The sequence below is a fragment of the Bariatricus massiliensis genome (assembly GCF_900086725.1).
In the GTDB taxonomy this organism is placed as follows: Bacteria; Bacillota; Clostridia; order Lachnospirales; family Lachnospiraceae; genus Allocoprococcus; species Allocoprococcus massiliensis.
In genome coordinates, this window is record NZ_LT574838.1 from 825,140 (window position 1) to 882,810 (window position 57,671).

General features: G+C 47.4%; 55 protein-coding genes, 1 pseudogene and 1 other annotated feature (1 of these 57 cut by a window edge). Of the genes and pseudogenes, 3 read left to right on the forward strand and 53 right to left on the reverse strand.

Annotated elements, in window-relative coordinates; genetic code table 11:
• The 32 genes from BN6465_RS15420 to BN6465_RS15565 form a co-directional block, all read right to left on the reverse strand.
• Positions 1 to 431: sigma-70 family RNA polymerase sigma factor (locus tag BN6465_RS15420; protein ID WP_154670305.1), on the reverse strand; the 431-nt coding region annotated here is incomplete at its 3' end.
• Positions 410 to 865 (reverse strand): anti-sigma F factor, encoded by a 456-nt coding sequence (gene spoIIAB / locus BN6465_RS15425; protein ID WP_066736866.1) that lies wholly within the window; start codon positions 863 to 865, stop codon positions 410 to 412. The genes BN6465_RS15420 and spoIIAB, both read right to left, overlap by 22 nt.
• The gene (locus BN6465_RS15430; RefSeq protein ID WP_066736868.1) at positions 865 to 1,179 is read right to left on the reverse strand and encodes an STAS domain-containing protein; all 315 of its coding nucleotides are present in this window, start codon (positions 1,177 to 1,179) and stop codon (positions 865 to 867) included. Before BN6465_RS15430 ends, spoIIAB begins: the two co-directional genes overlap by 1 nt.
• Before the next feature lie 143 nt (positions 1,180 to 1,322).
• Positions 1,323 to 2,669 (reverse strand): tetratricopeptide repeat protein, encoded by a 1,347-nt coding sequence (locus tag BN6465_RS15435; protein WP_066736870.1) that lies wholly within the window; start codon positions 2,667 to 2,669, stop codon positions 1,323 to 1,325.
• A gap of 11 nt (positions 2,670 to 2,680) precedes the next feature.
• A complete protein-coding gene (locus BN6465_RS21335; protein ID WP_256278615.1) occupies positions 2,681 to 2,815 on the reverse strand; it encodes a hypothetical protein in 135 nt (44 codons plus the stop codon).
• The gene (locus BN6465_RS15440; protein ID WP_066736872.1) at positions 2,808 to 4,100 is read right to left on the reverse strand and encodes a bifunctional folylpolyglutamate synthase/dihydrofolate synthase; all 1,293 of its coding nucleotides are present in this window, start codon (positions 4,098 to 4,100) and stop codon (positions 2,808 to 2,810) included. Before BN6465_RS15440 ends, BN6465_RS21335 begins: the two co-directional genes overlap by 8 nt.
• 17 nt (positions 4,101 to 4,117) lie before the next feature.
• On the reverse strand, positions 4,118 to 6,310 hold the full coding sequence (locus BN6465_RS15445) for an LTA synthase family protein (RefSeq protein ID WP_066736874.1): 2,193 nt from the start codon (positions 6,308 to 6,310) through the stop codon (positions 4,118 to 4,120).
• A 32-nt stretch (positions 6,311 to 6,342) separates the two neighbouring features.
• Positions 6,343 to 8,991 (reverse strand): valine--tRNA ligase, encoded by a 2,649-nt coding sequence (locus BN6465_RS15450; protein WP_066736876.1) that lies wholly within the window; start codon positions 8,989 to 8,991, stop codon positions 6,343 to 6,345.
• Between the two features lie 155 nt (positions 8,992 to 9,146).
• Positions 9,147 to 9,413, reverse strand: a binding site (T-box leader).
• Between the two features lie 128 nt (positions 9,414 to 9,541).
• A complete protein-coding gene (gene purD, locus BN6465_RS15455; protein ID WP_066736878.1) occupies positions 9,542 to 10,813 on the reverse strand; it encodes a phosphoribosylamine--glycine ligase in 1,272 nt (423 codons plus the stop codon).
• Positions 10,814 to 10,823: 10 nt separating this feature from the next.
• Positions 10,824 to 11,450 (reverse strand): phosphoribosylglycinamide formyltransferase, encoded by a 627-nt coding sequence (purN, locus tag BN6465_RS15460; RefSeq protein WP_066736880.1) that lies wholly within the window; start codon positions 11,448 to 11,450, stop codon positions 10,824 to 10,826.
• The gene (gene purM, locus BN6465_RS15465) at positions 11,444 to 12,469 is read right to left on the reverse strand and encodes a phosphoribosylformylglycinamidine cyclo-ligase (protein ID WP_066736885.1); all 1,026 of its coding nucleotides are present in this window, start codon (positions 12,467 to 12,469) and stop codon (positions 11,444 to 11,446) included. The genes purN and purM overlap by 7 nt, the downstream gene beginning before the upstream one ends.
• Before the next feature lie 26 nt (positions 12,470 to 12,495).
• Positions 12,496 to 13,008, reverse strand: a complete 513-nt coding sequence (gene purE / locus BN6465_RS15470) for a 5-(carboxyamino)imidazole ribonucleotide mutase (protein ID WP_066736887.1) — start codon at positions 13,006 to 13,008, stop codon at positions 12,496 to 12,498.
• Between the two features lie 73 nt (positions 13,009 to 13,081).
• Positions 13,082 to 15,127: an aminopeptidase gene (locus BN6465_RS15475; RefSeq protein ID WP_066736889.1), complete on the reverse strand. Its 2,046-nt coding sequence runs from the start codon at positions 15,125 to 15,127 to the stop codon at positions 13,082 to 13,084.
• Positions 15,127 to 15,501, reverse strand: coding sequence for a DUF6142 family protein (locus BN6465_RS15480; protein ID WP_066736891.1), 375 nt, complete (start codon positions 15,499 to 15,501; stop codon positions 15,127 to 15,129). Before BN6465_RS15480 ends, BN6465_RS15475 begins: the two co-directional genes overlap by 1 nt.
• A complete protein-coding gene (locus tag BN6465_RS15485) occupies positions 15,455 to 15,916 on the reverse strand; it encodes a VanZ family protein (protein ID WP_408605616.1) in 462 nt (153 codons plus the stop codon). Before BN6465_RS15485 ends, BN6465_RS15480 begins: the two co-directional genes overlap by 47 nt.
• A 45-nt stretch (positions 15,917 to 15,961) precedes the next feature.
• On the reverse strand, positions 15,962 to 16,114 hold the full coding sequence (locus tag BN6465_RS21045) for a hypothetical protein (protein WP_199882848.1): 153 nt from the start codon (positions 16,112 to 16,114) through the stop codon (positions 15,962 to 15,964).
• A 12-nt stretch (positions 16,115 to 16,126) separates the two neighbouring features.
• Positions 16,127 to 16,804 carry an orotate phosphoribosyltransferase gene (gene pyrE / locus BN6465_RS15490; protein ID WP_066736896.1) on the reverse strand — a complete coding sequence of 226 codons (678 nt, stop codon included), beginning with the start codon at positions 16,802 to 16,804 and terminating at the stop codon, positions 16,127 to 16,129.
• 26 nt (positions 16,805 to 16,830) lie between these two features.
• Positions 16,831 to 17,733: a dihydroorotate dehydrogenase gene (locus tag BN6465_RS15495; protein WP_066736898.1), complete on the reverse strand. Its 903-nt coding sequence runs from the start codon at positions 17,731 to 17,733 to the stop codon at positions 16,831 to 16,833.
• Positions 17,733 to 18,515, reverse strand: a complete 783-nt coding sequence (locus BN6465_RS15500) for a dihydroorotate dehydrogenase electron transfer subunit (protein ID WP_066736900.1) — start codon at positions 18,513 to 18,515, stop codon at positions 17,733 to 17,735. Before BN6465_RS15500 ends, BN6465_RS15495 begins: the two co-directional genes overlap by 1 nt.
• A gap of 43 nt (positions 18,516 to 18,558) precedes the next feature.
• The gene (pyrF, locus tag BN6465_RS15505; protein WP_066736905.1) at positions 18,559 to 19,485 is read right to left on the reverse strand and encodes an orotidine-5'-phosphate decarboxylase; all 927 of its coding nucleotides are present in this window, start codon (positions 19,483 to 19,485) and stop codon (positions 18,559 to 18,561) included.
• 12 nt (positions 19,486 to 19,497) lie between these two features.
• Entirely contained in the window at positions 19,498 to 20,775 is a 1,278-nt protein-coding gene (locus tag BN6465_RS15510; protein ID WP_066736906.1) for a dihydroorotase, read from the reverse strand.
• Positions 20,776 to 20,887: 112 nt separating this feature from the next.
• A complete protein-coding gene (locus BN6465_RS15515) occupies positions 20,888 to 22,105 on the reverse strand; it encodes a S41 family peptidase (RefSeq protein ID WP_066736907.1) in 1,218 nt (405 codons plus the stop codon).
• A 41-nt stretch (positions 22,106 to 22,146) separates the two neighbouring features.
• Positions 22,147 to 23,313, reverse strand: coding sequence for a murein hydrolase activator EnvC family protein (locus tag BN6465_RS15520; protein WP_227183308.1), 1,167 nt, complete (start codon positions 23,311 to 23,313; stop codon positions 22,147 to 22,149).
• A 14-nt stretch (positions 23,314 to 23,327) separates the two neighbouring features.
• Positions 23,328 to 24,236 (reverse strand): permease-like cell division protein FtsX, encoded by a 909-nt coding sequence (ftsX, locus tag BN6465_RS15525; RefSeq protein WP_066736908.1) that lies wholly within the window; start codon positions 24,234 to 24,236, stop codon positions 23,328 to 23,330.
• On the reverse strand, positions 24,226 to 24,912 hold the full coding sequence (gene ftsE / locus BN6465_RS15530) for a cell division ATP-binding protein FtsE (RefSeq protein ID WP_066736909.1): 687 nt from the start codon (positions 24,910 to 24,912) through the stop codon (positions 24,226 to 24,228). Before ftsE ends, ftsX begins: the two co-directional genes overlap by 11 nt.
• A gap of 16 nt (positions 24,913 to 24,928) precedes the next feature.
• Complete coding sequence (locus BN6465_RS15535; protein WP_066736911.1) at positions 24,929 to 26,017, reverse strand: PucR family transcriptional regulator; 1,089 nt, start codon at positions 26,015 to 26,017, stop codon at positions 24,929 to 24,931.
• A gap of 220 nt (positions 26,018 to 26,237) precedes the next feature.
• On the reverse strand, positions 26,238 to 26,924 hold the full coding sequence (locus BN6465_RS15540) for a WecB/TagA/CpsF family glycosyltransferase (RefSeq protein WP_066736916.1): 687 nt from the start codon (positions 26,922 to 26,924) through the stop codon (positions 26,238 to 26,240).
• Positions 26,925 to 27,024: 100 nt separating this feature from the next.
• Entirely contained in the window at positions 27,025 to 27,228 is a 204-nt protein-coding gene (locus BN6465_RS15545) for a small, acid-soluble spore protein, alpha/beta type (RefSeq protein WP_066736917.1), read from the reverse strand.
• A gap of 99 nt (positions 27,229 to 27,327) precedes the next feature.
• Positions 27,328 to 27,528 (reverse strand): PspC domain-containing protein, encoded by a 201-nt coding sequence (locus BN6465_RS15550; protein ID WP_066736918.1) that lies wholly within the window; start codon positions 27,526 to 27,528, stop codon positions 27,328 to 27,330.
• Positions 27,529 to 27,565: 37 nt separating this feature from the next.
• A complete protein-coding gene (locus BN6465_RS15555) occupies positions 27,566 to 28,432 on the reverse strand; it encodes a DUF4097 family beta strand repeat-containing protein (RefSeq protein ID WP_066736919.1) in 867 nt (288 codons plus the stop codon).
• Complete coding sequence (locus BN6465_RS15560) at positions 28,432 to 29,163, reverse strand: DUF1700 domain-containing protein (RefSeq protein WP_066736920.1); 732 nt, start codon at positions 29,161 to 29,163, stop codon at positions 28,432 to 28,434. Before BN6465_RS15560 ends, BN6465_RS15555 begins: the two co-directional genes overlap by 1 nt.
• Positions 29,160 to 29,483, reverse strand: coding sequence for a PadR family transcriptional regulator (locus BN6465_RS15565; protein ID WP_066736922.1), 324 nt, complete (start codon positions 29,481 to 29,483; stop codon positions 29,160 to 29,162). Before BN6465_RS15565 ends, BN6465_RS15560 begins: the two co-directional genes overlap by 4 nt.
• 365 nt (positions 29,484 to 29,848) lie before the next feature.
• Here BN6465_RS15565 and BN6465_RS15570 point away from each other — a divergent pair, with 365 nt between their 5' ends.
• Positions 29,849 to 30,745, forward strand: a complete 897-nt coding sequence (locus BN6465_RS15570; RefSeq protein ID WP_066736924.1) for a hypothetical protein — start codon at positions 29,849 to 29,851, stop codon at positions 30,743 to 30,745.
• Positions 30,746 to 30,810: 65 nt separating this feature from the next.
• Here the strand turns inward: BN6465_RS15570 and BN6465_RS15575 are convergent, their stop codons facing one another.
• From BN6465_RS15575 to BN6465_RS15605, 7 genes are read right to left on the reverse strand one after another with little or no spacing between them, the layout of a single operon-like run.
• On the reverse strand, positions 30,811 to 32,217 hold the full coding sequence (locus tag BN6465_RS15575; protein WP_066736925.1) for an aldehyde dehydrogenase family protein: 1,407 nt from the start codon (positions 32,215 to 32,217) through the stop codon (positions 30,811 to 30,813).
• A 58-nt stretch (positions 32,218 to 32,275) separates the two neighbouring features.
• Complete coding sequence (locus tag BN6465_RS15580) at positions 32,276 to 33,166, reverse strand: dihydrodipicolinate synthase family protein (RefSeq protein WP_066736926.1); 891 nt, start codon at positions 33,164 to 33,166, stop codon at positions 32,276 to 32,278.
• Between the two features lie 20 nt (positions 33,167 to 33,186).
• Positions 33,187 to 34,353, reverse strand: coding sequence for an NAD(P)/FAD-dependent oxidoreductase (locus BN6465_RS15585; protein WP_066736927.1), 1,167 nt, complete (start codon positions 34,351 to 34,353; stop codon positions 33,187 to 33,189).
• Positions 34,346 to 35,185 carry a (2Fe-2S)-binding protein gene (locus tag BN6465_RS21480; RefSeq protein ID WP_066736932.1) on the reverse strand — a complete coding sequence of 280 codons (840 nt, stop codon included), beginning with the start codon at positions 35,183 to 35,185 and terminating at the stop codon, positions 34,346 to 34,348. Before BN6465_RS21480 ends, BN6465_RS15585 begins: the two co-directional genes overlap by 8 nt.
• Positions 35,185 to 36,270 carry an NAD(P)/FAD-dependent oxidoreductase gene (locus BN6465_RS15595; protein WP_066736934.1) on the reverse strand — a complete coding sequence of 362 codons (1,086 nt, stop codon included), beginning with the start codon at positions 36,268 to 36,270 and terminating at the stop codon, positions 35,185 to 35,187. Before BN6465_RS15595 ends, BN6465_RS21480 begins: the two co-directional genes overlap by 1 nt.
• Positions 36,271 to 36,275: 5 nt before the next feature.
• Positions 36,276 to 36,596 (reverse strand): (2Fe-2S)-binding protein, encoded by a 321-nt coding sequence (locus BN6465_RS15600; RefSeq protein WP_199882849.1) that lies wholly within the window; start codon positions 36,594 to 36,596, stop codon positions 36,276 to 36,278.
• A gap of 30 nt (positions 36,597 to 36,626) precedes the next feature.
• Entirely contained in the window at positions 36,627 to 37,634 is a 1,008-nt protein-coding gene (locus BN6465_RS15605; protein ID WP_066736936.1) for a proline racemase family protein, read from the reverse strand.
• A 405-nt stretch (positions 37,635 to 38,039) separates the two neighbouring features.
• Here BN6465_RS15605 and BN6465_RS15610 point away from each other — a divergent pair, with 405 nt between their 5' ends.
• On the forward strand, positions 38,040 to 38,636 hold the full coding sequence (locus tag BN6465_RS15610; RefSeq protein WP_066736938.1) for a helix-turn-helix domain-containing protein: 597 nt from the start codon (positions 38,040 to 38,042) through the stop codon (positions 38,634 to 38,636).
• A gap of 120 nt (positions 38,637 to 38,756) precedes the next feature.
• Here BN6465_RS15610 and BN6465_RS15615 read toward each other — a convergent pair whose 3' ends face one another.
• The 13 genes and pseudogenes from BN6465_RS15615 to BN6465_RS15675 form a co-directional block, all read right to left on the reverse strand.
• Complete coding sequence (locus BN6465_RS15615) at positions 38,757 to 39,035, reverse strand: DUF1294 domain-containing protein (protein WP_227183304.1); 279 nt, start codon at positions 39,033 to 39,035, stop codon at positions 38,757 to 38,759.
• On the reverse strand, positions 39,019 to 42,657 hold the full coding sequence (gene addA / locus BN6465_RS15620; RefSeq protein ID WP_066736939.1) for a helicase-exonuclease AddAB subunit AddA: 3,639 nt from the start codon (positions 42,655 to 42,657) through the stop codon (positions 39,019 to 39,021). The genes BN6465_RS15615 and addA overlap by 17 nt, the downstream gene beginning before the upstream one ends.
• Positions 42,617 to 46,036 (reverse strand): PD-(D/E)XK nuclease family protein, encoded by a 3,420-nt coding sequence (locus BN6465_RS15625; protein ID WP_066736940.1) that lies wholly within the window; start codon positions 46,034 to 46,036, stop codon positions 42,617 to 42,619. Before BN6465_RS15625 ends, addA begins: the two co-directional genes overlap by 41 nt.
• Positions 46,037 to 46,104: 68 nt before the next feature.
• A complete protein-coding gene (gene hflX, locus BN6465_RS15630) occupies positions 46,105 to 47,346 on the reverse strand; it encodes a GTPase HflX (protein WP_066736942.1) in 1,242 nt (413 codons plus the stop codon).
• Positions 47,347 to 47,372: 26 nt separating this feature from the next.
• The gene (locus BN6465_RS15635; RefSeq protein ID WP_066736944.1) at positions 47,373 to 47,918 is read right to left on the reverse strand and encodes a tetratricopeptide repeat protein; all 546 of its coding nucleotides are present in this window, start codon (positions 47,916 to 47,918) and stop codon (positions 47,373 to 47,375) included.
• 35 nt (positions 47,919 to 47,953) lie between these two features.
• A complete protein-coding gene (locus BN6465_RS15640; RefSeq protein ID WP_066736946.1) occupies positions 47,954 to 49,822 on the reverse strand; it encodes a heavy metal translocating P-type ATPase in 1,869 nt (622 codons plus the stop codon).
• A gap of 42 nt (positions 49,823 to 49,864) precedes the next feature.
• Complete coding sequence (locus BN6465_RS15645; protein WP_066736948.1) at positions 49,865 to 50,224, reverse strand: ArsR/SmtB family transcription factor; 360 nt, start codon at positions 50,222 to 50,224, stop codon at positions 49,865 to 49,867.
• A gap of 153 nt (positions 50,225 to 50,377) precedes the next feature.
• Positions 50,378 to 51,052 carry a uracil-DNA glycosylase gene (locus tag BN6465_RS15650; RefSeq protein ID WP_066736951.1) on the reverse strand — a complete coding sequence of 225 codons (675 nt, stop codon included), beginning with the start codon at positions 51,050 to 51,052 and terminating at the stop codon, positions 50,378 to 50,380.
• A gap of 16 nt (positions 51,053 to 51,068) precedes the next feature.
• A pseudogene (gene hisF / locus BN6465_RS21735) lies at positions 51,069 to 51,928 on the reverse strand (imidazole glycerol phosphate synthase subunit HisF).
• 12 nt (positions 51,929 to 51,940) lie between these two features.
• Entirely contained in the window at positions 51,941 to 52,546 is a 606-nt protein-coding gene (gene hisH, locus BN6465_RS15660) for an imidazole glycerol phosphate synthase subunit HisH (protein ID WP_066736953.1), read from the reverse strand.
• Positions 52,547 to 52,637: 91 nt separating this feature from the next.
• Positions 52,638 to 54,098, reverse strand: a complete 1,461-nt coding sequence (locus tag BN6465_RS15665; RefSeq protein ID WP_066736955.1) for a sensor histidine kinase — start codon at positions 54,096 to 54,098, stop codon at positions 52,638 to 52,640.
• A 1-nt stretch (position 54,099) separates the two neighbouring features.
• Positions 54,100 to 54,777, reverse strand: a complete 678-nt coding sequence (locus BN6465_RS15670; protein WP_066736957.1) for a response regulator transcription factor — start codon at positions 54,775 to 54,777, stop codon at positions 54,100 to 54,102.
• Positions 54,778 to 54,981: 204 nt separating this feature from the next.
• Positions 54,982 to 55,896 carry a ComEC/Rec2 family competence protein gene (locus BN6465_RS15675; protein WP_066736959.1) on the reverse strand — a complete coding sequence of 305 codons (915 nt, stop codon included), beginning with the start codon at positions 55,894 to 55,896 and terminating at the stop codon, positions 54,982 to 54,984.
• 200 nt (positions 55,897 to 56,096) lie between these two features.
• Here BN6465_RS15675 and BN6465_RS15680 point away from each other — a divergent pair, with 200 nt between their 5' ends.
• Positions 56,097 to 57,284: an MFS transporter gene (locus BN6465_RS15680; RefSeq protein WP_066736960.1), complete on the forward strand. Its 1,188-nt coding sequence runs from the start codon at positions 56,097 to 56,099 to the stop codon at positions 57,282 to 57,284.
• Between the two features lie 33 nt (positions 57,285 to 57,317).
• On the opposite strand, the gene BN6465_RS15685 is transcribed toward BN6465_RS15680, so the two are convergent.
• On the reverse strand, positions 57,318 to 57,671 hold the 3' portion of the coding sequence (locus tag BN6465_RS15685; RefSeq protein WP_066736962.1) for a PaaI family thioesterase. 45 nt of this gene lie beyond the right edge of the window; only the last 354 of its 399 coding nucleotides appear in the window; its start codon lies beyond the right edge, outside the window — the gene reads right to left on this strand; it ends in the stop codon at positions 57,318 to 57,320.

Consider the following 57,671-nt stretch of genomic DNA (forward strand, 5'->3'; position numbering starts at 1 on the left):
CCGCCCGCCTCCATCGCCATCACAAGCTCTTCTTTTTCTATTTCCAAGTAGGCAGCCAGCTCTTCAAGATCCGGCTCCCGTCCAAGCTTATCCTGCAGTCTTTCTTTGGCAAAAAAAGCTTTATACGAAAGTTCCTTTAAGGAGCGGCTCACCTTAATCATGCCGTCATCTCGCAAGAAACGCTTGATTTCTCCGGAAATCATGGGCACCGCATAGGTGGAGAACTTGACATCGTAGGAAATATCAAATTTGTCGATGGCCTTCAAAAGACCGATGCTCCCTATCTGAAACAAGTCCTCCGCCTCTGTTCCACGTCCATAGAAACGCTTGACGATACACCAGACTAACCCCGTATTTTCTTCTACCAGCTGGGCTCTCGCTTCTTCATCCCCATCGTGAGATTTCTGAATTAAAGCGATTGTGTGATCCATGGTTTTAACCCTTCTCCAATAGTCTTTTTCATTTTCACAGTAGTTCCCTCATGCGGATGGGATTCCACCAGAACCTCATCCATAAATGCCTCCATAAACGCAAATCCCATACCCGAACGATCCAATTCTGGTTTTGTTGTAAACAGCGGCTCCATCGCCTTTTTGACATCATCGATGCCTCGGCCATCATCCGAAATTTCTATGTAAAGTGTTTTCTCCTCCACCTTACAACGGATACGAATCTTACCCTTTTCCTGTTCATACCCATGGATGATAGCGTTGGTCACCGCCTCCGACACTGCGGTCTTCACATCCGACACCTCTTCCAAAGTCGGATTCAGCCTCGTCATAAATGCTGCCACCGTCACCCGCGCAAAACTCTCATTCGCAGAACTGCTGTCAAAAATTAATTCCATTTCCCCGGTGCTTCCCATTATTCTTTCTCCTCCTCATAAAGCTGCATTATTTTTGTAACTCCTGACATTGCCAGTATTTTCTTCATTCTCTCATTGGCATGGACGGCCCACACCTCGCCGCCCAGCAGATAAATCTGTCTGTACCGCCCCATGATGACACCAATACCGGAGCTGTCCATGAAGCTGGTTCCCTGAAAATCAAAAATAACATGTTTGATGTGTTTCTCTTCAATCAGTCTATCCGCCTCCTTGCGGATATCCTCGGCATTGTGGTGATCTAACTCCTGAGGAAGAAAGATTGTAAGACAATTCTCTTCAACTTGATACTGCATATAATCCCTCCTGTTTTTGTGTGCTGACTGCACATATTTATAAGTAAGACTGCGGGTTGCCGCACAAAAAAGGATATGCCTCTTCGCATATCCTCTTTCGTAGTAATTCCATATGAAATTAAATGCCTGCGGACGCACACTCCTTACTGATTGTCCTCTCCGCCGCTGTTATTTTCCGCCGGTGTACCGCTCAAAGCATTCTGTGCCTCATTGGCGGCATCTGTTCCCGAATAATTGGCAGTTACTTTTTCATAAGTCTCCTTGGCTTTCTCGGCATCACCGTTGCCGGCATAAGCATCTCCCAAAAGCTTGAGCGCCTTACCCTCGTCATATCCTTCATCCATCCGGATGACGCTCTCCAGTGCGGTGACCGCCTCTCCATAGCTGCCGCCCTCCATATCAGACTGGGCCTGTGCATATAATCTCTCGCACATCTTAGGGAATAAATCCCCTGATATCTCACCGTAAATAGCCTTGCCCTGCTCGCCCAGAGCATCCGGTGTGACCGCAAGTAAACCTTCCAGCATATCAGCGTTACTTGTATTACCGCCCTGATATTGATTATAGACTGTCATGAGCTTCTCGTAGCTCTCCTGAGTGGACTGTGCGGTAGCTATGGCACTTTCCGCCTCGTCACTGGAAGACCGGTATCCTTCCAGCTCTTTTTTCAAGGCGTTGATCTGGGCGTCTTTGGAAGCAATCTGTTCGCTCAGCTCCGTCACGTTCCGATTGGCTTCCCCTGCTTTTTTTTGATTCACAGACGGCACAATCAAAAACCAAATGACCGCTGCCCCCACCGCAATCCCGATTAAAATATTGACGATAGTCAGTACCCCCGCATTGTCCTTCAGACTTGCTGAGGCCGGCTGGATAATCGTCTCATTTCCCAGATTGTAGGAAACCGTCTGATTCTTATCTTCCTTAAGTTTGGCCACCTTTTGGCTGCGGATCTGTGCCAGCTCATGCATATAGCTCAGCGTAATCTCATTGGTGGTATCCATCTTGTGGGCACGCCGCAGAATCTGCCTCGCCTTTGCATACTGCTCCGTGTGCAGATACAAAAGAGCCAAAAGCTGATGGGCCTTCAAAAACGTGGGATGGGCCGCCACCACTTTTTTCAACTGGATAATAGCCAAATCCTCGCCGTTCTGCTGACAGTAGATCAGACACTGGTTATATTTATGGATAGCCTGATTGATCGTCTCAAGCTCACTTGGTGTCTCCTGTACCTTTTTTATATAATAATTGGCAATATTTTCATAAGACTTAAAATTCTTGCTGATAATCCACTCGACCAGAGCCTCTACAACTTCGCCTCTTCCATAATACACAAGCCCCAGAAGATTCCTCGCCATAATGTTCTCTCTATTATATTGCAAACTCCGCCGAAGCGATGAGACAGCCCCGGAAAGATCCCGGATATTTGCCTTCTTCAGCCCGTCATTATACCAGTAATTGGACTGGTATGCCAGTCTTTCTGTATAATCCATGTGCTTCTCCCCTATTTCGTCTGCTCAAGCATTTCCCGTAAAATATCAGTCATATCCGTCAAATCTTCTTCATAGACGGCCTGTTCGATTTCCTCTACTTCCAAACTTGGTTTAAATTTTTTGAGTTCTTCTTCAAAATTAAGCATTTAAGCCTCCTATTATTCTTTTCAGCTCACCTATGAGATACAAAGAACCTAGGCAGTAAAGCCTTCCGTTCTCCCCTTTTTGTCTGAGTGCCAGTGTAAATGCTTCCTCCATTGATTCTTCCGTATAAACCGGCACATCCGTGTAACGCCGGAATACTTCCGCAAGCTCTCTGGCTCCCTCTCCCCTTTTATCTTCAAGTTTCGCAATCACATACGCCTTCGCCTGTACTCCCTGACAAAGTGTACATATCATATGCTCATAATCCTTCTCTGCCACTGCCGAGAACAGCACAACTATATCACACTTTGGCTGGGCGTTTACACTCTCTATAAAACGTTCTACAGCCGCCAGATTATGGGCGCCATCCAGTATGACTCCCGGAAGAATTTCTTCCATGCGCCCCGGCCACTGGGTCCTCGCCAATGCCTGTCTCCATTTTTCCATGTGCATACAGCCGTCAAAGACAAATTCCATGGCGGCAATGGCCAGCATCGCATTCATGACCTGATAAACACCTGTCCCGCGGACCCGCCATACGGTATTATTATCATACTCACTGCCCGGCAAAAAAGCAATATCTTTCTCAGTTATTTCCAGAATTTCAAACGCATCTTTCGAGATTTTTCTGCAAGGTGCGCCGGCTTCTGCCGCCGTCCGCTCTATTATGACACTGCTTTCTTCTATAGTGCCATCATAAAAAACAGGAACTCCCTTTTTGATGATTCCAGCCTTTTCTGCCGCTATTTTCTCTATCGTATCTCCGAGAATCTCCGTATGATCCAGTCCTATGGAGGTGATGACCGTCAGAAGAGGGCGGGGATAAGAGTTGGTGGCATCAAGCCTGCCGCCAAGCCCCGTCTCCAAAATCACAAATTCCACCTCAGCCTTTTCAAAAGCCGTCATTGCCATTGCATATAGAAACTCAAAATAAGAAGGATGGCTGATGCCTTCCTTCTGCATTTGTACTGTAATCTCCCTGACTCTTTCAAATACCTCCACAAAATCCTTGTCGGTAATGTCAACCCCGTTGATCTTGATTCTCTCATTATGCCGGACAAGATGGGGCGACGTGAAAAATCCTACCGTCTTCCCCTCAGAAAGAAGAATCGCCTGCATATATGCGCAGACGCTTCCCTTTCCATTGGTCCCCGCCACGTGGAGTACTTTTCTCCCGCGGCAGGGGTCGCCAAGCCTTTTTAAAAATTGGAGTGTATGGTCAAATGTATGCTTTTTCGTAAATTTAGGGATGTCCTCGATATAGCGGACTGCTTCTTCGTAATTCACTGTCGTACCCCATTTTCTTACTCATTCGTAGTTTCTGTCGGCGCTTCCTCATCTGTTCCGGCAGGCGCATTGTCTTCCTGTTTCATTTCGTCTGTATATTCCATAAGCTTTTTGTCTCTATAAATATATTCCTTAGAGGTGCGGAAGATAGTATTGCTCGAGCCCACCTGACTGACCGTCACAATATCATTCTCATCCAAAGTACTCTCTGGCAACTCTATCCTTGTATTGTTGAGGAAGGTACTCTTTTGCTTTTCGTCATTAATATATACTTTACTCCATTTTGTAAAATTAGTTCCATACAGGCTGTAGGTTCCGTCAAGATTACTGTTCAACCCTGTCAAAGTCACATCATTGATTCCCATTTCCATATGGCCTTCTGTTATCGGCGGATGTCCGTTGTATACATATTGTTTTCCATAGAGGATGTCGTACTGCAGAAGCTCGAGATCCAGCAGATAATCTTTTGTCTGCCTTCTCTCCTGATGATAATTAAATACCGTTCCGGCATGGAGGCCAATCTGTTCCATGACATCTGCCATAATCTGATAGGCCGGTATATTCCTGTCCTGCTTTTCCAGACCAATGTTATTCCATATTACATAATTTGTATTATAAAGATATCTGCTCTTCAAATCTTTGGCTTCCAGCCCCATAGTCGGCAGATGATCTCCATAAAATACAACAACCGCCGGTTCCCCTCTGTCTTCCATCATCTTTACCAGATTGGCAGCGAACTGATCCATCTCATACACTTGGTTTACATAGTATTCCCACGCGTTATTTTTTCCTTCCGTCTCCATACCGCTCACGGTAATCTTCGGATTCTCGATGATTTTCTCCTCCGGATAGTTCCCGTGTCCCTGCACGCTGATTGCAAAGACAAAGTCTTCCTGCTCCGTAGAATTCAATGAATCATTGATGTGCGTCAAGAGTATGTCGTCCTTAGCCCATCCATTCTCGGTGGTCTGCAGTATATTCATGAACTCCTTACTTGTAAAACTGTCAAATCCTATATTGTTGAATACCTTCGCACGACTGTAGAAATTGCCTCCGTTATTGTGTAGCGCATGTGTCCCATAACCAAAAGATGCAAAAGCCGTTGCGGCACTTTCAGCCACCTGATCCTTCAGCACTGTCTTATAGGGATATTCTCCCGGTCCAAAGTAGCGCAGATTCATCCCCGTAAGGACTTCAAACTCCGTGTTCGCCGTGCCTGCCCCCACGGATGGCACTTTAAAGTACCCCGACGGGTATTCCTGAAACATTTTTCTCAGATTAGGCAGCGGATCTTCCGATGTCTGAAGCGCCTCGAATTCTTTAACATCAAAAAAAGATTCGAGCTGGACAAAAATCACATTCGGCTTCACATCCGTGTCTGCCTTGCTTTCTGTGAGCTTGCCGTTGTGGCTGATTTTCTCAATGGTCGACTTGCTGTAATCATTCGGCTCCGAAATGCCTGTGTTGAACAAACTCGCCGAAAAACAATAGGGCACTCCATAATCCTGATAAGCAAATGCGATATTACCAAAGTATGTGGAGATTACCCTGTTGTCTATAGCGGCCGTTGTGACCAGCGAAAACGCGCCAAAACTAATCATTGCGCCAGCCAGCGCAACCAGCCGGTGCATCTTGCCTTCATACTGCCCGCCTCTGCGCCACATGGCAACTCCCCAGATTATCAGGGCAGAGATTCCTACGGCCATCATCACCAGTTCAAAGGGCGAAAAATAATTGGTAAAGAGGGAAAGGCCCTCCGTGAATGTCTTTAAATCCTGCGCGTTAAAGGGCGTCACACGCTTCAACAGCATGACTCCGTTACATACTCCGATGAACAGCCATACAACACTGATAATAATCCGTGCGAATACCCTCCGCCGAAAAAGGTACACCAGCATAAACGTCACAAATATCATCCCGGCATTATAGAAAAATACAAGCGGGGTGCCAGTCATATACTTCCACGCCTCCACCGGCGAATGTCTGGAAACTGCTTCAATCAAAAAGTTGATTACACAGGCCCATACCGCATGGAACAACAGAGAAAACCGATTCATAAACCGATAGTACGGTGCCATCTTCTTTGCGAATGCACTGTTCCTTCGTTTTTCTAAAATACGTTCCCGGCGTTCCTTGCGCATTCTTCTATGCTCTTTAATATCTTCCGGCTTCATATTCTTAAGTTTTGTAAAAGCATCCAATTTTTTCATCTGCTTACCCCTTGTGTATCCGTCTGTCTGGACTATTTTTTCAATCCTGTCAGGCGCTCCTGCACCTGCGCCATCATCTGCTGATATTTCTCAAGCTTTGCTTTTTCTTCTTCTATTTTCGCCTGCGGCGCTTTGCTCATGAATTTCTCATTATTCAGCATTCCATTGACACGCGCAAGCTCTTTTTTCAGTTTCTCTTCCTCTTTTGTAAGGCGCTCGATCTCCTGCGCAAAATCAATCAATTCTTCCAGCGGGACATAGGCAACCGCATCCGGCACTACGATAGATACCGCGTCCTCTGCAATTCCCTTCTTGTCGGACTGAATAGCCAATTCACTGGCATTCATGAGCGGACACGCGGAAACAGCCAGCTCCGCCAGTCCATCCTGAAGTTCTTTATCCTCGCATACGATATATACTTTTGCTTTTCTGCTCGGCGGAACGTTCATCTCAGCACGGGCATTTCTGACTCCCCGGATCACCTCTTTCATATGGTCCGTCACCATTTCTGCCTCCGGGAAAGCCCAGCCTTCCTCGAAAACCGGCCAAGAAGAAATCATCAGTGACTCTTCCTCCGGAATCAATGCGCTGTAGATTTCTTCTGTTACAAACGGCATGAACGGATGAAGCATTTTCAATGCATTTCCAAGCACCGTCTTCAATGTCCATAATGCTGCATTGGCACTTTTATAATTATCCGCAGCGTGATAGATTCTGTATTTCACAAGTTCTATATACCAGTCACAGAATTCATCCCATATAAAATCATATACCTTTTGTACCGCTATGCCAAGGTCGAATTTATCCATATTGTCCGTCACATCCTTGGCCAAGGTGTTCACCTTAGAGAGAATCCACTTGTCCGCCAATGTAAGGTCTACATCGTCCGGCTTGGAAATCACTTTATCTTCCATATTCATAAGAATGAACCGGGACGCATTCCATACCTTATTGGCAAAATTACGATTGGCCTCAACACGCTCATTATAGAAACGCATATCATTGCCCGGCGCATTGCCCGTGACAAGTGTAAGACGCAGGGCATCCGCGCCATATTCGTCGATAATCTCCAGCGGATCGATACCGTTTCCAAGAGATTTGCTCATCTTTCTTCCCTGAGAGTCTCTGACCAGCCCATGCATCAGAACCGTGTGGAACGGCGCTTTTCCGGTGTGCTCATAGCCGGAAAATACCATACGGATAACCCAGAAAAAGATAATATCATATCCGGTTACCAGCACGTCTGTCGGGTAGAAATAATCCAAATCTTCCGTCTTCTCCGGCCACCCCAGTGTGGAGAACGGCCACAGTGCAGAGCTGAACCAGGTATCAAGCGTATCCTCGTCCTGTGTAAAATGTGTACATCCACAGTGCGGGCATACCTCCGGCATCTCTCGCGCGACTACGAATTCACCGCACTCATCGCAATAGTACGCAGGAATCCGGTGTCCCCACCAAATCTGACGGGAAATACACCAGTCACGGATATTTTCAAGCCAATTCAAATATACTTTGTCAAAGCGCTCCGGCACAAAGCGAAGCTCACCTTTTTTCAGCGCCTCGATTGCCGGCTTCGCCAGCTCTTCCATCTTTACGAACCACTGCTGTTTAATCAAAGGCTCAACTGTCGTCCCGCAGCGGTCATGTGTCCCAACGTTATGGTCGTGCTCCGCTACCTTTACCAGATAGCCCTGCTCCTCAAGGTCTGCAACAATCGCCTTTCTCGCCTCATAACGTTCCATACCGGAGTATCTGCCATACCCATCCACGATTGTAGCGTCGTCATTCATAATATTAATCTCAGGAAGCTGATTTCTCTTTCCCACTTCAAAGTCGTTCGGGTCGTGAGCCGGCGTAATCTTTACCGCACCAGTACCGAACTTCTTATCCACATACGCATCCGCCACAATTGGAATCTCTCTGTTTACCAATGGGAGGAGCGCCTTCTTACCTACGATATCCTTATACCGCTCGTCTTCCGGGTGTACCGCGATGGCAGTATCCCCAAGCATCGTCTCAGGACGGGTGGTCGCAATCTCCAAAAATCTGTCTGTCCCGATAATCGGATACTTGATATGCCAGAAATGGCCTGCCTGCTCCGCATGCTCTACCTCTGCGTCGGAGAGGGAAGTCTTACATACCGGACACCAGTTGATGATTCTGGAGCCCTTATAAATATATCCCTTCTCGTAGAGATGGATAAAAACTTCTTCTACCGCCTTGGAGCAGCCTTCGTCCATAGTGAAGCGTTCTCTGTCCCAGTCACAGGATACGCCCAGCTTCTTCAGCTGTCCCTCGATGGTTCCGGCGTACTCTTCTTTCCACTCCCATGTCCTCTTGAGGAAGCCCTCTCTACCAAGCTCCTTTTTATCTATTCCCTCTGACTTCAGCTGGTTCGTTACCTTGACTTCTGTGGAAATTGCCGCATGGTCCGTCCCCGGTATCCAGAGCGCGTTATATCCCTGCATCCTCTTGTAGCGAATCAAAATATCCTGAAGGGTATTGTCGAATGCATGCCCCATATGCAGTTTACCTGTAATGTTCGGCGGAGGCATCACCGTTGTAAACGGCTTTTTATCCCGATCCACCTCTGCATGAAAATACTTGTTTTCACACCACTTCTCATAAAGCTTCGGTTCAATCTCCTTTGGATTATAAGTCTTCTCAAGATTCTTACTCATCATGTCCTCCTCAATCACTCACACTTTTACTTGTACACTTTGCGCGCCAATGTGCGGCTGCGAAGCAGCTTTCCTTTGCACATTGTGTGCATCCCCCGGAGGGTTTTATTTCATAGGACAGTTTTTTCTATGAAATAAAAAAGCCCCCTACATATGTAAAGGGCGTGTTAACGCGGTACCACCTTTGTTATGTAAAACTTCCTTCTATGCTGCCTGCTTGCCGCCGCATAATCATAGCCCTCAGTTCTCACACATCTCACAGTTCTGTAACGGAAACTACCCCGTGATATCCTACTCGCCCGTTCAGATATCCGGCTCAAAAGCTACCTTCTGTATCCGCATCCCGCAAGCCCTCTCCCAGCCGATGGAAGGCTCTCTCTTTCGCGGCCTAAATACATACTCCTCTTTTTCTCTGCCTTTTTCATAACTAATGCTTATGATAGTATCGAAATCCCGGTTTGTCAAGGAATTCATGAAATATTCATAACTTCTTAAGAGTTAAGGGACTGCTTTTTCGCAGTCCCTTAATTGCCAAAAGCAACTAATTCATTTACGCCTCATCAATTGCTTTCCCGATATCATTTCTCATATACTTATTCTCAAACTGAATCCACTCCGTGGCTTTGTAAGCGTTGGCCCTCGCCTCTTTCAGCGTAGCGCCCTTAGCCGTGATGCCGAGCACGCGCCCGCCGTTGGTCACAATCTGCCCGCCGTCGAACTTCGTTCCCGCATGGAAACAGTAGTAGCCGTCATGCTTTTTAAATTCCTCGAACCCTGTAATCGGAATTCCCTTTTTATATTCCAGCGGATACCCGTCGGATGCAAGTACAACACAGACTGCCGCATTGTCTTCGAACTCCAAATCGATCTGATCCAGTGTCCCGTCGATACAAGCTTCCACCACGTCAATCAAGTCATTCTTCATTCTCGGCAGTACGACCTGAGCCTCAGGGTCACCGAATCTGGCATTATATTCCAGCACCTTCGGGCCTTCCTCTGTGAGCATCAGCCCAAAGAAGATAATCCCTTTGAACGGTCTTCCTTCTGCCTTCATGGCATCCACCGTCTTCTGATACACATGCTCGTTACAGAATTCTTCTACTTCCTTTGTATAGAAAGGACTGGGGGAGAAGGTCCCCATACCGCCTGTGTTCAGCCCTTGATCCCCGTCCTTCGCACGCTTGTGGTCCTGAGCGGATGTCATGGTCTTAATAGTATTTCCATCCACGAAGGAAAGTACGGATACTTCTCTTCCTGTCATAAATTCTTCGATGACCATGGTATTGCCGGACTCGCCGAACTTCTTATCCAGCATAATCGTCTTCACACCGTCTTTTGCCTCTTCCAGTGTATTACAGATGAGCACACCCTTTCCGAGAGCAAGGCCGTCCGCCTTCAGCACGATTGGGAATTTCGCTGTCTCAAGGTATTTCAACGCATCCTCTGCATTGTCAAAATTCTCATAGCCTGCAGTGGGAATATTGTACTTTTTCATCAAGTCCTTAGAAAATGCCTTGGAACCTTCCAGTATGGCCGCATTTTTCTTTGGCCCGAAAGTACGGATGCCTGCCGCTTCCAGCTCGTCCACCAGTCCGCCCACAAGCGGGTCGTCCATTCCTACAATCGCCAGATCAATCTCTTTCTCCTTGGCAAACGCAGTAAGCTTTTCAAATTCCATCGCACCTATGGGCACACATTCTGCCAGCTCCGCAATACCCGCGTTGCCCGGCGCACAATAGATTTTTTCTACCTTGCTGCTCTTTGCCACACAATATGCGATGGCATGTTCTCTTCCGCCGCCGCCTACAATTAATACCTTCATTGAGACCCTCCTATTCGCACACTACTGTCTGTCCGTCTTCCACCTTAACTTTACCATTGGCAATCAAATCTATGGCTCGGGGAAGAATCTTCCACTCTGCCTGTTCCATCACCCGCTGCTGAAGTGTCTTAGGCGTATCCTGCGCCTCCACTTCCACCGATTTCTGGAGAAGAATCGGCCCTGTATCCGTTCCCTCATCCACGAAGTGAACCGTAGCGCCTGTAACCTTTACTCCGCGTGCAAGTGCCGCCTCATGTACCTTCAATCCATAATACCCTGTGCCGCAGAAAGAAGGAATCAAGGACGGATGAACATTGATAATCCGGTTACAGTACTTTGCTATCATCGCTTCCGGTATCACTACCAAAAAACCAGCCAGCACAATTAAATCCGGCGCAAACGCATCTATCTGTTCCAGAAATACCCGGTTAAAATTATCTCTGGATTCAAAATCTTTCGGTGAAACGCACTGCGCCGGAATTCCATGCCCTGCGGCACGCTCCAACGCATATGCATTCTTATTATTGCTGATTACCCCAACGACTTCTGTATTGGTAATCCTTCCGGCATCCACCGCATCCAGTATCGCCTGCAGATTCGTACCACCGCCGGATACGAGAACTACGACTCTTAACATACTGTTACCCCTTTGTCTCCGGCCTCTACATATCCTACCACATAAGGTTCTTCTCCGGCTTCTTTGATGGCCTGCATAGTGGCATCTACATCCTTTTCATCCACCGCCACAACCATGCCAAGCCCCATGTTGAAGGTATTGTACATTGCTGTTTCTTCCACATCACCGTCTTCGGCAAGCATGTGGAAAATCGGAGGAATCGGATAGCTGTCTTTTTTCACTACCGCGTGTGTTCCATCTTTCAGCATACGCGGAATATTTTCATAAAAACCACCGCCGGTGATGTGGCTGCATGCCTTAATCTTGACACCAGCTTCTTTTACGCTGCGGAGTGCCTTGACATAAATCTTTGTCGGAGCCAAGAGCGCATCTCCCAGAGTAGTTCCCAGACATTCATATTCTGCATTGAGCACTTCCGGTTTCATATTGAATACTTTTCTTACCAGTGAAAATCCATTGCTGTGTACCCCTGAGGAAGCCATACCAATCAATATATCTCCCGGCTTTAAATCCTTCCCGGTGATTAAATCCTTCTCATCCACAATCCCTACCGCAAAACCGGCAAGATCATATTCATCTGTCGGATAGAATCCCGGCATCTCAGCAGTCTCTCCGCCAATCAGCGCACAGCCTGACTGCTTACATCCCTCTGCCACACCGCTCACGATGGTAGCGATTTTCTCCGGCTCATTCTTGCCGCATGCTATGTAATCAAGGAAAAACAAAGGCTCTCCACCTGCGCAGGCAATGTCGTTCACACACATTGCGACACAGTCGATTCCGATGGTGTCATGTCTGTCCAAAAGGAATGCCAGCTTAAGCTTTGTACCCACTCCGTCTGTCCCTGACACAAGTGTCGGTTTCTCCATATTTTTAAATTTCTCCATAGAGAAGGCTCCTGAAAAACCTCCGATATTCGTGAGGACCTCTTCCCTCATGGTCTGCTGAATATGTTTTTTCATCAACTCCACTGACTTGTAACCTGCTTCAATGTCTACGCCCGCGTTCTTATAATCCATCTCATATCCTCCGTGAATGTACTTATCTACATCTGTTTTAAATATTCCTTATGTCCCAGCTCACTTAACTTGTCGGCCTTTTTCTGCACAGTGTCTTTCATTTCCGCAGAATAGTCCTTTAATCTTGCAAGCACCTCAGCATCTGAAGTCGCAAGAATTTTGGCTGCAAGAATCGCCGCGTTGGCTCCGCCGTCAACCGCAACCGTAGCGACCGGAATCCCCGGCGGCATCTGAACGATAGACAACAGTGCATCCATCCCATCCATGTTCTTGCCGGACATCGGAATTCCGATTACCGGCATCGGGAAGATTGCCGCACACATTCCAGGAAGATGCGCAGCCATTCCCGCTCCTGCGATGATAACCTTAAATCCCTTTGCTTCTGCTGATTTTGCATAGTCAAAGAACACATCCGGCATACGATGCGCCGAGATAATTGTCATCTCATAATCGATTCCGAACTTCTCCAACATGTCGGCAGCCTTGCTCATAATCTTCATGTCTGAGTCACTGCCCATTACAATTCCCACTTTTGGCATAATTAAATCTCCTTTTCTTATTTATTAGTATGATGAATAAATAGCTCTCCACTTATAAGATATTTTACTAAGTCTATTGAATGATGTCAAGCGGTTCATTCAAAATTTCCGTCCCTTCAAGTACGAACCGGCCCTCCCTGATAATCTCCGTCTCAACTCCGTCTTCCGTAAAGACACTGATTTTCCCAAGCTCATCATACGGAATCGTGATATCTGTATGGCATTGGAAATAAGCTTTTTCCAGATTCTCCCTTCTATTTAGGGAGATACTGTTATCTTTGGCGACAATCTCTTTACCGTCAGGGTTGAACACCTTGATATCCTCAGCCCAGCTGTAGCATGTGTCACCCACCGCAAAGTGTGGTCCCATTTTTTCCGCTATCAAGATAGTAAACTTGTCTGCTATATTATATTTTTTAGCCGCGGCATACGCTGTAGTGTTGGTGCCTATGGCAAATTCTCCCATGGGGAGTGTGGCATGATTGTGCAGGATGTTATCTGACACATATTTTTTGTTCTCCTCGTCCCTCTCAAAATTGCCGCAGGTGTACTCAGTTATCATTCCGTCTTTAAATTGGATTTCCAGCTCATAGTACGGAAGCTCATGGAGAAATACCTGACTCACGAAGAGCGTTCCTTCCGTTCCTTCCAGCACCGGTGAGGTAAACACTTCGCCGACCGGAATATTCACGTCCGCCACACAGTTTTCGAATTTTGTCTCTTTTGCCGCGTCATTCAGCGGGTGCAGCTTCACCTTTAAGTCAGTCTTATTACCGTTCGCCCCAACAATGTGAACATAATCCCCCTTGTCGAGCGCGTCGATGATAGTCTGCTGCACGCCCTCGTACAATTTATAATCCAGCGTATTGATGCGTATCGTCTCGTCAAATATCTCGGCGAACTGTTCTCCGATTTCCGGCACCGGCCAAGAAATGATAGTAAAGCTTCTCTCCTCACCTTTGATATATTGATTGGTGAGTTGTCCGGCTCTTGCATTCATCGAAAGAAGCAGCTCTTCCTGCTTCTCTGTCAGGTGTATTGCCTCTTTTTTCACCTTGGGAGCAAAGGGCTTTTCCCCAAATACTTCCATGACGGCCGGCCCTGCAAACCCGGCGGCCATCTCCTTGTTCTGCTCCAGCACTGTGTGCATCACTTCCAGCTTGCGCTCCACGAACTGCTTGTCGAGGAACAGCCCCATGTCGTCCTTGTGGTCGTAATCATACTGCTTATTCACAACCGCGCCGTAATAACCGTTCTTAGCCTGACGCGGCCTCGTGACCGCACTGAGGGCAGAGCGGTAAATGGTAGGCCGAAGCCCCATCTTCTCAAAGTTCTCTATTGCCTTTTTTACCACTCTCTCAAAGCCAAGGACGAACCGGATATTGACGGTAGTTTTCTTGGATAAATCCTTACCGGTATTCACAAATCCAATCCGGTACCCTTCTGTAAAAGTATCCGCCATCTTATCGATGGTCTCCTGCGGAAGCGTGTTCAGATACTCTGCGGTCTTCCGCTCATTGTCACTGATATATTCTCCCATGCGGTACAGATAACGGATATCGGATAAGTCCGACGTCATAATCATTTTCGCCGCAAAGTCACAATAATCCGGGTCTATCTGCTCCCTGATTCTGTCGGCCGCAAAAACATCACAGTAATCGCTTGCATACCAGTAAAATATACTTTTCAGGCTGTCCAAGGAAGGTTCCTCTTCCTCCTCAAATTTGTTGTAGACTTCAATGAACAATTCATTTCCTATGGTAAGATAGTCATCCCTCTGTTCATACACATAGGCCAAATCCCCCCGCAGCTCAGTATACAGCGCGCTTAAGAACGCGCCCGTTCTCTCGCCCAGCACACGGACTGCATAAGCCGGATTGGCATAGGACGTATCATAATAGGCCGGCAGCACATCATGATAAAGCGCATCCATCTCAAGCTCAAGCTTTTCAACAGAGGCTGTCCTGCGCACAGCCGTATTCAGGCTGTCTTTGACATCATGAATGCGGAGCAGGAAGTCTGCAACCGTCCGAAAATAAGAGCGGTATGGTTCTTTCACCGTCTCTTCGTCCATAATTTTTATAATCCGCTCCAGCGTTAGATAGTATCGTTCTTCCATTAAACAATCCCCCTTATAAATGTTGCGATGAGGCAGAGGAGAACCATTCCATTCACCCCTATTCCTACCTTGCATGTTATATAGTTTTTATCTCGCTCCCGGAATCCCCGGACTGCAGTCACAAGACCAATCCATGCAATAATCACCGCAAACAGGCCAAAGCTTCCTATTATCGCCTGAGATTGTCCCTTATGTAAAAACGATGTCAAAATTAGGGCAATAAAAAGAATTGCCACAACCGCCGACAGAACACAGGCCATTATCCCTTTTTTGGAATGTTTTAATTTCGCCTGTCCATATTTTCTATTCCCTCGCTTCTTCCGCTCTTTATCTCTTTCGCGAGCCCGCTCTTTTTCCCGCCCGATTCGCATCATGCCATCTCCTTATTGTGTTGCAGATTACAAAAAATATATATCCAATCACACCGCCTATGGTGTTCAATAATAAATCGTCCACATCAAAACTTCCCACTTTGGTAAATAACTGGAACGTTTCCACCAAAAGGCTCAGCCCAAAACTGTAGAACAATGTGAGAAAAAAACTCCGGTAGCGGCTTGCCATCGGCATAAAAAAACCGAAAGGCATAAAAATCAGGACATTGCCGAACAAATTGGCAAACGATACCCAGCCAAGCTGCTCCCGGTAAATCCAAAATCTTTTAATCTCCTTAAATAGTACAAGATTATAGTGATACTCGTTCATTCCTCCGGTTCGTCCATACCAGTCGGAAAATATAAGAAAATACAACAAAAACCCAATATAAAGTATAAATAATATTTTCCCCAGCATCCGGACTCGTTTTCTATTCTTAGCCTTCAAATCAGAGCATCCTTCCTAAAATGTCAAACCTCTTTTTGCCCGGAACAGGCGTCCCCCGCTCACAAGCAAAATTACCCCCGAAGCAATCCCCATAATTATCAGGACAATTCCAATTGTTATATTGGCCGCCCCAGCATTTCCCATCGCTTTGTATGCTTTTTCCGTCACTTGAAATCCTCCTTATTTTACGCCATATTCTTTATAATATGCGTCGATTGCCGATTTAATTGTGTCATCAATCACAATTTCTCCGTTACATGGCTTGTTATAGAGATGTTCAACAACCTCATCCATAGTCACGATTGCATTGGCATCAAATCCATAGAGCTCTTTGATTTCATCAAGGGCACTTTTTTCTCCGCCTTTTCCTACTTCCATACGGTTCAGTGAAACAATCAGACCCTTCACTTCCACATCCGCCTGTGCTTTGATAATCGGAAAAGTCTCCTCGATTGACTTTCCGGATGTGGTAACGTCCTCGATAATCACGACACGGTCTCCGTCACAGAGCTTGCTTCCCAGAAGGATTCCGGTATCGCCATGATCCTTGACTTCCTTCCGGTTAGAGCAGTACCGGATATCCACTCCGTACAGCTCGCTGATTGCCATCGTGGTGGCAACGCTGAGCGGGATGCCCTTATAGGCCGGCCCGAACAGCACATCAAAATCGAGCCCATAGTTGTCATGGATTGCTTTGGCATAGTATTCGCCCAGCCTGCGGAGCTGCGTGCCTGTCACATAAGCGCCCGCGTTCATGAAGAACGGTGATTTTCTTCCACTCTTCAGTGTAAACTCCCCGAATTTGAGCACGTTGCTCTCTACCATAAATTCAATAAATTCCTGCTTGTAAGCTTCCATTTTGTTCTTCTCCTTATCCCATACTGTTATTTGACCAGACCAACCATATCCTTCATCTGTTCGAATCCTTGGCGCTCCATATATTCTGCGATTCCGTCCACCACTTCCATCGTCACTGCCGGATTGTGGAAATTAGCCGTCCCCACGGACACCGCGCTGGCACCAGCCAGAATCATCTCAATCGCATCCTCAGCACTGGCAATCCCGCCCATGCCGATAATCGGAACTTTGACCGCATTCGCCGCCTCATACACCATGCGCACCGCAATCGGGTGGATGGCCGGGCCCGACACACCTCCGGTCTTATTCGCAAGCACAAATGCCTTTCGGTTGATATCTATCTTCATTCCGGTCAAGGTGTTGATCAAGGATACCGCATCGGCTCCCCCTGCCTCGACCGCCTTAGCCATTTCCCCAATGCTGGTGACATTAGGGCTTAATTTCATAATGACAGGCTGCTTGGCATAGCGCTTGACCGCTTTGGTAATCTCTTCCGCCGCCTGTGGGTTCTGTCCAAAGGCGATGCCGCCCTCTTTAACATTTGGACAGGAAATATTGATTTCCAGCATATCCACATCTTCATCCGCCAGACGCTCTACCACCTCGCAGTAATCCTCCGCGGACTTGCCGCACACATTTACAATAATCTTTGTATCGTAAGCTTTGAGAAACGGAATGTCCCTCTCACAGAACAAATCAATCCCCGGATTCTGAAGACCCACCGCGTTCATCATGCCGCCGTAAGTCTCTGCCACCCTAGGCGTGGGATTCCCGGCCCAAGGTATATTGGCAACTCCCTTTGTAGTCACCGCTCCCAGCTTATTCAAATCTACGTATTCCGAAAATTCCGCGCCGGAGCCGAAGGTCCCTGAGGCAACCGTCACAGGATTCTTCCACTCAACACCGGCAATATTCACCTTCATGTTCATCAGATTTCCACCTCCGTAGACAAGAATACCGGTCCATCCTTACAGATCCGCTTATTATTTACATTACTGTGGTGGTCTTTTTCCTTTGATTTACACACACAGCCAAGGCAGGCGCCGATCCCGCACGCCATTCTCTCTTCTAAGGAAAGATAACACTCTATCGCATTATCCTCTGCATATTTTTTAATCGCCCGGAGCATAGGCGTCGGCCCGCATGCATAAATAATATCTGCCTCCAGCCCATTCTCCCGGATAGCGTCCATGACATTCCCTTTTGTGCCCACACTTCCGTCTTCCGTGGAGATATAGACTTCCCCGTTCTCTTCAAACTCGCTCTTCAAAAAAGTGTCTTCATCGCGGTACCCTACCACAATCTGCTTTTTGGCACAATCCAGCTGCTTTGAGAGTTCCAGAATGGGAGGCACGCCTATTCCGCCGCCCATGAGAAAGGCCTTTTTCCCTACTGCCTGCTGAAGTGGAAACCCATTGCCCAGAGGCCCGATAATCGGTATCGTATCCCCCTGCTTCATTTGAGAAAACTGTTCAGTCCCCGTCTTTTCACCGGTCACCCGGTATACTACCCGAATCTGACTTTTTTCCGTGTCTATCTCACAGATACTAATGGGGCGCGGAAGAAGCTTGCTGCCGTCCTTCGTATACATAGAAATAAACTGCCCCGGCCTGGCCTCCGCCGCAGCCTCGGTCTGCAGGCGCATACTGAATATACCTTGTGCCAGCTCCTCCTGTGACACTATAACTGCCTGTTCTTTTTGCTTTCTCATCTTTTTTCTCCTACTTTTTCATCACTTTGCAAAAGCTGCGGCTCTACCGCTGCTCAACGCTTTCTCGTATATCCTTTACCATTGCTTCCACGGCTGCCCGGGATGCTTCCCCAAAGTTCTCCGTACCGTATTTTGCATAGTCCTCCTGCTTATAGGCCGCGATAATTCCTCGGGAAGAATTGACGATTGCTCCCAGTCCGTCTTCGTTGAAGAAATGTACAAGGTCTTTGCCCTTTCCGCCCTGTGCACCGTATCCCGGAACGAGAATATAGGCTTTCGGCATAATCTTTCTCAATATTTTGCCCATTTCCGGATAAGTAGCCCCTACTACAGCTCCAATATAACTATATTCATTGCCCATGTGTTCCTCGCCCCACTGAGCCACCTTCTCGCCCACCAATTCATAGAGCGGTCTTCCGTCAATCATTTGGTCTTGGAACTCTCCGCTGGACGGATTTGAAGTCTTCACGAGAATAAATAATCCCTTATTCTCCTCCTGACAAACCTTGATGAATGGATTCACACCGTCGGAACCGAGGTAGGGATTCACAGTCGCGAAGTCTTCATCGAAGGGCACATAGCTCTTACTTCCTACTTGGACTCTGCCCAAATGTCCCACAGCATATGCCGCGGAAGTGGAGCCGATGTCGCCCCGCTTGATATCGCCGATTACCACCAGACCTTTTTCCTTACAATAGTCTACCGTCTTCTTGAAAGCCATAAGTCCCGGAATTCCGAACTGCTCATACATGGCAATCTGAGGCTTTACAGCCGGAATCAAATCCCATGTCTTGTCCACGATTTCTTTATTGAACTGCCAGATGGCCTCCGCCGCTCCTTCCAGCGTCTCACCAAATTCAGCAAATGCTTTTTTCTGTACATGTTCCGGTATATAATTCAACATCGGGTCCAATCCCACAACAATCGGCGCACCCGTCTTTTTAATATTCTCCACTAATTTGTTAATCATCTTACTTCCTCCTTATCTGCTGTATACAATTCTTCCGCCGGCAATCGTACATACGACTTCACCTTTGACCGGATAACCGTCAAAAGGTGTGTTTTTCCCTTTGGACAAAAATGTATTTTTATCAATCTTATATTCTTTATTTGGATCAAAAATTACTAAATCCGCGCACATACCTTCTGAGACAGAGCCCTTGTCCTCAAGCCCAAGAATCCGGGCAGGATTATAACTCATCTTTTCCGCCATCTGCATCATGGTCAGAACCCCCTTGTCAACCAGCTCTGTGTAAGTGAGCGCTGCGGAAGTCTCCAGACCAACAATGCCGAAGTATGCTTCTTTCATGGATTTATTCTTTTCTTCCGCTGAATGAGGGGCGTGGTCTGTGGCGATGACATCCATAACATCTGCCTGAAGCCCGGCTTTCAAAGCCTCTACATCCGCTTTTGAGCGAAGAGGCGGATTCATCTTATAATTCCCGTCATCCTGCCTGATATCATCAGTACTCAAGACAAAGTGATGAGGGCATACTTCACCGGTGACGGGAAGTCCTTCTTCCTTCGCAAGTCTTATCATATCCACACTGTCCTTCGTAGAACAGTGGCAGAGATGAAGGCGGACACCTGTCTCTTTTGCCAAGAGGATATCCCGTGCCACGATGACGTCCTCCACAGAGTTCGTAATCCCCGGCAATCCTAAGGAACGGGCCTTTTCATCAGCGTTCATTACGCCGCCTTCCACCATCGTAATATCTTCACAATGGGCAAAAACGGAAATTCCAGCTTCCTTCGCTATCTTCATCGCCTCTCTGTAAAGGGACGCATTCATTACGGACTTGCCGTCCTCACTGATAGCATGGCAGCCGGCTTCGGCCATTCCCTTGATATCCGCAAGTTCGACGCCTGCCTGTCCTTTCGTGACCGCCCCCAGCTGTATCACTTGAACCGGGCACTCTTTCTGTGCACGCTGGTGCACATCCTCCACCATCTCTTTCGTGTCTGTCACCGGCTTTGTATTTGGCATTGCGCACATCGTTGTCACGCCGCCCCTTGCAGCCGCAGCTCCTCCGCTTGAAAGGTCTTCTTTATAGGTGAAGCCCGGATCGCGCAGATGCACATGCAAGTCAATAAATCCCGGCATCACGTAATATCCCGCGGCTTCTATCACCTTGTCTGCCTCCACGCCCATATTTTTCCCAATCTTACTTATCTTATTATCTTCTATCAGTACATCGAGGACTTCATCCTTCTTGAAAAGCGGATCAATCACATGCCCGTTTTTAATTAAAATCTTCATGTTTTTCTATCCTTTCCGTATCATGTGACGGCCAAATCTATGCCATTCATCTGCCGCCTTAAAAATACACATATACAATTATAGTAACATAGACCAACTTAAAAAGGAATGCCTAATCGGCATTCCCTTTCTTATTTTTTATCTCTGTGATTGCTGCATCGAGTTGATTGTCTGCATCTTTATCCTCTGCATTTACCTCATACTCCACCGCCACATCCGGCTCAATCCCTTTTTTATGAATGTTCCTTCCGTTCGGTGTATAATATTCCGCCGTCGTCAGTTTCACCAAGCTGCCGTCATCCAGCGTAATTACTTCCTGTACAATACCTTTCCCGTAAGTTGTAGTACCAACAATCGCACCGAGCCCGTAGTCTTGCACCGCCCCCGCGAATATTTCGGAAGCGCTGGCACTGTTGCCATTCACGAGAACTGCCAACGGCTTCGTAAACTGATGTTCATCGTCCGACGAAAGAACACTTTTCTCGCCATTTTTGTCCTGAGTATAAACAATGATTCCTTCCGGCAGAAGAAGGTCGAGCATATTCGCCGTAGTCAGCAGATTTCCCCCGGGATTATTTCTCAAATCCACAATGAGGCCTTCCATCCCCTGTGCTTCAAGATCGGACAAAGCCTGTGCAAATTGGTCATACGTCACGCTGTCAAATTCAGTCACGCGGATATAACCGATCTGCTCCTCCTTCATCTCTGAGCTTACCGTGCGGGCCTCAACTTTTCCCCTTGTCACGGTTACCGTCTCTTCCTCCCCCGTATCATTCCGTATCAGAGTGATATCGACTTGTGTTCCTTCCGTCCCTTTTACTCTGGCGGCAACTTCAGCTATCTCCAGATCGGTCACTTCTTCCCCGTTGACTTTGTATATAATATCATTTTCCCTGATACCCGCCGTCTCGGCCGGAGAGTCTTCATACACCTGAACCGCTGTAACAATATTTGTGTTCAGATTCTTAGACATCACAACCCCGATGCCGGAATATTCTCCTGAGGTACTCTCCTTGAAACTCTTCGCCTCTTCTTCGTCATAATAGATGGAATATGGGTCGTTCAAGGCATTGATATAGCCCGCATACAGCCCCTCCGTCAGTGATGTGTCATCCACTTCATCGGAATATAAATATTTCTCATCAATCAATTTCTTTAATGCTTTCAGTTTCTTCTGGGCATCTGCGCCGACCTCAGCATCCGCTTCCGTCTTAAGCAGTACATCCATGCCGGCAAAATGTACCGCCCCAAGAGATGCCGCCCCTATCAGAAACATAGCAAGGGCGCCACAAAGCGCCCCCTGCCAAAAATGTCTTTTTTTATCTTCCATTTTTCAACCTGTCTTCTTTATACTTTGTTATGTATTACGCTCTACAAGTAAGAAAGTGGATTCACAGTAGAACCGTTGATATAGACTGCAAAATCCAGATGAGGACCGGAGCTTGCTCCTGTGCTTCCCACAGCCCCAATATTCTCGCCTCTTCCTACGCTCTGTCCGACAGAGACATAAATAGCGCTCAGATGCTGATATCTGGTGACCATGCCGTTGCCGTGGTTTACCATAATATAGTTGCCACGCCCGCCGTTATATCCATAGCTGGCCGTTGTCACCGTACCGCCGTCCGCCGCATATACCGCAGCTCCCATCGGCGCTCCGATATCGATGGCATCATGGTTCGAGGTCGCCCCCGCCACAGGCACCGGACGCATTCCGTAATAACTTGTGATCCGTGTACTGGTCGTAGGCCAGCACAACTGTCCGTTTCCAACTACCTGAGACGGCCCCGGTGTACCTCCACCGCCGCTATTACTGTTGTAATTTTGCTGCTGCTGGGCTTTTGCCGCTTCCGCCTGCGCGATCAGTTCTTTCAGCTTACTTGAGTTCTCGCCGATCTCAGATTCAAGTGAAGATATCTCCTCATTTTTACCGGCAAGCATCGTCTCGACTTCACCCTGCTTGTTGATCAGATTATTTTGAAGCGCCGTAAGCTCTTCTTCTTCCTTCTTCAGCTGCGCTTCCTTCTCTTCTACCTGCTTCACGATCTCTTGAAATTCCACGAGCATCCTGCGGTCGTAATCGGAAATCTGCTGAATATACTCTGCCTTATTCAGGAAGTCACTGATGTCTTTGGCCTCAAAAAGTATTTCAATAAACTGGGCGTTGCCATTCTCGTACATATATTTGATACGCAGCTTCATCGCCGTATACTGTTCATTCTCATTGATGCGGGCTATATCCAGTTCATCCTGCGCCTGAATAATCTCCACCTGCTTTGCGTCCAGATCTGCTTTCGCCTGCTCCATCTCCGCAATCACTTGGTTCAGTTCCGCAGCCAATGTTTCCTTTTCAGCCTCAGCCGCCTTCTTCTGTTCTTCCAATTCTTCCTGCTTCTGTTTCGCGTCCGAAATGTCATCCGCCATAACAGGCATCACTGCGCTGAAGCTGAGCACAGCCGCCAGCACAAAAGCTGTTGTTTTCTTCCCTTTTCTTATTTTCTTCCCTATTATCATATTCATCACCTGTATTTTTATACCCATACGGGCATCCCCTGCTACACTCTTAAGTGCTTTCTGATTGTAAAGAAACTTCCCAGAAAACCGATTCCGATTCCCAGTACCAATCCTACCGGAAGAAGTGTCTGGTACACCTGTGTTACCGGAAGGAAATCTAAGATATTATTCAAAAGACTGAATTTATTTAAAATATAGGTAATTGCCTTATTATACATAAAATACAGCATTATCAGCGGTATGATAGCCCCTACCAGACCAATCAAAATACCTTCAATGATGAACGGCGCACGGACGAATCCATCCTTTGCCCCGATGTATTTCATAATGGCAATCTCCTCCCGCCTTACGGTGATACCCATCGTTACCGTATTGCTGATAAGGAAGATAGAAACCGCCAAAAGAATGGCAATGATAGCAATTGATATATAGGCCACCAGCTTATTGACGCTCATCAATGTCTTTGCCACCATATCGGACTTTTTAACTTCACGCACCCCCGGCAGTCCTTCCGCGAACTCTACCAGATCTTGCTGGGATGCGACTTCCGACATGAACACCTCATAGTTGTCAGAATTGGCAAGTGGATTGTCATTGGCAAATCCTTCTGCGGCGTCGCTGTTTTCACCAAAATATTCATCCTTAAACTTTTCCCACGCCTCGTCTCCGGAGATATAATTTATTTCCTTGACATCGTCTCTTTTTTCCAATTCAGTCTTGATATTGCTTATTTCTGTCTGTGTCGCGTCTTCCTCAAAGAATATGGTAATCGCAACACCTTCCTCTGCCTTGTGCACTATATACGAAAAGTTCATTACTATCGCAAAAAACAGGCCGAACACGAAGATACAAGCTGCCATCGTAGCAACGGATGCCAAGGAAAACATCTTGTTTCTTCCGATATTCTTAACGCCTTGCTTCATAGAATATCCCACTGTACTAATTTTCATTTCTATACCCACCTTTTTGTTCGTCGCTGACAATGACACCCTTTTTCATTGTAATAACGCGTTTTCTCATCTCGTTTACAATCTCCTGGTTGTGAGTAACTACCAGTACTGTAGTCCCTCTTTCGTTGGCCTCCTCCAGAAGCTTCATGATCTCCCATGAATTGGTGGGGTCTAGGTTTCCTGTCGGTTCATCGGCTAACAAAATGGCCGGCTCATTCACAACAGCTCTGGCAATGGCCACTCTCTGCTGCTCTCCTCCTGACAATTCCTTCGGGAACGCCTTATATTTTTGCGCAAGTCCTACAAGAGAAAGCGCTGCCGGTACTTTTTTCTTGATCACACGTCCCGGCTTCTCTGTAACCCGCTGAGCAAACGCAATATTCTCATAAATATTTCTGTCCTTCAAAAGACGGAAATCCTGAAACACAACTCCGATTCCCCTGCGGTATGTCGGAATCTGTCTGTGCTTCATTCGGTTCAAGTTCTGGCCATTGACGATAATGCTGCCTGATGTTGGATCTATCTCCTTCATCAAAAGGCGGATTAAGGTGGATTTACCTGAGCCGCTGTCTCCCACGACAAATACGAATTCTCCCTGCTCAATCTTAAGGTTGATACCATTAAGCGCAGCAATCCCCTTAGAGTACTCTTTTGTCACTTCTTTCAGTTCAATCATAAGTTCCTCCTAATTATTAATACTCTAGTGTCTCCATATACTTCATGTACTTGACTACCATGAGCGCGATTTTGAAGGTGATAGCATCTTCAAACACCCGCAGATCAAGTCCTGTACTCTTCTGCAGCTTATCCAGACGATACACAAGTGTATTCCTGTGAATATACAATTGTCTGGAAGTCTCTGAAACATTTAAGCTGTTCTCAAAGAACTTGTTGATAGTAGTCAGCGTCTCTTCGTCGAAGTCGTCCGGTGATTTCCCCTCAAAAATCTCGCGGATGAACATCTTGCAGAGCGGAATCGGCAGCTGATAGATCAATCGCCCGATTCCCAGCGCGCTGTACGCGATAATCTCCTTCTCATCGAAGAAAATCTTTCCTACATCAAGGGCAAGCTTTGCCTCTTTGTAAGATTTGGATACCTCCTTGATGTCGTTCACAATGGTACCATAGGCGATATGAACGCCTTCTTCCCCTTCTGATTTTAGAAGGTCCAGAATCTCCTGAGCCGTTTTCTCCATCTCCGGATAGCCGTCGCTCGGCGTGAGCTCCTTTACAACAATGATGTTCTTCTCATCCACCGCTGTAATGAAATCCTTGGTCTTGCCGCCCAAAAGTGAACGCACACTGTCCAAGGCACTAGTGTCTCTTTCGTGTGAAGTCTCCACTATAAAGATAACACGTCTGACCTCAGTGTCAATATGTAATTTTTTTGCGCGGTTATAAATATCCACCAAAAGCAAGTTGTCCAGAAGCAGATTTTTCACAAAATTATCTTTGTCGAACCGCTCCTTGTATGCCACTAAAAGATTCTGAATCTGAAATGCTGCAATCTTCCCTACCATATATACATCTTCACTTCCGCCATTGGCAAGAAGGATGTATTCCAATTGATGCTCATCATATATCTTGAAAAACTGATAACCTTGAATTACCTGACTTTCCGCGGGTGATTCTACAAAAGACAACACTGCGCTTTCATAGTCGCCGGGCTCTGAGAATGTTGTAGCAAGTGTCTTTCCGTCTGTATCCATTACTCCCAAATCTATCCTTGTAATTGATTTTAAACCCTCAATTGTGTTTTGCAGTATCTGATTTGATATCATACTTTTTTCCTCCATCATTATACATTTTACACAATACCTTTCCCCCGAAAACATGGAAACGCACTCATACTTATACTATACTTTAATACAAATAAACAAAAAAATAAAGAGGAAATCATAATTTTTTATGCATTTCCTCAATTATTTTACTATATAATTCAATTTTCATACTGGACATTGTTTACAAAATTTATAATTTCTGACTTTTTTGTAGTGTCAATTAAATATCTTTCTTCTTCTTTTCTTTTTCAATCTCCCGCTTAAGTATCTTCTTTTCGATAAAATCTGCCATACGTTCCTTCCAACCCGCTCTCTTTCTGACCGGATCCAGCCCTTTACCAATGCCAAGCCAAATCTTTGCGTTCAAGACCGCCTTGCAGCGTTTGATAAAGGCTTCCTGCTTGGGGGACGACAAAATGGCAAGCACACAGTCCGCTTCTGTCTCAGCGCCATTGATACGGTTCATGATCATGTCATCGGCGCTCTCGTCATCCGGGACAACAGCCGACCCGACAACCTGAACCCCGCCGCAGGTCTCCTTCAAATAGTTTTCAATCTGAAGCAGCTCCTCTTCCCTGTCCGCCAGAAGAAATATTTTGGAATGGTTCTTGTGGAAAAAGCGCATCAACATCCTCAAAAACACCTGTCCCTCAGCTTCCTGAAGACGCCTGCGCTCTGTAACCCCCGCCGCTTCAAGTATAGCCTCATCCCCCGCAAGCACCATGTCCAATTGCTCTAAATTTTCTTTTAAGGCCACATCCTCCGCAACACGCATGAGAATATCGACCGTGACAATTTCTATCGTGTTCACCGCTTCTGTTTTCATATATTCGGTAACGGTTTTCATCGCCTCTTTGGCTGTATAATCATCTAACTGTACATCTAATACATTCGTTTTCCCATCCATAAAATCACCTGTATTTCTTCTCCCAGTCATGCGATTATATCAGACCCCATGTCTTTTTTCAACTAAAGTAGCAAAATATTCATACTTGTTAATATTCTTGTCACTTTTTCTCTGCCTCTTTTTTCTTCTTCGTAATCAGTCCGCCAATCCGTCCGGTTTCCTTGGATGACAGAGATCTCCAGCCTTCCTCCAGAACCTTATCCAAAAGTCCCAGCTCCTCAGCGATTTCATATTTCATTTTCTCTTCCGGCTCCATAGCATTAATATCTTCCGGACGGATTGTCTTCTTTGTTTTTCCAGACATACATTATCAACTCCTTTTAAGGAAAGTATTGCCTGACATAAGAAAAATATACAGAAAGAAGGGAGCGCCCGCCGGCACTCCCTAACTTTCTGCTTAAGTTTAATATGTTTGAGGTTGGTCCGGAATAATGACTGCCGCAATGAAATACGCAAGTAATCCGGTGCCACAACTTATAGCCATCAATAAAACCAATCCCAGCCTGACGATGGTCGGATCAATGCTGAAATACTCAGCAAGTCCTCCACAAACACCACAGACCATCCTATTTTCTCTTGAACGATATAATCTTTTAGGTTCCATACTCTTTCCTCCAATTCTATCTTCTAATCAACAATTCCTACTGTTCAAATTCAATGTTTACCTCTCCTGCGCCGCAGATAATATCCATATCTTTATCTCCTCCATTATCCACGGTCCTCGCGTTGGCTAACCCACTATATTCTTCATTACTGATGTTGATATCGCCCACGCCGCTCTTCAAGGTATAATTATAGTCGTATTGTCTGCCTCTGAGATTAATTTCTGCCTCGCCGATACCACATTTGAGATTGAATTCCCTTTGAAAGTCTCCATACATCTCTATATCTCCGGCGCCTACATTGACCGTGACTTCATCCGCCTGAAAATTTTCCACTTCGAATTCTCCGGCCCCCACATTTATATACAATTCTTCCGCGTCGAGTTTCTTTATATAAAGCTCTCCGGCACCGAAGGATATCTCTGCTGTAGAAAACTTCAAATCACTTGGGAGATAAATGTATAATGTACCATAGTATGTGTTGCTCCCTGTGATTTTACTCCACAGCTCACCGTTTTTTACTGTCTGGATGATAAGCTTGCCGTCCTCTTCTTCTGCCTGAATTTCGATGCCGCTGTCCCCAAAAGAAACATAATCTGTATCTATGTGTACCTGCCCGTCACTACTATCCTCCATAATCACATCGCAGCCAGCCAAATTCAATTCCAGCCCCGTAATTCCACTGCCGCTATATGCATAGTCAATGCTTTCTTTTATTGAAGATTTGACCCGCTTCTCAACGTGTTCTTCCCAATACTCGTTTCTAATCAAACCGATGCCATTCGGGTATGCTTCTCTTAAATCATAAAATGTGAGTCCCATCGCCAACGCGACACCACATAGCAAAAGGCCGATGCCTCCAACCGCGCCTGCGGCAATCCAAAAAATCTTCCACCCCTTCTTCATTACTTATCCACCCTCCTTTTCTGAAACGGACGCCTGCAAAGTTCAACAAACCACCGGAACATCGGCGGAACAATCTTTACAAAAAGCCACCCCATAAATACTGCCATCATGGCGCCGACCGCCGCCATCACAAGGCCTCCGCCCATCACTCCGAGGGCTATGGGAATGGAATGTACAACATTTGAGATTCCTACGACAAACATGATGATTCCACCCACGACAAGTGCCAATCCCGAAACAAGAAGGGCTATAAATATGCCCGCAATGGATACAAGAAGCCCAATGACCACAGACAAAAGCGCAAACGCCAGCGGAATTGCAACAGGAGCCCCTATCAATACAATCAAAATAATCAGCACTATTTTCAGGGCCTTACTGTCCCCAGATTTCCCAGACTGCTCTCCATAATCATAACTATTAGTCTGGCCAGTGTATCTATATCCTTCTGAGTTTTCTCCTTTTCTTGCCGGGGTATCCTTTGTGTCAAAACGAGTGTCGGTGTACCCCGTCTCGCTATATTCACTTTCCTCCTCATCCCGTCCGTTAAGTCCTGCTTTAATGGTAGCCGCCAGTTTTGCGGGACTGACAAGCTCCTTGATAATACTAGCCTCATTCTCTGTGCCTGCATCATCGAAATAGTCATTGTAATATTGTAGTGCCTCGTCTCTCTCCTCAACAGAAAGATCCGACAGCAGTGCGCGTAATTCACTCATAAATTCTATGCGGCTCATGCAGTCACACCTCCCTCAAACATATCTGTTATCTTTTGTGAATAATTTTTCCACTCTATCCGGTACAGGTTCAACTGCGCCGTCCCTTTCTCTGTCACTTTATAGTAACGTCTGTTCCTTCCGTCAAACTGCATGTCATAGACTTCCAGACATTCATCCTTCTGCAGTCTCCTCAGAACAGGATATAATGTAGATTCTGATACATCCAGCGCTTTCCGTACGTCCTGCGTTATCCTATAGCCATATGTTCCCTGAGATTCCTTGGAAACTACCGCGAGTACTATCGCATCCAGAAGAGCTGCTCCGGTGTTAAATACCATATTCTCACCCTCTCTTATATTATTGTGTGTAATGTGTAATACTGTTTTCATGGTTATATTATATGATGTATAATATTAATTGTCAATATAATATTGTTAAAGAAGCAATAAAGAAAATCTGAAGAATTCCTTAAGGATTTCAGGGATCGGTAGAACGACCTAATAATATATGTTAAAATACAATAAAGCATTATTATTCTAAAATTCTAACGGGATTACTCCCCACTACTGTTTATCATTTCTATATAAACTTTTTATGGAATCTCAATGCTTTATTTCACTTTTGATAACTGCAGAGAGGTTTCGGTGAGAATGTGAGCGGTAAGATGCCTCCTGCGAATTACTTTTTATAAGGAGGATACTTTATGACAGATTACAATTACCAAAAAGACATTCCGGCTAACCGCACTTACAAATCACGGATATTTGAAATGATTTTCAGTAACAAGAAGGATTTATTGAGCCTGTATAATGCAACCAACGGAACACATTATGATGATCCAGAACTGCTTGAAGTAAATACGCTGGAGAATGCGATTTACCTTTCGATGCATAATGACATCTCATTTGTGATTGATTCCAGACTTACGTTGTATGAGCACCAGTCGACCTATAGTCCGAACCTGCCCCTTAGGTATTTGATGTATATCTCGGACTTATATTCAAATATGACGAAGGACGAGAATTTATACGGCACACGCAAGATACTACTTCCAGCTCCCAAGTTTGTCATATTTTACAATGGTATTGATGAACAGCCAGACATGCAGGAGCTAAGGCTGTCAGATATGTTTGAGATTGTAGACAACATACCCTCTTTAGACTTAAGGGCTGTGATGTTGAACATTAATCCGGGTCATAACCCTCATCTTTTAGATAATTGTAAAACGTTGAGGGATTATTCTGAGTACACTGCCAGAGTCCGGCGGTATGCAGAAAGCTCCCCTCTGTCCGAGGCGGTGGAACAGGCAATTACAGAATGTATCAAAGAGGGGATTCTGGCAGAATTTTTAAGCAAAAACAGAGCGGAGGCGAAAAAAGTGAGTATTTATGAATATGATGAAGAAAAAGTCATGCGTATGCTGCAGGAGGACGCCCGAGAAACCGGCCGGCAAGAAGGAGAAACGCAAAAGCTAAAGGAGCAAATCTCAAAAAAGCTTGCGAAAGGCAATACGCCGGAAGAGATTTCCGAGATGTTAGAGGAGCCTGTTGAGCATATCCGGGAGCTTATCGCCGAATTGTCCCAGAAGGCTTCTATATAAGCAACATCTTTCCACACAGTTAAGGCATGGCAAAGCGCCATGCCTTTTAAAATATGTAAATAATCTTATCTGTCGTAAATTGTCTTTACTTCGAGGAATTCTTCGTATCCTTCCCGTCCGCCTTCTCTTCCGAGGCCTGACTGCTTGTAGCCTCCGAACGGAGACGCAACATCCCATTCTCCCGCATTTACATATACGGTTCCGGTCTTCATGCGGCGGGCCACTTCGTTCGCCTCTTCTTCCGGTCCGAAAACTCCGCCTGCAAGTCCATAGATACTGTCATTTGCGATAGAAACGGCGTCATCCACATCTTTATACGGAAGAACTACAAGTACCGGTCCAAAGATTTCTTCCTGTGCGATTCTCATATCACGTTTCACATCACTGAAGATTGTAGGAGCCACGTTATAAGTTCCGTCGTCCTCTGGAACACCGCCGAGGACAATTCTAGCCCCTTCACCGATGCCTACTTCAATGTATTTCTTCACCCTGTCAAACTGCTTTCTGCTTGCCAGAGGCCCCATCGTAATTTCCGGGTCATCCATCGGTCCGAATGTATAGTCTTTTGTCTGACGAATCAATATCTCTTCCGCCTCCGCAAGTGAATCTTCCGGCACAAGAAGACGGGTGAGCGCATTACATGTCTGTCCGCCGTTCAGCATCACAGTGTCAAGAACTGCACGGATTCCCTGCTCCCAGTCTCCTCCCTTTAAGAGGATAGCTGCTGATTTGCCACCAAGTTCCAGCGCGATTTTCTTGATGTTCACCAAGGCCTTTCTTGCCACTTCGCGTCCGGCATCGGTAGAGCCGGTAAAGGAAATCATATCAACATCTGGATGTACTGCCAGAGCATCTCCTACTTCTCCGCCTCTTCCTGTCACAAGGTTAAATACACCTGCTGGATATCCTGCCTTGTCGATTTCTTCCGCAAGGATATATGCAGTAAGCGGTGTAAACTGGCTTGGTTTTAAGACAACGCAGTTGCCGGCCAGCAGTGCAGGAACAACTTTCTTTTCAATTTGTTCCAGAGGGAAGTTCCAAGGCGTAAGGCCTCCCACGACACCGACCGGCTCTCTACGCACTACAGACGTCTGACGGCGCTCTTCATATTCAAATTCAGACGCCACTTTAATATAGTGTTCGGTCTCCAAAAGGAAGGGATCAGTGTGTACTTCGGCTGATACTTTTAAAGGTGACCCAAGCTCGTTGGTAATTGTCTGAATCAGCTCCTGACGGCGGGACTTAAGGCCGGCAAGAACTTTTTTCATCAATTCCACTCTCTCTTCAAGAGGAGTATACTGCCACGTTTCAAACGCGGCACGAGCAGCTTTCACTGCGTTGTCTACATCTTTTTCATTTCCGCGGGGAACTTGTGCGAAAATTTCATGTGTGGCCGGATTTTCAATATCGATATAAGAATCACTGTCTGCTTCTACCCATTCACCATTAATATACAATTTACGAATGTCCATATCTCAATCTCCTTTTCTATATCCCGGGCTTCACGCCCGGGGAATTTATTTTCTGTTCCTATTTAAGTGACTCCAAATGCATCTGAGCGTCTACAAACGCTTTTTCGTCTTCGCTGAGCTCCAGCCTCGGTCTTCTCACATATCCTCCTCCGAGATCTTTTGATTTCAGAGCATATTTCAGAGCCTGAACCGGCTTCGGGAATGATTCCAGAACATTGAGTGCCGGCAGAATCTTTTTGTATACTTCGAATCCATGTGTCAAATCTTTTCTGTCATACACTGACTCAAACAAATCCACACAATCACGGGGAGCTACGTTTGCGAGCATGCTGATCCAGCCTACTGCGCCGTCTGCAAAGCTTTCAAAGGCCAGATTGTCACAGCCGCAGAACACAGAAACACTTTCAGGCGCATCGATAAGAACCTCTGTCAATTTCTGCATGCTTCCGCTGGACTCTTTTACAATCGCAGTATTGCTGAGCTTAAACAGTTCCTTAAATGTATCCTGCTCAATCTCAATTCCTGCTGAGCCCGGGTTATTGTATGCAACAACCGGGAAGTCTACATGATCCATGATATATTTGTAATGAGCCACCACTTCATCCTGTGAAGGATGGCAGTAGAATGGCGGTAAAACCATGGCAGCGTGTCCGCCGCATACTTTGATATTTTCTACAAGTTCGACAACCTCTTCAGGCCTTTCTCTTGAAGCTCCTACAATTACACTTACCCGGTCACAGATATAAGGTACGATTTCTTTTACATAGGCTTTATGCTCCTCATTGGTGACACTCTGGTATTCTCCGGTCGCCCCAAGCACACAGATGCCATGCACACCATTTTCGATCAGCCAATCTAAATGCTTTTTCGCAGCCTCAAAATCAAAACTCCCGTCTTCTTTGAATGGAGTTACTGCAACAGCATATACTCCTTTAAAATTTGGATTCATATTGTTTCCTCACTTTCTTCTTATTTTATAAATCTATCGTAGCTGAGCGGTGATAAATCCATAAATGGCTCATCCCCAGCAATCATATCCGCAATTACTTTTCCAGTTATCGGTGAAAGTCCGATACCGTCCCCTTCATGTCCGGCCGCGATATAGAAGCCCGGAACCGGAGTTCCTGAGACAATCGGCATATGATCCGGTGTGTACGGGCGCAAGCCGCTGTACGCACGGATAATTTTAATATTTTCCATCACCGGGAAGAAGCGCATGGCGCGCTCCGCCAATGCCTGCATTACCTCGATATCATTGCTGATATCCTCCCCCGCGAACTTTCTGGAAGAGCCTATAAGGAAGTTGTTGGCGGCTGTCGGCTCAAATACAAAAGCTACTCCGTTTCGTTCCACACGCTCGGACACCGGGCGTTTGTAAGTGCCGCTCTGGAATTTAGTCAGCATGTAGCCAAACTCATGCACCTTTCTCCTTGCGACTTGAAAGGTCTGCTCTGCCACAAGAATCTGTCCCTGTCTTGCCTGAATGGGAATATCAAGTCCCACCATCTCTCCGATGACAGGTGACCATACGCCCGCACAGTTTACTACATTTTTCGCCGTGATATCTTCATTTTCTGTGTGGATAATAAACAAATCGCCCTCTTTATCGATACCTTTTACCGGATTGTGAAGGCTCAGTTCAGCTCCCAGTTTTTCCGCCTTAAGAGCAAATCCGTACGCAAGCCCTATCGGATAAACACTGCCGTCACTTATCGTCTCAAGACCGGCGGGAATATCTTCTGCAAGGAGTGGCTCATCCTCATGAACTTCTTGTTTGTTGAGAATTCTCATCTCAATTCCACATTTTTTCATGTCCTCGCAAAATCCCTTTGCGATTTCAATTTCTTCTTCTGTTTCCAGCAGATAAAGGCTGCCTTTTTGCCGCCATTCAATTTCATAATCCAATTCTTCACTGAGGGCCGGGAACATATCCTGACTTGCCTTCGCAAACTTTGCGTCGAACCCCGGCATCTTATCGCAGACAAGAATATTTCCGTCACTCTTACTGCTGGTACCCTCGGCAATGTCTCCCTTATCAATCAGGATTACATCTGCACCGCGCAGCGTATTGTAATATGTAACAGAGGAACCTACCGCTCCTGCGCCGATAACAGCTACGTCATATATTTTACTCATCGCCGCATCCCCCTTCCTTGGCGCCGGCCAATTCTCCGAACGTCACGGCTCTCACCGGAGGACGGTCTGTGCTCGGCAGTATTTCATTCGGTTTCTTTCCTGTTTCTTCCTGAATGATTCTTGTCACAAGCTTTCCGCAGGTACGTCCCTGACACAATCCCATACCGGCACGTACACGGCGTTTGATTTCAGTGACAGATTCACCCTTGTATTCCCGAACCGCCTTACGGATTTCACCTGCTGTGATTTCTTCGCAGCGGCATACGATCACGTCGTCGTCAATGGGGCCGTCCGGAATCACCGGTTCAAATACTGTCTCTTCCTTCGGCGCATTCAAACGCTTCATCGTGCGGACATCATCAATATATTCCTTGGGAACAGCCATAGTAACAACCGCAGTGTGGTCGTTGCGTTTCGGGTTCATCACCCGCACGATAGTTCCCTCGCACCGGTACTCTCCGCCTCTAGTGAGCGCTTCCACTTTATCTCCCGGTTCCGGCAGCGGCAGATATTCAAAAGGAAAACTAACCGTAGCTTCTGTCTCACTGTAAGTTTTGTCAATCACAAAAATTGCCAGTCCAGAGCAGGCCGCCACACAAAGTCCGCACCCGGTACATTTCTCTCTGTCCACCTGCGGTGTATTGGTGATTGGCTGTCCGACACAGATTGCATGTGACGGACAAGCTCCCTCACATGGATTGCAAGGAATTTCCTGTACACATTCCGCTATAGCTACCGGCCCCTTCGCGAACCGTTTTTCTGTAGGCCATCCATTGGCTTTTTTAATTTCTTCCATAGACGGAAACCCGTCAATGATTACTCCGTTTCCCATTAGACTGCCTCTCCTTTCTCAATGACTCTTTGTTTTGCATTCAGACGCCGTTCCCCAAAAGGACCTTGGCGAAGCGCATTCAGACGGTCTTTGATTTCATTTTTCTTCTGAACTGTTTCTTCATCCTTCAAATATCCTAACGTATGTGCAATGGATACCCCGGCAAGCCTTCCTTCATCCATTGCCGTGTTGGCCTCTTCCACGCCTGCCGTATCGCCTGCCACATAAATTCCCGGCACATTTGTCTCCATATCTCCGTCGTGAAGCGGCATCCATCCGCCCAGTTCTGGAATGAAATCATGCTGCACACCTGCCATCTGCGCCAGCTCTGAAAGCGGGCGAAGTCCAACTGCGATACAGATGACATCCACTTCTGTCTCCAATTCCGTCCCTTTTACAATCTGTCCGTTTTCAAATTTAGCAATGACTGCTTTTTCTACTTTTTCGGTACCCTTTGCCTCTGCAATTGTATGTCCTAAGAAAAACGGCACTCCGGCACGCCTAAGTTTTGCGGCATGTACCCCATATGCGCCGATTTTCGGCATTCCTTCTACAATCCCAACCACATTAGCGCCTGCTTGAAGAAGCTGGTAAGCCACAATGACACCAACGTTCCCGGAACCTACCATCAGCACTCTTTTTCCCGGAAGCACCCGGTTCACGTTAATCATAGTCTGCGCAGCACCGGCGCCCATAACTCCCGGCAGCGTCCAGCCCGGAAAACGAAGCGGATTCTCTGCACCCCCTGTACAGATTAAAATCTTTTCTGCCTCCACCGTAACAGTAGTTCCATTTCGGAGCACCGCTACCTTTTTATCGGCAAAAAGTCCAATCACAGCACTGTCAAGCCATACCTCTACTCCGCATTCTTCCGTTTCCTTTAAAAGCTGGCGCCCGATATCAATTCCTCTGATTCCTGCATTATGTGCTTTGGAACCGAAAAATTTATGTATCTGTTTAAACAGCTGCCCGCCGGGACGTTTATTTTCATCAATGAGAAGAACCTGTGCCCCGCATTTTGCGGCTTCTATCGCCGCAGCAAGACCGGCCGGCCCGCCTCCGATTATTACTACTTCTTTTTTCATCTTAGTTACACCCTCCTTTTTCCGAAACCTTCCTGCGTTTCTATCACCATCCCTGCCTCGACCGGAGTGATGCAGGTGCGCACATTGGGCCGTCCATTTACAGTCATTACGCAGTCCGTGCACTGTCCTATGCCGCAGAATATCCCTCTCGGCTCATGACTTTTGTGGGTGTGGCGGTGTACCTTGATACCATTCGCCATCAGAACAGCCGCAATCATTTCCCCCTTAATTGCTGTGAGTGTTTTACCGTCCACTGTGATTTCGACCAGCTCTTCCGGCTCCTGATCACCTAGAATCGGATGTTTTGTGACTCTCAAATCTTCCATACCGTTTCATTCTCCTTTCTTCTTTTCACGCTATTTCAACTGGAATCCTGTCTGGAACACGTCGTCCGGCTCCAAAATAAATGTATGAATACCCGTTACCCATGCACTTCCTGTAACTTCCGGAATTACCGCCGGTATACCTGCAACTTCTGAATCATCAATATACTTGCAGACGAACTGGCTTCCTATGATGCTTTCATGTACAAATTGCTCTCCCTTTTTAATCTCGCCCTTGCTGGCCAGTATAGCCAGTTTTGCGGATGTTCCGGTGCCGCACGGAGAACGGTCGATTGCCCCCGGAGGTATAACTACTGCGTTGCGGACCGGCTTTTCCGTTCCAATGTGCCCTTCATAGAACTCCACATGTGTCACATGGTTTTCAAAAGCAATTTCCGGATGGCAGACCTCAATCTGTTCATTTATCGCTTCCTTTAATATGTTGCCGACTCTTATAATCTCACTTGCCTGTTCCGGCACAATATGAAGTCCGAACTTCTCAGCAGGAAGGATTGCGTAAATGTTGCCGCCGTAAGCAATATCCAGCTGAACATCCCCGTACTCTTCCGTATGTACCACAGCGTCTTTCTTCATGACAAACGCGGGAGCATTGACAAAGGTAACATTGACAGCCCGATTATTCTCCACTTTAATCTGAAGCTTTACCAGCCCCGCCGGTGTGTCAAGTGTCACATAAGTGTAAGGCTCTTTGACATCTACCATGCCTGACTCTACGAGAGCGGTACCCACTCCGATTGTGTCATGTCCACACATCGGCATCCATCCGCCCACTTCAAAATATAAAACTCCTACATCAGCTGCTTTATTGCACGGAGGCATGATAATAGTTCCGGACATTACGTCGTTTCCCCTAGGCTCATAAGTGAGAAGCTTCCGCACCCAGTCCCCTTCTGTAGCCATGTACTCCATCTTCTCCACCATGGTGTCTCCCGGAATCGCCGAAATACCGCCTACGACATTTCTGGTCGGCTCCCCACAGGTGTGGGTGTCAATCGTGTGAAACGTCTTCTTAATGTTCATAATCTTTCTCCTTTCATATCCCCTGTCGAATCGTTCATCTGCCGTCTTATACCGACATCCGTTCTATACCTTGACTATACCACGGTCTAATTTCACTGTCAACGAAATATTTTCACATTTGTAAAAATATTTTTATGTTTGTGAAATTTTTGTCTTTTGATTTTTTGCGTTATGGTCTACATTGTAATTCAGTATTTATAAGGTTTATATGTATTTTTATAATTTTTAGTACAATTTATACAATATTTCTTCTCCCTCATTTTTTACCATTTTTCACAATTATGAAATATTCATTGTCAAACATTAAACAAATAAAAGGGTGGCGTTTCAGACTGTTTTGGTAGAATTCGTTGACACACAAGTAGAATTTTAGTAAGATGAGGACAAAGAAATGGAGGAATATTTATGGCTGCAAGCACCCCGATCGGACTTCAGATAAAAACAATACGCACGAGAAATAATATGACATTAAAACAATTGAGTGAGCAGACGGACCTTTCTATCGGTTTTCTCTCCCAATTAGAGCGAGGCATGTCCTCCGTGGCGATTGATTCATTAGAAAAAATCGCCGAAGCGCTGGATGTGCCGCTCACCAGCTTTTTCAATGAAGTTCCCAGAAAAAATCAGGACCCGGTCGTACACAACTTCGAACTTCAGGCCACCCCAGTAAGCGAGCAGATTTTTCAATATATATTATCCAACGACGAGATGGGCTTCGGGCTTCTTCCGCGTATCTTTACGCTGATGCCCTTCGCCAATTTTGACGCTGATGATCTGGAAATGTACAGCCATGCCGGGGAAGAATTCATCTATGTGCTGGAAGGGATTGTCACTTTGTTCATCGGGACAAGACAGTATACCCTGTATCCGGGGGACAGCGTACAGATTCACTCTACCGAGCCTCACAATTGGATGAACAGCACCAATAAAGTGGCGAAGCTCTTATCCATCAACACCCCCAACCCCTTCCGCCATCCGGAACCCGGACATATTCTTCCGTAAACCGCACATTGTGCGTATTCCACGGAGAGGTTTTTATAACATAGGGAACAAAGTTTTTATAGAAAAAAGCGTTGGAGAATCATAAGATTCTTCCAACGCTTTTCATTTTTCCAAACCAATCTAAAAATTCCATAAAAGAAAACAGACAAGCCCAGACTGTACCGTCAAAATAAGAGGAATGCCTATAGAAAACTTCTTTTTCCGCGTTTTATGATGAAAGACTGCCATGCCCAGCAGTGCCCCGGCAGAACCTCCCAATAGAGCAAGGGCGAGAAGCGTTTTTTCCGGTATACGCCATGCATTCTTTTTCGCTTTCCTTTTATCTATTCCAAATGCACAAAAAGCCGCCACATTTATTATAAGCAGATAAGCAGCAATCATTTTATATATCATTGGCATCCAGACCGCCCCCGATCTCTTCTCTCAAGAAAAAGGAATAAATAATCTTTTCCTTCACCGGCTTTTCCGTCATCTGCTGCAGGGCACGTCCGTACAAATGAAGCTGCTCTTGATATTTCTCCACCAGTTCTTGCCCGTCCGACACTCGGTCTGTCTTATAATCGAGTACGGTGATCCCATCCTCTTCTTCAAAATAGACATCTATAATTCCCTGAATCAGCACCACTTCATCGGCATCTGTTTCCGGATAGACCTCTCTGGCATCCACCCCAAAAACAAACGGCTGCTCTTTATGCAGTTTACCGCTTCTGGCCGCCCGCTGCATCCGCCTCCCACTCCTGCTATTCAGGAAGCACAGCATATCGTCACAGCGTATGCAGCTCACTTCCTCTTGGCTCATCCTGCCATCCTGCCGGAATCTCTCCATGGCCTCTTTCAGCTCAAGTTCCCCGTATTCCCTTGTAAAGTCCAGTAATTCTAAGAACCTATGATATGCGCTCCCTCTGGACGCACCCTTTAGCTCTTCCTCTTGCTGCAGGAAACCGGGTATCAGCGGCACCACATCCGCCTCTTCCACCAACTCTTCGCCGGTTTCGCTCACATCCTCCGCAAGGGCTGCCCGTTTTTTCAACTCTGACACCGTGAACTTTAATTTCAATTGCGCTTCCCCTTCATATGGATACTGATAGGAAAACTGTTCCGACAGCCTTTCTGCAAATTCCTTGTCCCGTACTGCAAGGGGGCTGTCTTCCTCCGCGATTGCGGGCAGCAAGATATCCTTATCCAGAACCTCCGCTTCCTCCTTCGCCCTTTCTTCCTCATCCAGCTCTTCCAAACTGACCATTTTCACGGAAATCGGCACTTCTTTCGAAATTCCGGCCACTGCCGGCAGCACCCAGTCATAGTAAGAACGGGCGCCCGTAAGACGTGTATAAGGAAGGGCGCTTCTCCCTCCACGTAGTCCCGCACTGGGCTCCAGCATTTTTTCTACCTTTGACGCGGTTCCAATCATAATCAGCTTTTCTTTTGCCCGGGTCAGGGCGACGTAAAGGACGCGTAGTTCTTCCGCAAGGTTCTCAAGCCCAGTTTCCGTCTGAATGACCTTCTTCAAAAGCGATGGGCACTTCGTACGCCGTTGGATATCCACCGCATCGATGCCAATCCCCAGCTCCGGATGCAGCACAACACTGGCCCGTACATCCTGTGTATTGAACTGCTTTCCCATTCCTGCCACAATCACAATGGGAAATTCCAGCCCCTTACTTTTATGAATACTCATAAGCCGCACCGCATTCGTCTTCTCATCATAGATTCCCGCTTCGCCATAGTCCACATCATATTTCTGCAGCTGGCCGATGTAACGGACAAAGTGAAACAATCCTTTGTAGCTGGTAGCCTCAAAAGCCTTGGCCCGGTTCAGCAGCATTTCCAGATTGGCAAGCCTCTGCTCTCCGGCGGGCATAGCCGCCACATAATTGCGGTATCCGGTCTCTGTTACAATCTGCTCCAAGAGTTCATGGATGGCAGTATAAGGTACTCTTTCCCTGAATTCGTCCATTTGGGCCAGAATTGCACGCAGCTTTTCCTGCAGCCTGTCAGGAACCCGCTCTAAATCTGCCGCCTTCCGAACCGCCAAATAAAACGGTTCCTGCGGCCATCCATTTCTTATCTCCGCCAGTTCCTCATTACTCAGTCCTCCAAAAGGTGATTTTAAAACAGCGGTCAGAGGGATGTCCTGCCGGTAATTGTCAAGAATCCGCAGATAGTCCAGCATCCATCCGATTTCCAGCGTCTCAAAGTAGCCCTCCTTAGAGCCTGCAAACGCGGGAATGCCCTCTTCTGCAAGGACTCTGGCGAACACATCCGTCCAGCCCTTTAGGCTTCGAGTAAGGATTACGATATCACTGTAACACATCGGTCTGAAGTGTCCTGCCTCTTTATCCCATACCTTCTGCTGCTCCATCAGCCGGTGAATCCGGGCAGCCGATGCCCGCGCCTCCAGCACTCGAAGCTCCTCTGTAGTCTTTTTTCCCTCCATCTCCTCGCCGTCTGTCTCAATCACAAGGATTTCTGTTCCATTACCCGGCTGTTCTTCATAGGCCGCCCCCACATAGAGGGCCGCATTGTCATCGTAGGCAATTCCTCCAAATCCCTCCGTCATAATCCGGCGGAAAATGGCATTAGCGCTATCCAGCACTTCCCTCCTGCTTCGGAAATTCTTATGCAGATCTATCCTGCGGCAATCTCCTTCCTCCGCCGTACTATACGTGTGGTATTTTTCCATAAACAGCTCCGGTCTGGACAGGCGGAAGCGATAGATGCTCTGCTTCACATCCCCCACCATGAATAAGTTGTTTTCCCCCCTGCCCACACGGGAGACACTGGTGAGTATTGCCTCTTGAATCAGGTTACTGTCCTGATACTCATCGATCATCACTTCTACAAACTGCTCCTGATATTCTTCGGCCGCCTCAGAGGGCACACGCTTCCCGTCCTCCACCCGCGTCAGAATCCGGAGGGCAAACTGCTCCATATCACGAAAATCTATGAGGCCCCGGGACGCTTTTTTCTCTGCAAACGCTTTTTGAAATTCCTTGACAAGAGCCGTCAGCATCCCTGCCACCGGTCGGCACATCTGCATATCTGCCCGCATCTCCTTGGGCTCTTGGAAAAAATAGGTGTCCTTGATACTGCTAATCGTCTTTTTCCACCGCTCCCGCAGTTCTTTCACTGCCTCGGTCTTCTCTTCCTCTATCGTTTTATCTCTGTTGGCCGCGAGACGGGCGAAGGCTAACTTATTCGCGCCGCCAAATGCCAAGAACAGCTCCTCATAGGCCTCCGCCTGTAGAATCCGCTCCACGATCTCCTCATCGGACTCCACCGCAGCCGCATACATATAGGGCCCGCCTTCTTCAAGGCACAATTGCTTTGCCTCCTGTATATCGTTAAGAACATCCTCCATGCATTTGCGGATATAGGATACTGCCCTGCGCATCAGCGGCCCTTCCTCTTCCAAACCAGATTCATAAGCCTCTGCGCAGAAATCCAGCCATTCCTCCGGCTCCGGGTAACTGCCCGCAAATTCATAGAGGGTCAAGATAATCTCCTCCAGTCTGGCGTCCTCGCGTCCAGTGGCAAAGCTCTCCACAAATTGCAGGAACTGCTCATCCGCCTCCTCATATCTAGCCTCCAGCATTTCCTGCATAACGTCCTGCTTCAAGAGCTTTAATTCCCCTTCTTCCGCAATACGAAACCCCGGATCCAGATTGATGGTATGAAAATATTCCTTGATGACCGAGAGACAGAAGCTGTGAATCGTTGTAATCTTGGCCGTATGGATAAGGGCGGACTGCTTCTTAAGGTGTGTATTGTCCGGCTGTTCATTCAACGCTTTCTCGATGGCCGCGCCGATACGCTCCTTCATCTCCGCCGCAGCCGCCTCCGTATAAGTCACTACCAAAAGCCGGTCCACATCCACCGCCGGAGTCTCCCGGGTCAGCCTGCCTATGATGCGCTCCACCAAAACGGCCGTCTTACCTGAGCCTGCCGCCGCAGAGACCAATATGTTCTTATCCCGGATATTAATGACCTGCTCTTGTTCTTTCGTCCATGTTGTCCCCATCTCCTGCGGCGCCTCCTTCCATTCGACTATCCTCATCCGATGTCTTATCCGATTTCCGGTCTTCTATCCTTTCAATCACTTCCTCCTGACTCAGCTTCGCCAGCTTCCGGTACTCATACCCTTCGATTCGCTCGTCAAACCCACATATATTTCGGAACCGGCAGAAATCGCAGCCCGTATTCTGCCCCATGGCATAGGGCGCCGCGTCCGCCTCGCCTTCTGTCATCGCCCGCCTCAGCTCTTTCCGCTTCTCCCCGGAGTACCGGAGCACTTCCCCGAACTCTTCGGCGCTCAATGTTTTCGAGGTTTTGCTGTATCCAGCTTTCGTCCGGGCCACCGGTATGACGGAGGATGTGCCTGAGAACTCCTTGTCCAGTCTCCGCACGACCGCATCGTCACCATTTACAATCCCATCCAGACGAAGCTCCTTCAAAATGGCCTCGTTCAGCTTCTCCTCATCTATCTCTTTATCCACCACCGGATCCTTCATACGATAGTAAAAAATACCTGCGGGAACCGCCTTTTTCCCCGGATGTTTCTGCTCTTCAAGCTTCAAGGCTTCCTCCATATACACTACAAGCTGCAGCTGAAGTCCGTAATAAAAGGCTGCCATATCAAAGGCTTTCGCCCCGGTCTTATAATCCAGTACCTTCACATACACTTCGTCTTTGTTTTCGCAAATATCAATACGGTCAATCTTGCCGCTGGCAAAACTTACCTCGTATCCCTCGGGCTTGAACTCCCCGCGCTCCAGCTGGCGTGTCAGCCCCCATACTGTTCTCGTGAGCATCCGCTTCATGCGGGGAATCATATACGCATTGCGGGCGGAGCTGTACAGAACCGTGTTGCTGTAATCCACGATGCTCTCCTCCACGCTCTCCTCCACGAACTGCCGCTGCTTCTCCTCCGGAAGCGCCGTCCAATCCCCGGATTCCTTCTCCACTTTGCGGGCATAGTGCTCCAGTGAACGGTGAAACACGTTTCCGAAATCGACCGCGGCAAACTCATACTCCTCCCGCTCCCGCAGCCGCAGCCCATAAGTAAGAAAATGGGCACAGGCGCAGGCAGTAAAACGCTCCAATCTGGTAACGCTGGGTTCGTTATCTCCATACAGCTCCTTGGCGGTTTGCGGCTTCACTCCATCCTTCTGCTTCCGGTAACAGCTGGCTTCCACCAGCCTCTCTATCCCCTGCCTCCATTCCGGGCGGTTTATATACCATCTGTACAATTCCTGCCAAGGCCCCTCTTGGGCAAGCCTCATATCCCGCAATCCTTCAATCACAAAATCAACACCTGTACGAGGGGTCAGTTCCATATAGGACAGCCCGTACTGTTCCATATCAAATACGGTGACATCCGGAAACATACGGCGGACGTCATAGATTAAGTAGGCAGGGCGCAGCCCCTTCCCGTCCGCCCCCACTTTGCTGTAGAACAAGTCCAGCTCTTGTGTAGGCTTTGTCATGTGCAGATAGAGATAGAACTTTTGAATATACGTCTTTTCCTTCGCTCCCGGAGCCAGCGTGATTCCTTCTCTTTCAAAACGCTCCCGGTCCCACTCGGACAGCAAGCCGCCGCCCGCCGCCGTCCCCGGAATCAGGGTGTCATTTACCCCCAGCATGAATAGGGCCTTTATATCCTTCAACCTTGTCCGCTCAATATCTCCGGCCGTGACCTCGTCAATGCTCGGGGGAATCACGCCCACCCGGGCTTCCTCGAATCCCGCGTCAAGCAGCCGGCTATACTCTGCCAGCGACATTGGTTCCTCCCCCAAAAGCCCCACGAACTTGTCAAACAGCTCCATCACTACCCGGTATATCTGGGCATATTCCCGGGCAAGGGCTAATTCTCCCGCTTCCGCAAACAGTTCTTCCTGCATCTTCATCTTTTTCTGCATGTCTTCTCTTACAAAAAAATAATAGAGCGCCTCCGTCATATCCCGCACGGTCTTTCTGCGCTGCTTGAGGACAAACATCAACTCGTCCATCATTTCTATAAAACGGACCCTGAGTCCATTGAGCAGCTCCAGCTCTTCCTCCGTCGTATCCTTCGCCCTGCGGAGCCATTTTTCCTGCCACTTTTTGTATCCCCGCATGCCCAGCGCAAGTACATAATTTTCCAACCTGTCTATCTCATCCGCCGTAAATCCGGCCAGACCGGTCCTCAAAAAGCGGAATACACTCTCGTACGTAAAATTCTGTTCCGCCATCGCAAGCAGGCTGCGAACATATTCCACAAACGAATTCTGCAGGACATTCCGTTTATAGTCCAAAAATACCGGTATGTTATATTTCTCGAACTCTGCCTCAATCTCATCGGCATAGACCGTCATATCACTGGCAATCACTCCGATATCTCGGTACCGGTAGCCTTTTTTCCGCACCAGCGCGCGTATCCGCTGCGCCGCGGCTGCCACCTCCTCCTTCGGATTTCTCGCGCAATAAATACGCACGGCACTCTGCCTGCAGCCGTAAGTCTTGTTTCCGTACCGAAAGAGCTCCGATTCCAAAAACGCCAGCGGTTCATTGTCCCGGAACCGATAGACCGGCTTTTCATACAGGCACACCGGCTCCTCCACCCAGACCTTTTCTTCCTTGGCGATTTTCGTCAAACTGATGACCGTCTGCTTGCTCATGGCGAACAGTTGGTATTTATCCTGCAGTACATAAGGATCTTCCCGCTCATCCAGCGTAACCGTAACAAATACCTTCCGGCAGTGCCGCAGCATCTCACGCAGCACTTTATTCTGCACCGGAGTAAATCCCGTAAATCCGTCAAGGGCGATTACGCTGTTTTTCAATATCTCCGACTTACCCACCGCCCCGCAGAGCACATCCAAAAGCTCTTCTTTCGTGATATATTTGTCCGCCAGATAATCCTCGAACTCCTGATATACCGTCTGGATATCCTGCAGCTTATAGTACAGATAAGACTCATCGGAAACGGCCTCCAGCATCGCGTCCATTCCGTCCGGCTGTATATTATACTGCGTCAGCTCCGATATCACCGACTTCACTTCGCTGATATAGCCCGGCTTTTTCAGATTCCCCTTCAAAACACGGAGGGAATCCTCCACTTTGCCGGCAGCCTTCCTCAGAATCAGGTTCTTTCCCTCATCATCCAACACATCCGCCCGTCCTTCTCCCGTCTCCTCAAATATGCGGAAGGCAAGCCGCGCAAAGCTCAGCACATCAATATTCATAATCCCCTGCCTTGGGTGTCGCAGGACAAGCTCTTTTTGTGTCTGCATAGTAAACTGCTCCGGCACAAGGGCAATATAATTGATGTTCGGATATTTGATTGACTCCTGTATGATATGCTCATATAAATAATGGGACTTCCCCGATCCGGAATTCCCAAAAATAAATTGCAAAGACATAATACCCACAGTCCTTTTCTTAAATGAGACAGGCAGAGCCGGCTGACGCCGCTCTGCCGCCTGTTATTTTATAGTTTTCCGTAGATTTCTTTCGGCACATAGGCCCTTACGTATATTCCGTCTTCCCGGCATTCTTCTTCCATGAGCTCTCCGTATTTACGGATGAGCTGGATTTTCCCGGCTTCCGGGTACGGATATACCCGCTCTACATAAATCTTCTGTTCCCGGAGGATATCTTCTATAGCGGCCAGCAGCTGCTCCAGTCCCTGCTGCTTCTTCGCAGATATCTGCACCGTCTTATCCGCCTTAAAATCGCGGACGAGCACCTCCTGACCTGTCCGGTCAATCTTATTAAAAGCCGTAATCACAGGCTTATTCATCACTTCCAGTCTCTGCAGTGTCTCATAGACCACATACATTTGATCGTCCATCTGCGGATTGGAAGTGTCCACCACATGCAGGATAATATCTGCATATCTGGCTTCCTCCAGCGTACTCTTAAATGCCTCGATCAGATGATGCGGAAGCTTCCTGATGAACCCGACCGTATCCGTAAGCAGGATTTCCTGCCCGCTTGGCAGCTTCAAGTTCCTCGTGGTCGGATCCAGCGTGGCGAAGAGCTGATCCTCCTCCAGCACCTTTGCATCTGTCAGTGTATTGAGCAGCGTAGACTTTCCTGCGTTAGTATATCCCACAATAGCGATGACGGGCATATGGCTGCGGCTGCGCTGTTCTCTCGTAACTTCACGGTGCCGCTTCACATCCTTCAGCTCCCGGTTCAATTGTGCGATACGGCTTTTGATCAGACGCCTGTCCATCTCCAGCTTCTTTTCACCGGGCCCTCTGGTACCGATACCGCCGCCCAGACGGGACATGGCCTTTCCATAACCGGCCAGACGGGACTGCCTGTACTTGAGCTGGGCCAGCTCCACCTGAATCTTCCCTTCACTGGTAGACGCCCGCGCCGCAAAAATATCCAAGATTACCAAGGTTCTATCCATGACCTTCGTGTCCAGTTCATCCGTCAGATTCCCCATCTGGGCAGGACTCAATTCATCATCACAGACAATGCCGGTGGCCTCATATTCCCAAATCAGCTCTTTAATCTCCTCTATCTTGCCCTTGCCCACATAGGTGCCCGGATGCACCGCCTCTCGATTCTGGATGACCCGCGCCACAGACGTAGCCCCGGCAGTCTTCACCAAATCCTTCAGCTCATCCAAAGAGCGCTCCGTATCATCATGCTCGCCCGTGCGCACCCCTACCAAAATCACTCGTTCTTCTTTTTCCGTCAAATCATATACCGGCATATCTGCCTCCCATTTTCATTCTTCTGCTACTCTTTAGGCGCCTGTGTCTTCAAAAATGCCAGCTCCTTTGCCGCCTTCTCGTCGTCCGGGTATTTCGCCACATATCCTTCCAGTTTCTGCAGAGCCTTTCCATAATCGCCGTCCGCCTCATATGCGGCAATCTCATTAAATGCCATCTCCTGCATCAGCTCTTCACTGGCCCCCTCTTTCATCTGCCCGTTCATAAAATAAAAAGCTGCCTTTTTATAGGATTCCGCCTTCATCTCACAGATTCCAAGCATATTATAAATCGTAGCAGTCTTCTCTGTCCCATTGTCCAGCGCGCTCTGAAAAGCCTCCGACGCTTTTTCATAGTCCTCCTGCTCCCAGTAACAGATGCCGAGGCCTCGATAAGCTTCTCCTAAATTCTCACCCTTATCAACCGCCTTTTGAAAATTCTCTGCCGCCTCTGTGTATTTTGCTTCCTTAAAAAGCTCCAATCCATCCTCCACAGCATCCGCACAGCCAGCAAGCCCAATACAGGCTGCCGCAAGCAGCGCCGCAAGAATCTGTTTCTTTCTTCCAGTCTTCATTCTATACTCCTAATAGTTCTCTCGTTATCACATCATCAGTCTACCGGATATTTCACAATAGATATAGCGTTCAATAAAGACACGAACATAACCACCAAATCGGCAGCCAACGCTGTCCACAGCCCCATATATCCCGGGATACAGAACAACAGAACGACAGCCTTTGTTGCAAAGGCCAAAATCAAATTACTTCTAACTACCTGCACCGTCTCTTTTGCCAGCTTAATGATATCTATAATTTTCGAAATATCGTCTTCCATGAGAACAACGTCTGCCGCCTCGATAGCCGCGTCAGAGCCAAAAGCCCCCATTGCGATTCCAATATCAGCCTCCGTCAGGACAAGCGCGTCGTTGATACCATCTCCGACGAACACCACCTTCTCTTTATCCCCTTGAATCTGCTTGAACTCTGTCAGATGTTCCAGCTTCTCCTCAGGCAGTAAATTGGCGTAAGCATAGTCCATATCCAGATCCCACGCCACCTTTCTCGCCGCTGCCACACGGTCTCCCGTCAGCATCACCAGCACCGCGTGAAACTTCTTCTGCAGCCATTCCATTGTAGAATAGGCCTCTTCCTTTATCATATCCTCTGCGACAATATAGCCCGCATACACTTTATCTATCACCACATGGAGCACCGTTCCGGAACTTTCCACATGGGCATATTCTACTTTCTGCTTCTCAGCCATGCGGCGGTTGCCGATATGTACTCTTTTTCCCTCGACCGTCGCGCTGACCCCATACCCCGCCGTCTCCTTCACGGATTTAATCTGCTTTTTATCTATCGGCTTTTGGTATGCTTCCTGAAGGGATTTGGCTATCGGATGATTCGAATAACACTCCGCGTAAGCCGCCATTTTAAGCAGCTCCTCCGCCTCCATCCCCGCTTCCGGGTGCACCTCTGTCACGGCAAACACGCCTTCTGTCAAAGTCCCCGTCTTATCAAATATAAAAATGTCCGACTGGGTAAGGAGCTCCAGAAAATGTCCGCCCTTTACAATCACACCATGCTTTGCAGCCGCCGCAATACCGCCTAGATAAGCCAGCGGCTCGCTGATCAAAAGCCCGCACGGGCAGGCCGCAATCAGAAATATCAGCCCTCTGTATATCCACTCATGCCAATGTCCCCACGCAAAACTCAGCGGCGGCACGACAGCAATGAAAAAAGCAGCCAGTGTTACGATTGGTGTATAAATATGCATAAATCGCTTAACGGGAGTGACCTGCTTTACCTTTTCCTGCCCGGCAGCCTCCACCATCTCCATAATCCGGGAAACGGTAGAATCTTCATAAGTCTTGGTCACCCGCAGTTCTACAGCTCCCGTCAGATTAATGCTTCCGCTGTAAATCTTATCTCCAACTCCCACTGCCCGGGGAATCGTCTCTCCCGTCAGGGCCTGTGTGTCCAGCGTGGTCGCCCCCGCCGTCACGATTCCGTCGATAGGAACTTTCTCTCCGGGTTTTACCACTACAATATTGCGCAGCTTAAGTTCGGAAGGATCGACCTCCACTTCTTTTCCCCGAACCTTTCTAATAGCAGTCACCGGACGGATATCGATAAAATCCTGAATAAATTTCTTCGAGCGCCGCACCGTCCGGTTCTCCGCGATACCTGCCAGAGCAAACATCAGCAGCACTGCGTCCGCCTCTATATACCGTCCGACTCCCATGGCTCCCGCCGTGGCCAATACAATCAGGACATTCTCATTAAAATACTGTCTCTGCTCAATGTTTGCCACTACCCTTCGGAATACAGAAAATCCAATCAGAAGGTACGCCTCGGCAAACAACGCAAACTCTAAACCGCCCCTCAGCTTATATTTTATTGATAAAATGACAGCCCCGGCATACACAACTATTCCTATGCCAAGTACTATCCATTGTTTTTTTCCCTCATCTGCCATCAATCCAATGCCTCTTCATTCTAAAACTTGGCGCACCTCCACTTACTCAGAGATGTGCTCCATTCCCTGATTCATAATCGTCTGAATATGACTGTCTGCCAGAGAATAAAAAACAGTCTTCCCTTCCCTTCGGTTCTTCACGAGCTTCATCTGCTTCAAAAGACGGAGCTGATGAGATATGGCCGACTGTGTCATGCCCAGCACCTGAGCCAAATCACAGACACACATTTCCGTCTGGAAAAGTACACATAAAATCCGGATTCTTGTAGTATCTGCAAATACTTTGAAAAAATCCGCCAAATCCTTTAAAACCTCTTCATCCGGAATATGCCCTTCCACTTTGTGGACTAGTTCTTCATGAATGTGTACAGTATCACAACATTCCGCTTCCATCTTTTTCATGTTTACCCCTTTCATATGAATATTCATTCATGTATCTATTATGCCAAATGTAGAAGACATGGTCAACTATTTAACAAAAATGACACCAAAATTACGAAATTCTTAATCTTGGTGTCACACAATCTTTATATTTAAGTTTGGCGTGTTCTGTTCTCACAGCTCGTCTATCTGCCAGTCTATTGGCTCCACCCCGTGTTCCTCCAGAAACCTGTTGGCCTGACTGAACGGACGGCTTCCGAAGAATCCTCTGTAGGCCGAGAGTGGGCTTGGATGCGGCGCCTCCAAGATCAGATGGTTGGGATTATTCAGCATCTGCTTTTTCATCTGCGCCGGCCTCCCCCATAAGATAAAGACAATCGGCCGGTCTTGTGCATTCAACGCCGTGATTGCCGCGTCCGTAAACTCTTCCCAGCCAATTCCCCGGTGGGAGTTCGCCTGATGTGCCCGCACCGTGAGTACCGTATTCAACAAAAGCACCCCTTGTTTAGCCCATTTCGTCAAGTAACCATGACTCGGTATCGTACAGCCCAAATCGTCATGCAACTCCTGATATATGTTGACAAGAGACGGCGGAATTTCCACCTCTGGTTTTACCGAGAAACAAAGCCCATGCGCCTGTCCGTCACCATGATACGGGTCCTGCCCCAGAATGACTACCTTGACATCCTTAAGGGGCGTCAAGTGAAACGCATTGAAAATATCGTCCGCCGGGGGATACACCCTGCGGGTACGGTATTCCTGATTCACAGTCTGAAATAATTTCTTATAGTAAGGCTTCTTAAATTCTTCTTTCAGAGCCTCCAGCCAGTCATTATTAATTGCTCCCATAGTCCTCACTCTTTCCTTACAGGCGCACAGGCACGCCCTTTTCTCTTAAGTATTCTTTTACTTCCCTGATCTCTAATTCTTTATAATGGAACAGTGATGCCGCAAGCGCTGCATCCGCCCTGCCCTTTTCACTGAGCGCGTCATAAAAATGGGACAGCTCACCGGCGCCCCCGGAAGCGATAACCGGAATGGACACCGTCTCCGCGATGGTTCTGGTGAGTTCCAGATCATACCCCGCCTTCGTGCCGTCGCAGTCCATGCTGGTCAGCAGAATCTCCCCGGCTCCAAGCTTCTCCACACGGGCCGCCCACTCGACCGCGTCGATTCCCATGTCAATCCGTCCGCCGTTCTTATAGATATTCCATCCGCTTCCATCCTCACGCCTCTTGGCATCAATGGCTACTACCACACACTGGCTGCCGAACTTATCGGCCGCTTCACTGACCAGCACCGGGCNCATCCGCTTCCATCCTCACGCCTCTTGGCATCAATGGCTACTACCACACACTGGCTGCCGAACTTATCGGCCGCTTCACTGACCAGCACCGGGCGGTTGATTGCGGAAGAATTAATGGATATCTTATCCGCTCCCTCTCGGAGCAGTGCCTTAAAATCATCTACTGTACGAATCCCGCCGCCCACAGTGAAAGGTATGAACACAGTCTCCGCAACCTTGCGCACCATATCCACCACTGTATTTCTGGCATCAGAAGACGCGGTGATATCAAGAAATACCAGCTCATCCGCCCCCGCCTTATCGTAAGCCTTGGCAATCTCTACCGGGTCTCCCGCATCCTTTAAATCTACAAAATTGACCCCTTTTACAACCCGCCCGTTTTTCACATCCAGACAGGGAATTATCCTTTTTGTAAACACAATCTTACCCTCCTACAATTCCACGAAGTTCTTCAATATATGAAGCCCTGTATCGCTGCTCTTTTCCGGATGAAATTGACACGCGAACACGTTCCCCTGCTCCACGGCCGCGTGAATCAAGGTACTGTATTCTGTCGTCGCTTTGACAATCCGCTCATCTGTCGCTTTTAAGTAATAAGAATGCACAAAATATACATAGGATTCATCATCTAATCCGCGAAACAGTCTTCCGTCATTTATAAGACGCAGGGAATTCCATCCCATATGGGGGATTTTAAGCCCTTCCATATCGGGGATTCTCAAAATTTCTCCGTTCAGCACGCCCAGTCCTTCAACCCCCGGCGCCTCATCACTGCGCTCAAACAAAAGCTGCAGGCCCAGACAAATTCCCAGAAGCGGCGTCTCTTTAGCTACGACTTCGTGAATCACCTTATCCATGCCATATTCTTTCAGCTTTTGCATCGCGTCGCCGAAAGCTCCCACTCCCGGCAGAATCACTTTATCTGCATTTAAGATTTGCTCCCTGTCCCGGGTGATGACCGGTTCCTCCCCCAGAGACAACAGCGCTTTTTCCACGCTTTTTATATTGCCCGCATCATAATCGATTATTGCTATCATCGTTTGTCCCTCATTCTTTTGTTTTCATTGTCCTCTATTATAAGGGAAACACTTTCACATTGCAATACAGGAAAGTGGAATTTCGCCGCATTTACTTCATGTCCAATTCGAACCAGAATTCCACTCCATTGTCATAGTTATGGAGTCCATAATCTTTCTGAAAAGATTCCATAATGGCTTTGACGATGGACAATCCTATGCCGTTGCCGCCGTACTCTCTGGTACGTGCCTTATCCACCTTATAGAATTTATCCCAGATCTGCTCCACGTCTTCTTCCGGAATAGGGGCGCCAGTATTGAACACACTGATTCTTGCAATGTTATCTGTTTTTCGGATCTTAATCTCGATGACCTTCTCCCCGTCCACATGGTTCAGTGCATTGTTAAAATAATTCCTCACGACCTGCTCTACCTTGAATTCATCTCCCCAGACGTAGACTGCCTCTTCTTCCCTAAATATCACGTGGGCATCCTTCTGCTCAATCAGAATCTCACTGCTCTCCACGACGCCGCGGATTAAATCAACAATGTCGAACCGCTCGAACTGTACGTCATCCTCACCGAACTCCAGCTGGTTCAACGTCAAAAGGTTCTTCACCATCTGATTCATCTTCGCCGCCTCATCCATTATGACATCACAGTAAAACTCACGGCTCTCAGGATCGTCGCTGATTCCCTCCTTCAGGCCTTCTGCGTAGCCTTGTATGAGCGCGATAGGAGTCTTCAGCTCGTGAGATACATTGCCAAGGAATTCCGTCCGCATCTGTTCAAGCTTTTCCTTCTGTTCAATATCCTTCTGAAGCTCATAATTGGCCTTCTTCAAATCCGAGATGGTACTCTCTAATGTCTCCGACATAATATTAAAATTCTGGCCCAACACACCAATCTCGTTGCTTCCCCCGCTCGTGTATTTAGCCTCAAAATCTAAATCAGCCATATCCTGAGACAATCTTGCCAGCTCTAAAATGGGGTCGGTCAGCCTCTTCGAAAAATACCAGGCAAGAAGGATGCTTACCCCAATGACGAACATACCTACCACCGCGATAAATTTATTGAACACATCCACACTGTCCCGGATACTTTCAAGCGGACTCATCAGAATGCAAGTATCTCCATTGCTGAATCTTCCCCACATAGCCAGATAATCTGTCGCATCTTTGGGCGAGCTGATCTTCCCCACCTCATAATTGTCCGTCTTGTTCAAAGTGCTTTTCTTAATTTTGTCAAATGTCAGCCCTGCCAGCAGATTCTCCATCATACTGTGATCCTTCGCATTACTGTACATCTTGCCGTCCACTTGAATCTTCACAAGCAGAGAAATATTATTCTGCTGCGCGAACATGCCCAGAGATTCATTGACCGAATCCTCCATCAGGGTATCTTCCACCGCAGCCACTTCCAACTGCTCATATAAATTCACAAACTTGGTCTGCTTGTCCGCAATATAGTAGCGCTCTAAAAAATTGCCGTTAATCACCAAAAACACAACAATCATCAATGCCACAAGACCGACAAATACGGTTATCATCTGCCGTTTAATTGAATGCTTCATCTTATTCTACCTCGAATTTGTAACCCATGCCCCAAATTGTCTTGATATATTCTCCCTTTTCTCCCAGCTTGCTTCTCAGCTTCTTCACATGGGTATCAATCGTTCTTGCATCTCCAAAATAGTCATAGTTCCACACATTGTTCAATATCTTCTCTCTGGAGAGTGCAAGCCCCTGATTCTCAATGAAGTATGTAAGAAGCTCGAACTCTTTATAGCTCAAGTCCACAGACTCGCCGTTAATCTTGACCATATGAGCCGCCTTATCTACTTCAATCCCACCAGCGTTCACCACGTCGTCACTGGCAAGTGCGTTCGTTCTTCTTAAAATCGCCTCCACTCTGGCGACCAAAATCTTCGGGCTGAAAGGCTTGGAGATATATTCATCCACACCAAGTTCAAATCCCTGCAGCTCATCCCGCTCTTCCCCTCTTGCCGTCAGCATGATAATCGGTACCTTAGATTCCTTTCGTATCTCCCTGCAGGTCTGCCATCCATCCATTTTGGGCATCATGACATCCAATATAATCAGCGCGATATCTTTATGTTCATAGAAAATGTCCAGAGCCTCCAGACCATCCCCCGCTTCTAGCACCGCAAACCCTTCCCTTTCTAGGAAGTCTTTCACCAGTTTACGCATCCTGCTTTCATCATCTACCACTAATATTTTCACCTTTTCCATTACTCATCTGCTCCTTCCCTCATTGGTGTATACATTACTTCCATGATACTTACTACTTTCTCATGTTTTTGAGTCCCAAAGTCATCCAATTGCATGCAAAGCATACATTGGATGACTTTTTGACTCTAGTATCATCTTATCAAACATTTGTGTTGTTTGTGTGAACGGGGCGGGGTGGTTATTGGCATATGGATAGTGTTCAGATTATAGTGCATTTGTATTGCAGGTCAGTATGTTCCCGTCGCTTTCGAAGATGATAGTCCCTTGTTGGTCTGTCCTGAATAGTTTGGCACCTGTTTTTTTTAGGCGTTTCAGCGTCCTCTTGTGTGGGTGTCCATAGTCGTTATTCTTCCCGCAGGATATCACTGCATATTCTGGGTCTACGGCTTTGAGAAAAGCGGTGGAATTGGCATCACTGCTCCCGTGATGACTTACTTTAAAAACATCGGAATGCAGGTAGATTCTGGAGTCAAGGAACTCTTCTTCCATCGCTTTGCTGGAATCACCGCACAGTAAAAAACTGTGTTTGCCGTTGCTTATGCGGATTCCCAATGATGAGTCGTTAATATCCGTATACTCCCGGTCGGCATCCGGCATCACGAAGATGAATCTGGCCTCCCCCAGATATCTGGTCTCTTTAAACTTAGGATGGGTCACGTGAAGTTCCCTATTCTCAGCCGCAATCAAGACATCGGTATAGCTCTGCGTCTCATAAGTCTGGTCCGGCAGAAACAATTCTCCTATTTCAAAATTGAGAATTACATCATCCATACTTCCAATGTGATCCTCATGGGCATGTGTCCCAATGGCATAATCCAGCCGCGTCACTCCTTGTTCTCTTAGATAAGATATGACATACTCTTTGTCATTATTGTTCCCCGCGTCTATCAGCATATTTTTACCGTCAGATTGAATCAAAATACAGTCTGCCTGCCCCACATCTAAAAAGTGTACCTTCAGGCTCCCTGCTGCATTTTGAGAAATGTCATAATTCGGAGCCGGCCTGTGATAAATAAGAATATATACGGCGGCGGCAATAAGAGCTATTATGCCCCCAATCAGACGCTTCCTCTGCCTGTGGCTATCTCCTCTTCTTTTTTCTCTGTTCTTTTTCCCCACTCAGCCAATCTCCTTCCGCTAATTTTCAATCGTATAGCCTTTTACTCCCTACATCATAGTATACGGATTGTTTTTATATTATGATGTCAGGATAATAAGATATTTTGTCCCTTGATGCCTATTGATTTACCTTATTATTTGTAGTAACTTTAATAAGAATACCATCCGCTTTACATATAAAAATCAAGGAGCATTGTACGATGAAACTAAATGCGAAACACACAATTTACGGCTGTTATATGGGTTATATTACACAGGCTGTCGTAAACAATCTTCCCCCTTTGTTATTCTTAACATTCCACCGGCAGTTCGGTGTTTCACTGGAAAAAATCAGTCTGCTGATTTCTGTTAATTTTTGTGTTCAGATTCTAGTGGATTTTTTATCTCCCCGTCTTATCAAGCGAATTGGTTACCGCCGCACCGGAGTTATCTCTTTTTTATTCACCATCGCAGGATTAAGTGGATTCTCATGGCTTCCCTTCCTGCTTCCCAGCGCATACGCAGGGTTGATTATCTGTATGTTTTTGAATGCCGTGGGCGGGGGAATCCTTGAGGTCATCATCAGCCCCATGCTAGAGGCTGCTCCCAGTGATAACAAGGAGTCCGCCATGAGTCTTCTTCATTCTTTCTACTGCTGGGGGCATATGGGAGTCGTTATTTTATCCACATGCTATTTTGCCGCGGCAGGTATCGATTCTTGGCGTCTTCTCCCTACGCTGTGGGCATTCATCCCTCTGTTCTCCGCCATCTGGTTTTTAAAAATACCAATTTTTGAAGTGCCCGGGGACAATGGGGAAGAAGGACTGCCCGGAGGACTATTCCGTAGTGGAATCTTCTGGGTGCTCTTTATATTAATGATCTGCTCCGGCGCTTCTGAGCACTCTATTGCCCAATGGTCTTCTATGTTCGCAGAAGAAGCACTGGGTATCAGCAAAACGGCAGGAGACTTGCTCGGCCCCTGCTCTTTCGCTTTCTGTATGGGACTGAGCCGTCTGTTATACGGCCTGAAGGGGCATAAACTTAATCTAAAGCACGGTCTTCTGGCTGCTTCCGGCCTCTGCGTCTGTGGGTATCTGATTACCGTGTATGCCCCAATTCCTGTGCTCTCTCTCGCAGGCTGTGCAGTATCCGGATTCGCGGTAGGCCTTATGTGGCCGGGAGTCTTCTCCCTCGCCGGGACGCTCTGCAGAGGCGGCGGCACTTTTATGTACGCTATGCTGGCTCTGGCCGGAGATGTGGGTTGCTCTGCCGGCCCTGCTGTGGTAGGCATCATCTCCGACACTTCCGGTTCCATGAAAAGCGGCATCCTGACCGCCATAGTATTTCCGGCCCTGATGCTGATTGTTATGTCCCTTCTGAACGGGCGGAAATCCCGTCCTCAGGCATAGGCGGCCCTTCCCTCCACGTTAGCAGGAAGGGACTTACGCCTTTTTATAACCGGTCGTTGTCACTGTGGCGGCGGCGTTACCCAGCTCGTCACTTACGATAATCCGGTAACAGCTGGTCGTCCTGCCATTTTTTACGCAGACCGCTTCCGCAGTCAGGAACTCTCCCTTTGGCGCGCCCAAATATGTAATGCTGGAGTTCAAGGACACCGTGCCAATCTCCTGCCAATTGGCAGCTACCGCAAACGCAAAATCAGCGATAGTAAATGAAACGCCTCCCATCACGGCTCCCATAGCATTCCTATGCCTGTCCTCTATCTTCAAACTACATTTTGCATAGTGATCCCCTATCTCATCAATTACTGCTCCATTCTCCGTGGCAAACCGATC

Bases quoted from the DNA above. Each gene is read 5' to 3' on its own strand.
- spoIIAB (WP_066736866.1), bottom strand. From the start codon at position 865: ATGGGAAGCACCGGGGAAATGGAATTAATTTTTGACAGCAGTTCTGCG.
- BN6465_RS15430 (WP_066736868.1), bottom strand. From the start codon at position 1,179: ATGCAGTATCAAGTTGAAGAGAATTGTCTTACAATCTTTCTTCCTCAG.
- BN6465_RS15435 (WP_066736870.1), bottom strand. From the start codon at position 2,669: ATGGATTATACAGAAAGACTGGCATACCAGTCCAATTACTGGTATAAT.
- BN6465_RS21335 (WP_256278615.1), bottom strand. From the start codon at position 2,815: ATGCTTAATTTTGAAGAAGAACTCAAAAAATTTAAACCAAGTTTGGAA.
- BN6465_RS15445 (WP_066736874.1), bottom strand. From the start codon at position 6,310: ATGAAAAAATTGGATGCTTTTACAAAACTTAAGAATATGAAGCCGGAA.
- BN6465_RS15450 (WP_066736876.1), bottom strand. From the start codon at position 8,991: ATGAGTAAGAATCTTGAGAAGACTTATAATCCAAAGGAGATTGAACCG.
- purD (WP_066736878.1), bottom strand. From the start codon at position 10,813: ATGAAGGTATTAATTGTAGGCGGCGGCGGAAGAGAACATGCCATCGCA.
- purN (WP_066736880.1), bottom strand. From the start codon at position 11,450: ATGTTAAGAGTCGTAGTTCTCGTATCCGGCGGTGGTACGAATCTGCAG.
- purM (WP_066736885.1), bottom strand. From the start codon at position 12,469: ATGGATTATAAGAACGCGGGCGTAGACATTGAAGCAGGTTACAAGTCA.
- purE (WP_066736887.1), bottom strand. From the start codon at position 13,008: ATGCCAAAAGTGGGAATTGTAATGGGCAGTGACTCAGACATGAAGATT.
- BN6465_RS15475 (WP_066736889.1), bottom strand. From the start codon at position 15,127: ATGGAAGAACGATACTATCTAACGCTGGAGCGGATTATAAAAATTATG.
- BN6465_RS15480 (WP_066736891.1), bottom strand. From the start codon at position 15,501: ATGATGCGAATCGGGCGGGAAAAAGAGCGGGCTCGCGAAAGAGATAAA.
- BN6465_RS15485 (WP_408605616.1), bottom strand. From the start codon at position 15,916: ATGCTGGGGAAAATATTATTTATACTTTATATTGGGTTTTTGTTGTAT.
- pyrE (WP_066736896.1), bottom strand. From the start codon at position 16,804: ATGGAAGCTTACAAGCAGGAATTTATTGAATTTATGGTAGAGAGCAAC.
- BN6465_RS15495 (WP_066736898.1), bottom strand. From the start codon at position 17,733: ATGAACATGAAGGTGAATATTGCCGGTGTTGAGTGGAAGAATCCTGTG.
- BN6465_RS15500 (WP_066736900.1), bottom strand. From the start codon at position 18,515: ATGAGAAAGCAAAAAGAACAGGCAGTTATAGTGTCACAGGAGGAGCTG.
- pyrF (WP_066736905.1), bottom strand. From the start codon at position 19,485: ATGATTAACAAATTAGTGGAGAATATTAAAAAGACGGGTGCGCCGATT.
- BN6465_RS15510 (WP_066736906.1), bottom strand. From the start codon at position 20,775: ATGAAGATTTTAATTAAAAACGGGCATGTGATTGATCCGCTTTTCAAG.
- BN6465_RS15515 (WP_066736907.1), bottom strand. From the start codon at position 22,105: ATGGAAGATAAAAAAAGACATTTTTGGCAGGGGGCGCTTTGTGGCGCC.
- BN6465_RS15520 (WP_227183308.1), bottom strand. From the start codon at position 23,313: ATGGGTATAAAAATACAGGTGATGAATATGATAATAGGGAAGAAAATA.
- ftsX (WP_066736908.1), bottom strand. From the start codon at position 24,236: ATGAAAATTAGTACAGTGGGATATTCTATGAAGCAAGGCGTTAAGAAT.
- ftsE (WP_066736909.1), bottom strand. From the start codon at position 24,912: ATGATTGAACTGAAAGAAGTGACAAAAGAGTACTCTAAGGGGATTGCT.
- BN6465_RS15535 (WP_066736911.1), bottom strand. From the start codon at position 26,017: ATGATATCAAATCAGATACTGCAAAACACAATTGAGGGTTTAAAATCA.
- BN6465_RS15540 (WP_066736916.1), bottom strand. From the start codon at position 26,924: ATGGATGGGAAAACGAATGTATTAGATGTACAGTTAGATGATTATACA.
- BN6465_RS15545 (WP_066736917.1), bottom strand. From the start codon at position 27,228: ATGTCTGGAAAAACAAAGAAGACAATCCGTCCGGAAGATATTAATGCT.
- BN6465_RS15550 (WP_066736918.1), bottom strand. From the start codon at position 27,528: ATGGAACCTAAAAGATTATATCGTTCAAGAGAAAATAGGATGGTCTGT.
- BN6465_RS15555 (WP_066736919.1), bottom strand. From the start codon at position 28,432: ATGAAGAAGGGGTGGAAGATTTTTTGGATTGCCGCAGGCGCGGTTGGA.
- BN6465_RS15560 (WP_066736920.1), bottom strand. From the start codon at position 29,163: ATGAGCCGCATAGAATTTATGAGTGAATTACGCGCACTGCTGTCGGAT.
- BN6465_RS15565 (WP_066736922.1), bottom strand. From the start codon at position 29,483: ATGGTATTTAACACCGGAGCAGCTCTTCTGGATGCGATAGTACTCGCG.
- BN6465_RS15570 (WP_066736924.1), top strand. From the start codon at position 29,849: ATGACAGATTACAATTACCAAAAAGACATTCCGGCTAACCGCACTTAC.
- BN6465_RS15575 (WP_066736925.1), bottom strand. From the start codon at position 32,217: ATGGACATTCGTAAATTGTATATTAATGGTGAATGGGTAGAAGCAGAC.
- BN6465_RS15580 (WP_066736926.1), bottom strand. From the start codon at position 33,166: ATGAATCCAAATTTTAAAGGAGTATATGCTGTTGCAGTAACTCCATTC.
- BN6465_RS15585 (WP_066736927.1), bottom strand. From the start codon at position 34,353: ATGAGTAAAATATATGACGTAGCTGTTATCGGCGCAGGAGCGGTAGGT.
- BN6465_RS21480 (WP_066736932.1), bottom strand. From the start codon at position 35,185: ATGGGAAACGGAGTAATCATTGACGGGTTTCCGTCTATGGAAGAAATT.
- BN6465_RS15595 (WP_066736934.1), bottom strand. From the start codon at position 36,270: ATGAAAAAAGAAGTAGTAATAATCGGAGGCGGGCCGGCCGGTCTTGCT.
- BN6465_RS15600 (WP_199882849.1), bottom strand. From the start codon at position 36,596: ATGGAAGATTTGAGAGTCACAAAACATCCGATTCTAGGTGATCAGGAG.
- BN6465_RS15605 (WP_066736936.1), bottom strand. From the start codon at position 37,634: ATGAACATTAAGAAGACGTTTCACACGATTGACACCCACACCTGTGGG.
- BN6465_RS15610 (WP_066736938.1), top strand. From the start codon at position 38,040: ATGGCTGCAAGCACCCCGATCGGACTTCAGATAAAAACAATACGCACG.
- BN6465_RS15615 (WP_227183304.1), bottom strand. From the start codon at position 39,035: ATGCCAATGATATATAAAATGATTGCTGCTTATCTGCTTATAATAAAT.
- addA (WP_066736939.1), bottom strand. From the start codon at position 42,657: ATGGGGACAACATGGACGAAAGAACAAGAGCAGGTCATTAATATCCGG.
- BN6465_RS15625 (WP_066736940.1), bottom strand. From the start codon at position 46,036: ATGTCTTTGCAATTTATTTTTGGGAATTCCGGATCGGGGAAGTCCCAT.
- hflX (WP_066736942.1), bottom strand. From the start codon at position 47,346: ATGCCGGTATATGATTTGACGGAAAAAGAAGAACGAGTGATTTTGGTA.
- BN6465_RS15635 (WP_066736944.1), bottom strand. From the start codon at position 47,918: ATGAAGACTGGAAGAAAGAAACAGATTCTTGCGGCGCTGCTTGCGGCA.
- BN6465_RS15640 (WP_066736946.1), bottom strand. From the start codon at position 49,822: ATGGCAGATGAGGGAAAAAAACAATGGATAGTACTTGGCATAGGAATA.
- BN6465_RS15645 (WP_066736948.1), bottom strand. From the start codon at position 50,224: ATGAAAAAGATGGAAGCGGAATGTTGTGATACTGTACACATTCATGAA.
- BN6465_RS15650 (WP_066736951.1), bottom strand. From the start codon at position 51,052: ATGGGAGCAATTAATAATGACTGGCTGGAGGCTCTGAAAGAAGAATTT.
- hisH (WP_066736953.1), bottom strand. From the start codon at position 52,546: ATGATAGCAATAATCGATTATGATGCGGGCAATATAAAAAGCGTGGAA.
- BN6465_RS15665 (WP_066736955.1), bottom strand. From the start codon at position 54,098: ATGAAGCATTCAATTAAACGGCAGATGATAACCGTATTTGTCGGTCTT.
- BN6465_RS15670 (WP_066736957.1), bottom strand. From the start codon at position 54,777: ATGGAAAAGGTGAAAATATTAGTGGTAGATGATGAAAGCAGGATGCGT.
- BN6465_RS15680 (WP_066736960.1), top strand. From the start codon at position 56,097: ATGAAACTAAATGCGAAACACACAATTTACGGCTGTTATATGGGTTAT.